Annotated in this window: 49 protein-coding genes, 3 tRNA genes and 1 pseudogene (1 of these 53 running past the window's edge); 23 read left to right on the plus strand and 30 right to left on the minus strand. The window is 66.3% G+C overall.

Translation table 11 applies throughout. From position 1 onward, the window contains the following. Positions 1 to 159: 159 nt before the first annotated feature. Positions 160 to 1,035, minus strand: a complete 876-nt coding sequence (htpX, locus tag SOM47_RS00005; protein ID WP_042612066.1) for a protease HtpX — start codon at positions 1,033 to 1,035, stop codon at positions 160 to 162. Between the two features lie 93 nt (positions 1,036 to 1,128). On the opposite strand from htpX, the pseudogene gluQRS reads away from it, so the two are divergent. The 3 genes and pseudogenes from gluQRS to phaR all read left to right on the plus strand — a co-directional run. Continuing rightward, positions 1,129 to 2,042: pseudogene (gene gluQRS / locus SOM47_RS00010) on the plus strand (tRNA glutamyl-Q(34) synthetase GluQRS); the annotation flags it as partial. A gap of 21 nt (positions 2,043 to 2,063) precedes the next feature. Then, the gene (locus SOM47_RS00015) at positions 2,064 to 2,804 is read left to right on the plus strand and encodes a beta-ketoacyl-ACP reductase (RefSeq protein WP_101100767.1); all 741 of its coding nucleotides are present in this window, start codon (positions 2,064 to 2,066) and stop codon (positions 2,802 to 2,804) included. Positions 2,805 to 3,011: 207 nt separating this feature from the next. Then, on the plus strand, positions 3,012 to 3,602 hold the full coding sequence (gene phaR / locus SOM47_RS00020) for a polyhydroxyalkanoate synthesis repressor PhaR (RefSeq protein WP_042612064.1): 591 nt from the start codon (positions 3,012 to 3,014) through the stop codon (positions 3,600 to 3,602). 84 nt (positions 3,603 to 3,686) lie between these two features. On the opposite strand, the gene SOM47_RS00025 is transcribed toward phaR, so the two are convergent. The 6 genes from SOM47_RS00025 to SOM47_RS00050 all read right to left on the minus strand — a co-directional run bounded on the left by SOM47_RS00025 (position 3,687) and on the right by SOM47_RS00050 (position 11,305). After that, positions 3,687 to 4,628 carry a TraB/GumN family protein gene (locus tag SOM47_RS00025; RefSeq protein ID WP_414715736.1) on the minus strand — a complete coding sequence of 314 codons (942 nt, stop codon included), beginning with the start codon at positions 4,626 to 4,628 and terminating at the stop codon, positions 3,687 to 3,689. Then, positions 4,625 to 5,569 (minus strand): DUF1684 domain-containing protein, encoded by a 945-nt coding sequence (locus tag SOM47_RS00030; protein WP_414715737.1) that lies wholly within the window; start codon positions 5,567 to 5,569, stop codon positions 4,625 to 4,627. The genes SOM47_RS00025 and SOM47_RS00030 overlap by 4 nt, the downstream gene beginning before the upstream one ends. 5 nt (positions 5,570 to 5,574) lie before the next feature. Further along, positions 5,575 to 7,419: a DNA mismatch repair endonuclease MutL gene (gene mutL, locus SOM47_RS00035; protein ID WP_320504431.1), complete on the minus strand. Its 1,845-nt coding sequence runs from the start codon at positions 7,417 to 7,419 to the stop codon at positions 5,575 to 5,577. 228 nt (positions 7,420 to 7,647) lie between these two features. Then, positions 7,648 to 9,261: an N-acetylmuramoyl-L-alanine amidase gene (locus SOM47_RS00040; RefSeq protein WP_320504432.1), complete on the minus strand. Its 1,614-nt coding sequence runs from the start codon at positions 9,259 to 9,261 to the stop codon at positions 7,648 to 7,650. Positions 9,262 to 9,336: 75 nt separating this feature from the next. Continuing rightward, entirely contained in the window at positions 9,337 to 9,825 is a 489-nt protein-coding gene (gene tsaE / locus SOM47_RS00045; protein ID WP_320504433.1) for a tRNA (adenosine(37)-N6)-threonylcarbamoyltransferase complex ATPase subunit type 1 TsaE, read from the minus strand. Next, complete coding sequence (locus SOM47_RS00050; RefSeq protein ID WP_320504434.1) at positions 9,818 to 11,305, minus strand: NAD(P)H-hydrate dehydratase; 1,488 nt, start codon at positions 11,303 to 11,305, stop codon at positions 9,818 to 9,820. The genes tsaE and SOM47_RS00050 overlap by 8 nt, the downstream gene beginning before the upstream one ends. Before the next feature lie 23 nt (positions 11,306 to 11,328). On the opposite strand from SOM47_RS00050, the gene queG reads away from it, so the two are divergent. Together queG and xseA are read left to right on the plus strand one after the other, a co-directional pair. Next, positions 11,329 to 12,411 (plus strand): tRNA epoxyqueuosine(34) reductase QueG, encoded by a 1,083-nt coding sequence (queG, locus tag SOM47_RS00055; protein WP_320504435.1) that lies wholly within the window; start codon positions 11,329 to 11,331, stop codon positions 12,409 to 12,411. A 59-nt stretch (positions 12,412 to 12,470) separates the two neighbouring features. After that, on the plus strand, positions 12,471 to 13,811 hold the full coding sequence (gene xseA, locus SOM47_RS00060; protein ID WP_320504436.1) for an exodeoxyribonuclease VII large subunit: 1,341 nt from the start codon (positions 12,471 to 12,473) through the stop codon (positions 13,809 to 13,811). A gap of 26 nt (positions 13,812 to 13,837) precedes the next feature. On the opposite strand, the gene SOM47_RS00065 is transcribed toward xseA, so the two are convergent. Together SOM47_RS00065 and SOM47_RS00070 are read right to left on the minus strand one after the other, a co-directional pair. Continuing rightward, the gene (locus tag SOM47_RS00065; protein WP_320504437.1) at positions 13,838 to 14,740 is read right to left on the minus strand and encodes a M48 family metallopeptidase; all 903 of its coding nucleotides are present in this window, start codon (positions 14,738 to 14,740) and stop codon (positions 13,838 to 13,840) included. A gap of 72 nt (positions 14,741 to 14,812) precedes the next feature. After that, positions 14,813 to 16,693 carry an SUMF1/EgtB/PvdO family nonheme iron enzyme gene (locus SOM47_RS00070; protein WP_320504438.1) on the minus strand — a complete coding sequence of 627 codons (1,881 nt, stop codon included), beginning with the start codon at positions 16,691 to 16,693 and terminating at the stop codon, positions 14,813 to 14,815. An 83-nt stretch (positions 16,694 to 16,776) separates the two neighbouring features. Here SOM47_RS00070 and rnd point away from each other — a divergent pair, with 83 nt between their 5' ends. Further along, positions 16,777 to 17,850, plus strand: a complete 1,074-nt coding sequence (rnd, locus tag SOM47_RS00075; RefSeq protein ID WP_320504439.1) for a ribonuclease D — start codon at positions 16,777 to 16,779, stop codon at positions 17,848 to 17,850. Between the two features lie 241 nt (positions 17,851 to 18,091). Here the strand turns inward: rnd and SOM47_RS00080 are convergent, their stop codons facing one another. The 3 genes from SOM47_RS00080 to SOM47_RS00090 all read right to left on the minus strand — a co-directional run bounded on the left by SOM47_RS00080 (position 18,092) and on the right by SOM47_RS00090 (position 23,485). Beyond that, positions 18,092 to 20,392: a TonB-dependent receptor gene (locus tag SOM47_RS00080; RefSeq protein WP_320504440.1), complete on the minus strand. Its 2,301-nt coding sequence runs from the start codon at positions 20,390 to 20,392 to the stop codon at positions 18,092 to 18,094. Positions 20,393 to 20,521: 129 nt separating this feature from the next. After that, positions 20,522 to 23,056 (minus strand): Cache 3/Cache 2 fusion domain-containing protein, encoded by a 2,535-nt coding sequence (locus tag SOM47_RS00085; RefSeq protein WP_320504441.1) that lies wholly within the window; start codon positions 23,054 to 23,056, stop codon positions 20,522 to 20,524. Positions 23,057 to 23,221: 165 nt separating this feature from the next. After that, a complete protein-coding gene (locus SOM47_RS00090; RefSeq protein ID WP_042612051.1) occupies positions 23,222 to 23,485 on the minus strand; it encodes a Rho-binding antiterminator in 264 nt (87 codons plus the stop codon). Between the two features lie 106 nt (positions 23,486 to 23,591). Between SOM47_RS00090 and SOM47_RS00095 the strand changes: the two genes are divergently transcribed. Continuing rightward, positions 23,592 to 23,667 (plus strand) — tRNA-Ala (locus SOM47_RS00095). Positions 23,668 to 23,714: 47 nt separating this feature from the next. Here the strand turns inward: SOM47_RS00095 and SOM47_RS00100 are convergent. After that, positions 23,715 to 23,885 (minus strand): hypothetical protein, encoded by a 171-nt coding sequence (locus SOM47_RS00100; protein WP_191771707.1) that lies wholly within the window; start codon positions 23,883 to 23,885, stop codon positions 23,715 to 23,717. 156 nt (positions 23,886 to 24,041) lie between these two features. Between SOM47_RS00100 and SOM47_RS00105 the strand changes: the two genes are divergently transcribed. The 9 genes from SOM47_RS00105 (at position 24,042) to dxs (ending at position 32,741) form a co-directional block, all read left to right on the plus strand. Then, positions 24,042 to 24,497, plus strand: coding sequence for a hypothetical protein (locus tag SOM47_RS00105; protein ID WP_320504442.1), 456 nt, complete (start codon positions 24,042 to 24,044; stop codon positions 24,495 to 24,497). A gap of 447 nt (positions 24,498 to 24,944) precedes the next feature. Next, a tRNA-Phe gene (locus SOM47_RS00110) sits at positions 24,945 to 25,020 on the plus strand. Positions 25,021 to 25,482: 462 nt separating this feature from the next. Continuing rightward, positions 25,483 to 25,695 carry a ParD-like family protein gene (locus SOM47_RS00115; RefSeq protein ID WP_042612050.1) on the plus strand — a complete coding sequence of 71 codons (213 nt, stop codon included), beginning with the start codon at positions 25,483 to 25,485 and terminating at the stop codon, positions 25,693 to 25,695. Continuing rightward, positions 25,692 to 26,459, plus strand: a complete 768-nt coding sequence (gene map, locus SOM47_RS00120) for a type I methionyl aminopeptidase (protein ID WP_320504443.1) — start codon at positions 25,692 to 25,694, stop codon at positions 26,457 to 26,459. The genes SOM47_RS00115 and map overlap by 4 nt, the downstream gene beginning before the upstream one ends. Positions 26,460 to 26,802: 343 nt before the next feature. Continuing rightward, positions 26,803 to 27,354 (plus strand): lipocalin family protein, encoded by a 552-nt coding sequence (locus SOM47_RS00125; RefSeq protein WP_320504444.1) that lies wholly within the window; start codon positions 26,803 to 26,805, stop codon positions 27,352 to 27,354. 170 nt (positions 27,355 to 27,524) lie between these two features. Continuing rightward, positions 27,525 to 28,001, plus strand: a complete 477-nt coding sequence (locus SOM47_RS00130) for an LEA type 2 family protein (protein ID WP_320504445.1) — start codon at positions 27,525 to 27,527, stop codon at positions 27,999 to 28,001. 58 nt (positions 28,002 to 28,059) lie between these two features. Continuing rightward, the gene (locus tag SOM47_RS00135; RefSeq protein WP_320504446.1) at positions 28,060 to 29,850 is read left to right on the plus strand and encodes an acyl-CoA dehydrogenase C-terminal domain-containing protein; all 1,791 of its coding nucleotides are present in this window, start codon (positions 28,060 to 28,062) and stop codon (positions 29,848 to 29,850) included. A gap of 213 nt (positions 29,851 to 30,063) precedes the next feature. Next, positions 30,064 to 30,729 carry an HNH endonuclease gene (locus SOM47_RS00140; RefSeq protein ID WP_320504447.1) on the plus strand — a complete coding sequence of 222 codons (666 nt, stop codon included), beginning with the start codon at positions 30,064 to 30,066 and terminating at the stop codon, positions 30,727 to 30,729. A gap of 104 nt (positions 30,730 to 30,833) precedes the next feature. Continuing rightward, complete coding sequence (gene dxs, locus SOM47_RS00145) at positions 30,834 to 32,741, plus strand: 1-deoxy-D-xylulose-5-phosphate synthase (RefSeq protein ID WP_192084123.1); 1,908 nt, start codon at positions 30,834 to 30,836, stop codon at positions 32,739 to 32,741. A gap of 303 nt (positions 32,742 to 33,044) precedes the next feature. On the opposite strand, the gene SOM47_RS00150 is transcribed toward dxs, so the two are convergent. The 3 genes from SOM47_RS00150 to SOM47_RS00160 form a co-directional block, all read right to left on the minus strand. Then, a complete protein-coding gene (locus SOM47_RS00150; protein ID WP_320504448.1) occupies positions 33,045 to 33,623 on the minus strand; it encodes a DUF3011 domain-containing protein in 579 nt (192 codons plus the stop codon). 150 nt (positions 33,624 to 33,773) lie between these two features. Beyond that, a complete protein-coding gene (locus tag SOM47_RS00155) occupies positions 33,774 to 33,977 on the minus strand; it encodes a hypothetical protein (RefSeq protein WP_042612980.1) in 204 nt (67 codons plus the stop codon). Between the two features lie 163 nt (positions 33,978 to 34,140). Beyond that, entirely contained in the window at positions 34,141 to 34,344 is a 204-nt protein-coding gene (locus SOM47_RS00160; protein WP_192083307.1) for a hypothetical protein, read from the minus strand. A 376-nt stretch (positions 34,345 to 34,720) separates the two neighbouring features. Between SOM47_RS00160 and SOM47_RS00165 the strand changes: the two genes are divergently transcribed. Beyond that, entirely contained in the window at positions 34,721 to 34,954 is a 234-nt protein-coding gene (locus SOM47_RS00165) for a DUF1653 domain-containing protein (protein ID WP_192083306.1), read from the plus strand. Between the two features lie 52 nt (positions 34,955 to 35,006). Continuing rightward, a complete protein-coding gene (locus tag SOM47_RS00170) occupies positions 35,007 to 35,783 on the plus strand; it encodes a transporter (RefSeq protein ID WP_320504449.1) in 777 nt (258 codons plus the stop codon). 310 nt (positions 35,784 to 36,093) lie between these two features. On the opposite strand, the gene SOM47_RS00175 is transcribed toward SOM47_RS00170, so the two are convergent. Next, complete coding sequence (locus tag SOM47_RS00175; protein WP_101100744.1) at positions 36,094 to 37,431, minus strand: MFS transporter; 1,338 nt, start codon at positions 37,429 to 37,431, stop codon at positions 36,094 to 36,096. A gap of 328 nt (positions 37,432 to 37,759) precedes the next feature. Between SOM47_RS00175 and SOM47_RS00180 the strand changes: the two genes are divergently transcribed. Then, positions 37,760 to 39,484, plus strand: coding sequence for a putative bifunctional diguanylate cyclase/phosphodiesterase (locus tag SOM47_RS00180; RefSeq protein ID WP_320504450.1), 1,725 nt, complete (start codon positions 37,760 to 37,762; stop codon positions 39,482 to 39,484). 183 nt (positions 39,485 to 39,667) lie between these two features. Here SOM47_RS00180 and SOM47_RS00185 read toward each other — a convergent pair. From SOM47_RS00185 to thrS, 9 genes are all read right to left on the minus strand, one after another. Next, positions 39,668 to 39,744, minus strand: a tRNA-Pro gene (locus SOM47_RS00185). Positions 39,745 to 39,812: 68 nt separating this feature from the next. Further along, positions 39,813 to 40,169 carry a MerR family transcriptional regulator gene (locus SOM47_RS00190; RefSeq protein ID WP_042612987.1) on the minus strand — a complete coding sequence of 119 codons (357 nt, stop codon included), beginning with the start codon at positions 40,167 to 40,169 and terminating at the stop codon, positions 39,813 to 39,815. Further along, positions 40,150 to 40,449 carry an integration host factor subunit alpha gene (locus SOM47_RS00195; RefSeq protein ID WP_042612988.1) on the minus strand — a complete coding sequence of 100 codons (300 nt, stop codon included), beginning with the start codon at positions 40,447 to 40,449 and terminating at the stop codon, positions 40,150 to 40,152. Before SOM47_RS00195 ends, SOM47_RS00190 begins: the two co-directional genes overlap by 20 nt. Positions 40,450 to 40,477: 28 nt before the next feature. Continuing rightward, the gene (gene pheT, locus SOM47_RS00200) at positions 40,478 to 42,859 is read right to left on the minus strand and encodes a phenylalanine--tRNA ligase subunit beta (protein WP_320504451.1); all 2,382 of its coding nucleotides are present in this window, start codon (positions 42,857 to 42,859) and stop codon (positions 40,478 to 40,480) included. A gap of 48 nt (positions 42,860 to 42,907) precedes the next feature. Beyond that, entirely contained in the window at positions 42,908 to 43,903 is a 996-nt protein-coding gene (locus SOM47_RS00205; protein ID WP_042612989.1) for a phenylalanine--tRNA ligase subunit alpha, read from the minus strand. 189 nt (positions 43,904 to 44,092) lie between these two features. Further along, positions 44,093 to 44,452: a 50S ribosomal protein L20 gene (gene rplT / locus SOM47_RS00210; RefSeq protein ID WP_003484828.1), complete on the minus strand. Its 360-nt coding sequence runs from the start codon at positions 44,450 to 44,452 to the stop codon at positions 44,093 to 44,095. Between the two features lie 11 nt (positions 44,453 to 44,463). Further along, a complete protein-coding gene (rpmI, locus tag SOM47_RS00215; protein ID WP_002811096.1) occupies positions 44,464 to 44,661 on the minus strand; it encodes a 50S ribosomal protein L35 in 198 nt (65 codons plus the stop codon). Positions 44,662 to 44,949: 288 nt separating this feature from the next. Then, a complete protein-coding gene (infC, locus tag SOM47_RS00220; protein ID WP_080335080.1) occupies positions 44,950 to 45,492 on the minus strand; it encodes a translation initiation factor IF-3 in 543 nt (180 codons plus the stop codon). Between the two features lie 48 nt (positions 45,493 to 45,540). Then, positions 45,541 to 47,442, minus strand: a complete 1,902-nt coding sequence (thrS, locus tag SOM47_RS00225) for a threonine--tRNA ligase (protein ID WP_320504452.1) — start codon at positions 47,440 to 47,442, stop codon at positions 45,541 to 45,543. 389 nt (positions 47,443 to 47,831) lie between these two features. Between thrS and SOM47_RS00230 the strand changes: the two genes are divergently transcribed. From SOM47_RS00230 to SOM47_RS00245, 4 genes are all read left to right on the plus strand, one after another. Next, positions 47,832 to 48,146 carry a hypothetical protein gene (locus SOM47_RS00230; protein WP_320504453.1) on the plus strand — a complete coding sequence of 105 codons (315 nt, stop codon included), beginning with the start codon at positions 47,832 to 47,834 and terminating at the stop codon, positions 48,144 to 48,146. After that, positions 48,146 to 48,409 carry a hypothetical protein gene (locus SOM47_RS00235; RefSeq protein ID WP_192083299.1) on the plus strand — a complete coding sequence of 88 codons (264 nt, stop codon included), beginning with the start codon at positions 48,146 to 48,148 and terminating at the stop codon, positions 48,407 to 48,409. Before SOM47_RS00230 ends, SOM47_RS00235 begins: the two co-directional genes overlap by 1 nt. 10 nt (positions 48,410 to 48,419) lie before the next feature. After that, positions 48,420 to 49,985, plus strand: coding sequence for a PepSY-associated TM helix domain-containing protein (locus SOM47_RS00240; protein WP_192083298.1), 1,566 nt, complete (start codon positions 48,420 to 48,422; stop codon positions 49,983 to 49,985). Between the two features lie 198 nt (positions 49,986 to 50,183). Then, entirely contained in the window at positions 50,184 to 51,677 is a 1,494-nt protein-coding gene (locus tag SOM47_RS00245) for an insecticidal delta-endotoxin domain-containing protein (RefSeq protein WP_192083297.1), read from the plus strand. Between the two features lie 72 nt (positions 51,678 to 51,749). Here SOM47_RS00245 and SOM47_RS00250 read toward each other — a convergent pair whose 3' ends face one another. The 4 genes from SOM47_RS00250 to truB form a co-directional block, all read right to left on the minus strand. After that, entirely contained in the window at positions 51,750 to 53,180 is a 1,431-nt protein-coding gene (locus tag SOM47_RS00250; protein ID WP_192083296.1) for an insecticidal delta-endotoxin domain-containing protein, read from the minus strand. A 266-nt stretch (positions 53,181 to 53,446) separates the two neighbouring features. Beyond that, positions 53,447 to 55,555 carry a polyribonucleotide nucleotidyltransferase gene (gene pnp / locus SOM47_RS00255; protein WP_320504454.1) on the minus strand — a complete coding sequence of 703 codons (2,109 nt, stop codon included), beginning with the start codon at positions 55,553 to 55,555 and terminating at the stop codon, positions 53,447 to 53,449. A 151-nt stretch (positions 55,556 to 55,706) separates the two neighbouring features. Further along, a complete protein-coding gene (gene rpsO, locus SOM47_RS00260; protein WP_192083294.1) occupies positions 55,707 to 55,967 on the minus strand; it encodes a 30S ribosomal protein S15 in 261 nt (86 codons plus the stop codon). A 171-nt stretch (positions 55,968 to 56,138) separates the two neighbouring features. After that, positions 56,139 to 56,579, minus strand: the 3' end of a protein-coding gene (gene truB / locus SOM47_RS00265; RefSeq protein WP_192083293.1) for a tRNA pseudouridine(55) synthase TruB. The gene runs 468 nt beyond the window's last position; 441 of the gene's 909 nt are visible here — the last part of the coding sequence; its start codon lies off the right edge, out of view; its stop codon occupies positions 56,139 to 56,141.

The raw sequence follows: 56,579 nt of genomic DNA on the forward strand, positions 1-56,579 counted from the left end.
GGGCTGGGCGGGGGCGTTGAGCGCCATGGATGGCGCGAAACGAGGCCCGCATGGACGCAGTTTTTGCCGTCCCCCGACCAGCCCCACCGCCCGACCCCGCCCCAACTGCAGCTCTGAAAGCCACCCGCGAGGGGGTCCCACCCGTTCGACCAACCCGACTCAGACCACCGTAGAAGAACGCAGCGCGGCAATCCGCTCATCCAGCGGCGGATGACTCATCATCAGCTTGCGCAGGCCCTGCCCCATGCCGCCGGCAATACCGAACGCAGCGACCTGGCTCGGCAGCGTGCTCTGCCCATGGTTGACCTTCAGCCGCTCCAGCGCGGCGATCATCTTCTGCCGCCCGGCAAGCTGCGCACCGCCGGTATCAGCGCGGAACTCACGGTGCCGCGAGAACCACATCGCGATCATGGTGGCGAAGATGCCGAAAACCATTTCCAGCACGAACACGATCACGAAATAACCGATGCCGCGCCCGCCGCCCTCGCGGTTGCCGGACATCGCGCTGTCGATCACCCCACCGACCACCCGGGCCAGCACGATGACGAAGGTATTCAGCACGCCCTGCAGCAGCGCCATGGTGATCATGTCACCGTTGGCGACGTGGGCGATTTCGTGGCCCAGCACCGCTTCGGCCTCGTCTTCGCTCATGTGGTGCAACAGGCCGGTGGACACCGCGACCAGCGCCTTGTTGCGGTTGGCACCGGTGGCGAACGCGTTGATTTCCGGGCCGTCATACACCGCCACTTCCGGCATGCCGATGCCGGCTTCGCGCGCCTGTCGCTCCACGGTCTTCAGCAACCAGCGCTCGGTGTCGTTGCGCGGCTCGGTGATCACCACCGCGCCGGTGGAACGCTTGGCCATCCACTTGGACAGCAGCAGCGAGATGAAAGAACCACCGAAACCGAAGATCGCCGCCATGACCAGCAGGCCGCTCATCTGGCCGGGATTGACCCCCAGCACCGACATCACGATACCGGCGAGGACCAGCACCGCAAGGTTGGTAAGAAGGAACAGGGCTATGCGACTGAACATGGGGAAAGTTGGCTCTGGAGAGGGTAACGGTGCTAAATCTGCGGTGACTTCAGCTTGAATTCAAGCGCCAACCTGACCGACGATTCAGCCAGCATGACGTCCCCCATTCATTGCGGCCGATTCGCGCCCTCGCCCACCGGTCCGCTGCACGCTGGCTCCCTGCTCGCCGCTTTCGCGAGTTGGCTGTCCGCCCATCACCAGGGCGGGCGCTGGCTGCTGCGCGTGGAGGACGTGGATCCGCCGCGCACCGTCCCCGGCGCAGCGCAGTCACAGCTCACCCTGCTGCGCCACCTGGGCCTGCACCCGGATGGCCCGGTGCTGTGGCAGAGCCAGCGCGACGAGGTCTACCAACACGCGCTGGATGCCCTGCTGGCCAGCGGCCAGGCGTTCGCCTGCCACTGCAGCCGAAGTGAGCTGGCCGCCAGCGGCGGCATTCACCACCGCTGCATTGCACGCCACGCGCGCCTGGATCCTGCCATCCGCCTTCGCGTAGCACCCGCCAGCGTGGTGTCGTTTGACGACACGCTGCGCGGCCCACAGCGGCAGGACGTCCATGCCGTAGTCGGTGATTTCGTCCTGCGCCGTGCCGATGGCTGCTGGGCGTATCAAATGGCCGTGGTGGTGGACGATGCGGCGCAGGGCATCACCGAGGTGGTGCGCGGAGCGGACCTGCTCGATTCGACCGCGCGGCAGATCCTGCTGCAGCGCGCGCTCGGGCTGCCCACCCCGACCTATACCCACCTGCCCCTGCTGCTGGGTACCGACGGCCGCAAACTGTCCAAGTCCGAAGCGGCGCAGGCGGTGGACGAAGGCGACCCGATGGCCGTGCTGCGGCAGCTCTGGCAACTGCTGGGACAGCCCGCCGCGGCACTGGCCGGCGCGGCCACCCATTCCGAGCTGCTGCAACGGGCTGCGGTGGCCTTTGATCGCAGCAGAGTGCCCCTGCACGACATTTCATCGGGGCAGGCGCACAGCAGCCCGTGATGTTGCAGAATCCCCCTTCCCCTCCACATTTACGGAAACGCAGCATGACTCCACGCGTCGCACTGGTCACCGGCGGCACCGGCGGCATCGGTACCGCCATCTGCCAACGCCTGGCCGACCAGGGTCACCGGGTTGCCACCAACTACCGTGACCACGCCAAGGCGTTGGCCTGGCAGCAGGCCATGGCAGCTCGCGGCCTGGCGATCGCGATCTTCCCCGGCGATGTGTCCAGCCCGGAAAGTGCCGAGGCGATGGTGCGTGCCGTGGAAGCCGAGCTGGGACCGGTGGAGATCCTGGTCAACAACGCCGGCATCACCCGCGACACCACCTTCCATCGTATGCGCGCCGAACAATGGCATGAGGTGATCAACACCAACCTCAATTCGGTCTTCAACGTGACCCGTCCGGTGATCGAGGGCATGCGCCGCCGCGGCTGGGGGCGAGTGATCCAGATCAGCTCGATCAATGGCCTGAAGGGCCAGTACGGGCAGGCCAACTATGCGGCGGCCAAGGCCGGCATGCACGGCTTCACCATCTCCCTGGCGCGCGAGAACGCCGGCTTCGGGATTACCGTCAACACTATTTCCCCCGGTTACGTGGCCACCGACATGGTCATGGCGGTGCCGGAGGAAGTACGCGCCAAGATCATCGCCGATATCCCGACCGGGCGGCTCGGCAAGCCGGAGGAAATCGCTTACGGCGTGTCGTTCCTGGTCAACGACGAAGCGGCCTGGATCACCGGCAGCAACCTGGACATCAACGGCGGCCATCACATGGGCTGGTGACCGCCGCCCCGACCGCCCGCGCAGTGTGGCGCTCGCCGCACGCGCGGGCCCCGACAGGCTGAACCGATGCGAAAATGCTGCGCAACATGAAAAGCCTTGCTGCGCAACATGATCGGCCCCGCAGGGCCCGCCACAAGGGCTTCTGGGCGTTGCAACGGGTGCTGCGCTGCGCCATGCTGGGCGTCTACTGTGACGAGTGCTTGCTTCATGGCTGCTACCCGCATCATCAAGAAGTATCCCAACCGCCGTCTGTACGACACCGAGATTTCCAGCTACATCACGATAGAGGATGTGCGTCAGTTGATCCTGGACGGCGAAGACTTCGAGGTCCGCGACGCCAAGAGCGGGGATGACCTGACCCGCTCGGTCCTGCTGCAGATCATTGCCGACCAGGAACAGGACGGCGAGCCGATGCTCTCCACCCAGCTGCTCAGCCAGCTGATCCGCTTCTATGGCGATTCCCTGCAGGGCTTCATGGGCAACTACCTGGAGCGCAGCATGCAGGTGTTCCTGGACCAGCAGCAGCAGTTCCGCCAGCAGATGGGCAACCTGCTCGGGCAGACGCCGTGGGCGATGATGAACCAGCTGACCGAACGCAACATGGAGCTCTGGCAGGAGTTCCAGCGCAGCATGGGCAGTGGCTTCGGGCCGCGCCCGGGCGGTACGTCAACCGGTACCGGTCCGCGACCGGGCAGCGCGCCGGGCGGTCCCGCGCCACGTTCGGGCACCGGTCCCGGCGCTGCGCACAAACCGACCGAAACCGCCGGCGGCACCGGCGGCAAGGGCCGCACGCGCTGATCCCAGCGCGGCCGCTGGCCTGATGCAGAACGGCGCGCCCTTGCGGACGCGCCGTTTTTCGTTACGGCGGCAACAGGCAGGCGCTCAGCGCTTGGCGCGCACCCGCTCCACCTTGTAGCCCTTGGCCTTCAGCTTCTCCACCACGCCATCGCTGCCCAGCAGGTGAAGTGCGCCCACCACCACCAGCGTGCCACCCTGCCCGGCCTGCAGGTGCGGCTCCAGCTTCGGCAGCCAGGCATCATTGCGATCGCTGTTGATGCGCTGGTAGAGCTGCGGATATTGGCGCTTCATGTCCACCGCCATGCGGTTCCACATCAGCACGTCGTCGCCGCGCCGCCATGCATCGTGCAGCGCGCGGATTTCCGCATCGCCCTTGTCGGATTGTTCCAGCGCCTCTTCCACCATCTGCCGCTGTTCGGCGATGCTCATGCCAGCCAGCACGCCGATCTGCGTATCGATGGTCTCCAGGCCCAGGATCGGCTTGCCCGCCTTGGCGGCCCGGTCCATGAAGTGCTTGTCCAACCCGAGCGCGGGGTCCAGCCCCATCTTCTGCATCTGCGCGATGCTGATGCTCAGGCCGACGAACCACGGTTTGAGACCCTGCATCTGCGCCAGCGGCAGCGGATTCTTCGTGGCGTAATCCTGCAGCCGGGCCCAGGTGGCATCGCCGAGGTCGCGGCGCAGTTCGCTGCCATCGGTGCGCATCGCCGCCTGCACCATCTTGCCGGCCAGCTCCGGTGATTCCATGTCCTGCGCCGACAGTTCGAACACCACGCGCTGCGCTGCATCGAAGGCCTTTTCAGCCTCCGCGGCCAGCGGGTAATCCTCCGGCCGCAGCAGGTGGAACGAACCCAACAGGTAGACGCGGGCATCACCGGCGCCGGTCACCTTCCACAGCAGCGGCACCGGTGCGGTGCGCGTCGCCGCCGGCTTGGGCGCGGCAGCTGGCGTTGCCGCGACGGTGCTGAAGGCTGCGCCGAGCAGCAGCAGCGGGGCGATCATCCAGCGGGTGACGGAACGCTTCATGGCGCACTTTCCTTGGGTGGGTGGTAGGCGCGTTCACCGGCCTCGATGCGCAGGTCCAGCCGGTTTTCCGGCGGTGAAAGCGGGCAGGTCGCGAACGGAGTGAACGCGCAGGGAGGATTGTAGGCGTGGTTGAAATCCACCAGCACATGGCCGTCCGCGCCGGGCGCGTCGGTGTCCAGGTAGCGTCCGGCCGGGTAGCTGCCGTGGCCGCTGGTGCGGTCGGCGAAGATCAGGAACAACGGCTCACCGGGTTCGGCGATGGCCTCGATCCGGTAGGTCGTGCCGTCCTGCTGGAACTCGACGACACCGGCGTTGGGCATCGGCGTGGTCAGGCCGGTGATGTCCACGATCGGCAGGGTCTTGCCCGCCGGGTGCGGCAGGAAGCGCGCGCGCACTTGCCACTGCGGTCCTCCCGGCCAGTAGTCCAGCCCGGTGAACCCGCTGCGCGAGGTGGCGTCGGCATGCTTGATGCGCAACGCAAAGCGCTGTCCACGTTGCAGCAGGCTGAGCTGCCCCTTGCCGTCATCAAAGGCAATGCGGGTTGGCTGCGGGTCGTGGTCGCTGTGGAACGCAATTGGTCCGGTCACCGCCGCCCCGTCCACGCTCAGCGGCACGCCGCGTTCGGGAGTGAACGACCAGCGCTGCCCCTGCCGGCTGACCATGCCCAGCTTGTCCGGCCCTGCGGCGAGGCGGATGCCACTGCCCGGCCCACGCCCGATGTAATGCGCCTTGTGCTCCAGCCAATGCAGGCCGACCAGCGCGGTCCAGCCGTCCGGCGCGGTCAGCTCCTGATAGCGCTGCATCCGCCACTGCTGCTGTTGCCGTGCGAAGGCCGGATCTTCCTGCACGGCCGGCGCCGCCTCGGGCGCCTTGCCACCACAGCCGCTCATCGCAAGTGCCAACATCAGTACGGCGCTGCTGTACCCCTTCCCCACGATCATCCCCTTCACCGTCCGCGCAGGAACCAGCGGTCGATCTCCGCCAGCGAAAAACGCGCCCAGGTCGGGCGCCCGTGATTGCACTGGCCGGAGCGTTCGGTCATTTCCATGTCGCGCAGCAGCGCGTTCATTTCGGGCACCGTCAATCGCCGGTTGGCGCGCACCGCGCCGTGGCAGGCCATGGTGGACAGCAGTTCATCGCGCGCGGTCGCCACGCGCCGCGACTGGCCGTGTTCGCGCAGGTCGCCGAGCACGTCGCGCAGCAGGCCTTCCGGTTCGGCGTTGGCCAGCAGCGCCGGGATGCTGCGCACATGCAGTGCGCCGGGGCCGGCACGGGTCACGTCGAAGCCCAGTGCGATCAAGGTCTCCGCTTCGCGTTCGGCGGTGTCGGCCTCACGTTCGCCCACCGCCAGGGTGATCGGTACCAGCAGTGGCTGCGCATGCAGGCCGATGCCATCGTGGGCATTCTTCAGCCGCTCGTAGCCGATGCGCTCATGCGCGGCGTGCATGTCCACCACGATCAGGCCTTCGGCATTTTCGGCCAGGATGTAGATGCCATGCAGCTGTGCCACCGCGTAGCCCAACGGTGGCACCCCGGCATCGGCGCTGGTCACCGGCAACCCTCGTTCGGACGGCATCGGCGGCAGCGACTGCTGGCTGCCTGCAGGCCCGGCGTACAGCGCGGCGTAAGCCGCCGGCGCATCGGCCACCTGCAGGCCCAGCGGCGATTGCTGCGCGCCCCAGTTACCGTAGCCGCCACCACCGCCACCGGGCTGGCCGTTTGACCATGGCGTCGTCGCCTGCGGAAGGGCCTGCGCTTGAACACCGGCGCCGATCTCATGTGCGGCCATGCCGGCGCGGGTATCGGCCAGTGCATCCTTCAGGGTGCGGTAGACGAAGTCATGCACCAGGCGCGAGTCGCGGAAGCGCACCTCGTGCTTGGCCGGGTGCACGTTGACATCCACCCGCGTCGGATCCAGTTCCAGGAACAGCACATACGCCGGCTGCCGGCCATGGAACAACACGTCGCCGTACGCCATCTTCACTGCGTGCGCCACGCTGCGATCACGCACCGAGCGGCCGTTGACGTACAGGTACTGCTGATCGGTGCTGGCGCGCGAATAGTGCGGCTGTGCGATCCAGCCGTGCAGGCGCAGTCCGGCACCGCTGTGGTCCACCCGCACGGCCTGGTTGGCGAAATCCTCGCCCAGCGTTTCCCCCAAGCGCGCATCGGAGTAGAGGTCGCCGGGTTTATAGCGGCGCGAGGCTTTGCCGTTGTGCGAAACGCGCAGTTCCACATCCGGGCGCGCCAGCGCCAACGAGCGCAGCCACTCTTCGATGTGTCCCAGTTCGGTACGCTCTGCGCGCAGGAACTTGCGCCGCGCCGGCACGTTGTAGAACAGTTCGCGGACTTCCACGGTGGTGCCCGGCGCGTGCGCGCGCGGCAACACCTCGCCCAGCTTTCCGCCTTCGATCTGCAGCGCTGAGCCATGTTCGTCCTGCGCGCGTCGCGAGGCAAGCGTGAAGCGGCTGACCGATGCGATGGAGGGCAAGGCTTCACCGCGGAAACCGAGCGTGGCCACCGCTTCGAGGTCGTCCAGGCTGGCGATCTTGCTGGTGGCGTGGCGGGACACCGCAAGCGGCAACTGCTCGGCGGCGATGCCACTGCCGTTGTCGCGTATCCGGATCAGGCGCACGCCGCCTTCTTCCAGTTCGATATCGACGCGGGTGGCGCCGGCATCGATCGCGTTCTCAACCAGTTCCTTGACCACCGACGCCGGCCGCTCGACGACTTCGCCGGCGGCGATCTGGTTGATCAGGATCTCCGGCAGCGGACGAATGGTGGCGCTCATGCGCGTACCTGTCTGCAGGCATGGAACGCAGGGCGGATGGGGAGGGAAACGGAGGCTGACTTCATTCGCCGATGATAGCGGATGGGTGGCGCTGCCCGCTCCGGTAGTGACGGCCGCTGGCCGTCAGCCTCTGCCCGAGTGGGTGATCTTCGCCCTGGTGGGTGACGACCGTTGGTCGTCACCGCTTCGCCGCTGCGCTCGCCGAGCATGGCTCGGCGCTACCTCGGCCTACTTGCTGCCGCCGGCTACGGTGCTGGCCGCTTCCATCTCCGCCTGCGCACGCGCGGCGTACAGGGTTCCCGGGGGCGGCTGGCGGGTAAAGAACACATTGACGCCATCCAGCACGGCAGCGGCGATCTTGCGCTGGTACGCCGGGTCCATCAGGCGGCGCTCTTCATCCGGATTGGAGATGAAGGCGGTTTCCACCAGCATCGCCGGCATGTCCGAGGTGCGCAGCACGGCGAAGTTCGCGCGTTCGATGTTCGGCTTGTGGTTGTTTCCGATCCGTTTCAGTCCGCCCAGCACATGGCTGGCAGCATCTTCGGAGGCCTTCATGTAGCCGCTCTGCGCCAGGTCCAACAGCACGTTGGCCAGCGTGCCCTCGGTGCGCTGCAGGCTGACGCCACCGATCAGGTCGGCCGCGTTTTCCTTGTCCGCCAGCCAACGGGCGCGCTGCGATGAAGCGCCCTTGGTGGACAGCACGTAGACCGAGGAGCCTCGCGCAGCACGGTTTTCCGCGGCATCGGCGTGGATCGAAATGAAGATGTCCGCCTTCGCCGCACGCGCTTTCTGTGCGCGCATCGGCAGCGGAATGAACACGTCGCTGTCGCGCGTCATGTACGCCTTCAGGCCCGGCATCGCATTGACCTGGCGGGCAAGCTCGCGTCCAACGGCCAGGGTGATGTCTTTCTCACGCTTGCCGCTGGGGCCCACGGCACCCGGATCCTGGCCGCCATGGCCGGGATCGATGGCCACCACCAGCGGACGCATGCCCGGCTTCATGCTTACACGCGCCACGTCGCTGGGCATGCTCGGACGCGGCGCGATCGGCGCGGTTTCCGGCGGCTGCGAGGTGTTGCCCGAAGGCGCGGCCGCAGCGCCGGTACGGGTCGGCATGGTGCCGGCGATGGTGGTACGCACCGGCGCCTGGGTCGGCTGGCCGGCCAGGATGGCGGCCGGCGAAGGCGTGGCGGCGTCGGTACCGGCGCCGGTTCCGGCGACGGTGGCCGTGGTGGTGCTGGGCAACGTTGCCGGTGCGGCCGGCGCAACGGCGACAGCCGTGGCCTGCTGCTGGACTTGTGCGGTGAGCAGCGCGGTGGCCCGGGCGGCATCGCTGCGGGTCTGCGCGGCGTTCACCGCCGTGGACGGCGGCGGGGTGGCCGCTGCCGTAGCTGTCGCAGGGATCGGCGCGCTCGCAGGCGGTGACACGTGGGCTGCCGTGGCCGGCGCATCGCCGGGCCATTCAATGACCAGCCTGGACTGTCCGCCCTGCTGCTGCATCTGCGGCTTGAACGGGGCCACGTTGTCGGCAAGATCGAACACGACGCGGAAGGTGCCGGGCACCGGCTGACCGGTACGCACCGCCGTGACCACGCCCTGCGCGGCCGGCAGCTTCAGTCCGCGCACCGCGGAGGAGTCCGGGAAATCCACCACCAGCCGGTTCGGACCGGACAGCGCGATGGTCTTGTAGCCACCAGAGCCGGCCAGCGAAATCTCGGCGCGGGTGCCGGTCGCACCGGTATCCAGGCGCACCTGGTTGATCTCACCCGCCCACGCGTCGGCACCCGCCAGGGCGAGTCCGGCAGCAGCACAGAGAGCAAGGGTTCGAAAGGGAAAGCGCATGGCTCAGGATTCAATCACTGCGCTGAACAGATTGCAAACCTTTTCCCTTAATAATCCGTAACTTTCATGAGTTTGTTATGGTCGATATACAGAAAGCGAAGCTAACTCGCTTCCTTCAGACAGTCGCTTCACCCAGGCTTCACCGGATTCGCTCAACGGAATGAGATTGGCGCGTCGGCCTCTGCCTGCCATCTCCAGCTCGAGCCGCAGATCCGTCGGCGGTAATGCGCCTGCCCCGTGCTCCGGCCATTCCACCAGCCACAGCGAGGCGGTGCCTTCGTCCAGGCCCAGGAAGTCCAGTTCGGCCGCGCCCCCGATCCTGTACAGGTCCATGTGCCAGGCCTCGCTGCCATCGGCCAGCGGATAGCGTTCCACCAGCGTGTAAGTGGGGCTGCGGATGGCACCGGTCACGCCCAGCGCCCGCAACAGCGCGCGTGCGGTGGTCGATTTGCCCGCGCCCAGGTCACCCTGCAGCTCAAGCAAAGCCTGCGACGGGCGGGTCGCCGCCAGTGCCTGGCCCAGCAGGTCGGTGTGCTCGGGAGTGGGGAGATGCAGTTCAAGCATGGACAGGATCCGGATTGCAGAGCCGGCGCAACGGCGCCAGCAGGTCGGTGGGAAGCAGGCCGCGCTGGCCGTCGGCAGCGGCGACATCGCCGGCCAGCCCATGCAGCAGGGCGCCGCCGGCCGCGGCCTCGAACGGCGCCAGGCCCTGCGCACGCAGGGCGGCAATGATGCCCGTGAGCAGGTCGCCCATGCCGCCGACCGCCATGCCGGGATTGCCCGCGCCGATCACGGCGGTACGCCGGCCCGGCGCCGCCACCAGGCTGCCGGCACCCTTCAACACCACTACCGCATGGAAGCGCTCGGCCAGTGCAGTGGCCGCGGCGAAGCGGTCGGCCTGCACCGCAGCGGTGGTGGTCTCCAGCAGCCGCGCGGCCTCGCCGGGATGGGGGGTGAGGATCGCCTGCGGGAGGGCCTGCGGATCGCGCGCCAGCAGGTTCAGCGCATCGGCGTCCACCACCAGCGGCTTGCCGCTGTCGCGGGCGTCACGCCATAGTGCCTGCGCCCAGTCGTCCTGCCCCAGCCCCGGCCCGATGGCGACGACGCTGGCCCGCTGCAGCAGCGCCTGCAGGTCCGCGTTGCAGTCCACCGCGTGGCTCATCGCTTCGGGCAGCCGTGCCAGCGCCGCGCCGATATGTCCGGCGCGCGTGGCCAGGCTGGCCAGGCCGGCACCGGCCCGCAGCGCCGCGTGCGCGGTCATCAGCAGGGCACCGCCGCTGCCATGGTTGCCGCCCACGCACAGCACGTGTCCGGAGGTCCCTTTGTGGGCGTTGCGACGACGCGGCGGCAGCAATCCAGGCAGGCGGTCGCGCTGCCAGTAGTCGGCGGACGCGTGCACACCGCCGGATGCATCTGCAGGCACCGGCAAGGTCGCCAGCTCGCACTGGCCGGTATGTTCCAGTCCCTCGCCGGTATGCAGTCCGCGATGGGCCACGATGAACTGCAGCGTCAGCGTGGCGCGCACCGCCACACCCGGCGCACTGCCGCGGTCGGCGTCGACGCCACTGGGCACATCCAGCGCGAACACGGGCGCAGCCTGCGCGTTGATCGCTTCGATGACGGCCTGCGCCGAAGCGCGCGGCGCCTGCCGCAGGCCGAGCCCGAACAGCGCATCGACCATCACATCGGCGCGGGGCAGGCGCCCATCGAATGGGGTGCTGCATCCGCCGGCGCGCTCCAGTTCGGCGGCGGCACGGGCACTGAGCGCGGTGGACGGCGAGGTGCCCGGCAGGGTCAGCACGCTGACCTGGCGGCCGGCCTGCAGCGCATGCAGGGCCAGCACGCAGCCATCGCCGCCATTGTTGCCCGCCCCCACCACCACCGCGATGTGCCGGGCATCGGGCCAGTGCTGCAGCAGGCACTGCCACGCGGCCTTGCCGGCGGCAGCCATCAACGACCAGCCGCCATCACCGGCCAGCGCGGAAGCGCGCGCATCCAATGAACGGGCGGCAGCGGAATCGAACAGAGCGGAAGGGTCCAGCATGCAGGGATTCTATACTTGCGGGCATGCATCCCGATTCCCCCCCCCTGCCCGCCGGCCTGGATCCGGCGCTCGCCGTCCAGCGCATCCGTGCCCTGGCCCGTGCGCATGGCTTCCAGCGCTGCGGCATCGCCGGGGTGGACCTGGCCGAAGACGAGGCGCACCTGGCCGACTGGCTGGGCCAGGGCCTGTACGGCACGATGGACTGGATGGCGCGGCACGGCACGCTGCGCGCGCGGCCGGCCGAACTGCTGCCGGGGACCGTGCGGGTTATCTCGCTGGGCATGGACTACAGCCACAAGGACGACACCGAGGCCTGGGCCACGCTGGCCGATCCGGGCCGTGCCTACGTCGCGCGCTACGCACTGGGCCGCGATTACCACAAGCTGATGCGCAACCGGCTGCAGAAGCTGGCCGCGCAGATCAGCGATGAAGTGGCGCCATTGGGTTTCCGCGTGTTCGTCGACTCCGCGCCGGTGCTGGAACGCGCGCTCGGCCGCGATGCCGGCCTGGGCTGGATCGGCAAGCACACCTGCCTGATCGATCGCCACGGCGGCTCCTGGTTTTTCCTTGGCGAGATCTACATAGACCTGCCATTGCCGATCGACCAGCCTGCCAGCGCGCACTGCGGCACCTGCACCCGCTGCATCGAGGTGTGCCCCACCCAGGCCATCATCGCCCCACAGCGGCTGGATGCGCGGCGCTGCATTTCCTACCTGACCATCGAACACGACGGTGCCATCCCCGAGCCGATGCGTGCGCTGATCGGCAACCGCATCTACGGCTGCGATGACTGCCAGCTGGTGTGCCCCTGGAACAAGTTTGCAAAGCGCACCGACGAAGCCGATTTCCGCGCACGCAACAACCTGGACCGCGCGCGCCTGGACGAGTTGTTCAGCTGGGACGAAGCGGAGTTCCTGCAGCGCACCGAAGGCAGCCCGATCCGCCGCAGTGGCCATGAGCGCTGGCTGCGCAACATCGCCGTGGCGCTGGGCAACGCACCGACCTCACCGCAGGTGGTAGAAGCGCTGTTTACCCGCAGCACGCACGATTCGGCGCTGGTGCGCGAACACGTGCAATGGGCGCTGGGGCAGCACGGCGCGGCGTGATCGCTCGCGTCCGACGTGCGACCATGGTGGCCTGATCCAGAAAGACCCGTTGAGTGCCCATGCAGCAGCGCAGCATCGATGTCCTCACCCCCAGCCAGCTCAACACGCTGGCGCGTGACCTGCTGGAAGGCAGTTTCCCGGCCATCTGGGTGGAGGCCGAACTGGGCAGCGTGGCGCGTCCCTCGTCGGGCCATATGTACTTCACCCTGAAGGACGCACGCGCACAGCTGCGCGCGGCGATGTTCCGGATGAAGGCGTCCACGCTGCGCTTCGTGCCCCGCGAAGGGATGCGCGTGCTGGTGCGCGGCCGGGTCACGCTGTACGACGCACGTGGCGAATACCAGATGGTGATCGACCATATGGAAGAAGCCGGCGAAGGGGCACTGCGCCGCGCCTTCGAGGAGCTGAAGGCACGGCTGGAAGCCGAAGGCCTGTTCGACCCGGCACGCAAGCGCCCGCTGCCCGCCCACTTCCAGCGCCTGGCGGTGATCACCTCGCCTACCGGTGCGGCGGTGCGAGACGTATTGAGCGTGCTCGCCCGGCGCTTCCCGCTGCTGGAAGTCGACCTGCTGCCGTCGCTGGTACAGGGCGATTCGGCGGCGCCGCAGATCACCCGCCTGCTGCAGGCCGCTGACGCCAGCGGCCGCTACGACGTGATCCTGCTGACCCGCGGTGGCGGCTCGCTGGAAGACCTGTGGGCGTTCAACGATGAAGCACTCACCCGTGCGGTGGCCGGCAGCCGCACGCCGGTGGTGTCTGCGGTGGGTCACGAAACCGACTTCAGCCTCACTGATTTCGCAGCAGACCTGCGCGCGCCGACCCCGTCGGTAGCCGCCGAACTGCTGGTGCCCGACCAACAGGACCTGGCACGCCGCCTGCGCCGTGACGCAGCGCGCCTGCAGCAGCTGCACCGGCATGCGCTGGGCCAGGCGATGCAGCGCGCGGACCGCCTGCTGCTGCGGCTCAATGCCTGCAGCCCACAGGCCCGGCTGCAGCTGCTGCAACGGCGCCATGCCGACCTCGGCCGGCGCCTGCAGGCGGTACGCCAGCAGCAGGGGCAGCAACGTACGGCGCGCCTGCGGCATGCGGCGGCGGTGCTGCGCGGGTTCCATCCGCAGCGCCAGCTGGAAGGCCTGCGGCGCCGCCTGCTGGCCCTGCGCGGCCGCCCGCAGGCCGCAATGCAGCGCCAACTGCAGAACGACGCGCTGCGGCTGCGTGGACTGGCCCGTTCCATGGAAGCGGTCAGCCCGCTGGCGACGGTGGCCCGTGGCTACAGCATCCTGACCCGCACCGACGATGGCCAGCTGGTCCGCAGCGTGAGCCAGGTCCAGCCCGGCGATGCCGTGCAGGCCAAGGTCGGCGATGGGGTCATCGACCTGCAGGTCACCCGCACCCGGTAGTGACGGCCGCTGGCCGCCTTGCCGCCCTACTGCCGCGCCTGTTCGCAGAACCGCTGGCGGTATTCCAGCGCCTTGGGCATCAGCGCCTGCAGGTTCTGGATGCGCGTGCCTGGATTGGGGTGGGTTGAAGAGAACTCCGGCTGCGACTGCCCGCCGCTGGCCTGGCCCATGCGCTCCCACAGCGGCACCGCCTCGCGCGGATCAAAACACGCCGCCGCGGCCAGCATCAGGCCCACTTCATCGGCCTGCGTTTCATGGCCGCGCGCATACGGCAGCAGGTAGCCATAGCCCATCGCCGCCATCACCATCTGCTGCTGTTGCGGGTCCATGCCACTGGCCGCACCGGCCATCTGGCCGATCTGGGTCAGCTTCTGCTGGGCCATGCGCTGCGCACCATGGCGCAACAACGCATGGGCAATTTCATGCCCCATCACCACGGCCATCGCATCGCGCGTCTGCGCCACCGGCACCAGGCCGGTGTACACCGCCATCTTGCCACCCGGCAGGCAGAACGCATTGGCCTGGTCGGACTGGATCACGTTGACTTCCCAATCGAACCCGCGCGAGAAGTGTCCAGGCTTCAGCCCATGTTCTTCAGCCAGCGCGGTTTCCACCACGTCGACCTTGGCAATCAGCCGCTGGGCGATCTCACGCACGTCGCGCGATACCTGCGCATTCGGGCCCAGCGGCCGCTCCTGCGCCAGGATCTCCTGGTAGGCCTGCAGGCCCAGCGCCTTTTCCTGGTCCACGTCCAGGGTGCTGTCGATCAGCACCGACTCGCCGGTGTACGGATCCACCGACCGGTTGGAAAACCAGTAGAACGCGGCGTAGCCGGCGAAGGCCAGCAGCACCAGCCAGCGGACATTGCCGAACAGGCCGCCGCGGCGCGGGCCCTGCTGCGAAGAACGGGAGAACGGATCGTTGCGCATCGATGTGCGTCCTGGCCAGCCCCGCCGGGGCCCGGCGGGTAACGGCCCATCCTAGCCCAGATGGCGTGCAGCTCAGATGCCGCGCACCAGCCGGAAGCCGATCCGCCCGCTGGTGGTGTCCGAATCCTGCGATTGCCGCCACGCCGCGCGGGTCTGTTCGGGGGCATTGGCCCAGTTGCCGCCGCGGATCACCCGCGCGCGGCAGCCCGGATTGAACCAGGCCGCGCCATCGGATGGCGCACGCCGATAGCTCGCGTGCCAGCAGTCGGCGACCCATTCACTGAGATTGCCGCCCATGTCATGCAGGCCCCAGGCATTGGGCTTGAACATACCCACCGGCGCGGCGCCCCAGTAGCCGTCGCCATAGCCGATGAAGGCGTTGGCCCAGCGCCGCCCGGTGGGCGAAACGTCCAGGCTGCCGGTGAAGTTGCCCGAGTCCGGCGGCGGCACCCCGGCATCGCCCCACGGATAACGGCCCGACGCCCCCGCGCGCGCCGCGTATTCGAACTCGGCCTCGCTCGGCAGGCGGTAGGAGCGCCCGGTCTGTTCGGACAACCAGTTCGCATAGGCTTCGGCGTCACGCACGCTGACATGCATCACCGGCTGGTTGGCCAGCGCACGGCCGCCGTCATAGTCCGATTGCCAGTCGACCCCGCTGCGGCGGATGAAGTTGCCGCTGCGCTCGTCATAGACGATGGAATGGCCTCGCCGGGTAGCCCGCGGGCGGGCATTGGCGGCCTTCACGAAACGGGCGAAATCGGCCACGGTCACCTCGGTCATGGCCATCGCGAAGCCGCGCTCGAAGCGCACGTAGTGGGACGGTCGCTCGGCGTCGCTGGCACCGGGTTCGTGCAGCCCGGCGCCCATCTGGAAGCCACCGTGCGGCACCACTTTCATCCGGGGTCCGCGTCCACCATCGCGCAGCGGATCACTGAACACCTGGCCGGGGCGGAAGCTGCCGTAGTGCGTGGCCAGCTCGATGCGCTCGCGCAACAGCGCCACGTCGGCATTGCCCGGCAGGGCGATGCGCATGGCCCGCTCCAGCTTCTCGCCGGCCGCTTTCAGGCCCTGCGGGGTGGCCAGATCCCGCAGTCCCTGCGCACGCAAGCTGGCCAGGGTGGCTGCACGGATCGCCTCGATCCGCTCGAAGGCATCGGCGATGGTCGTCGCGGCATCGCGCACCTTGCTGGCCTCGGCCAGCCAAGTGCCGGCGGCGGCGAAATCCCCGGCCCGTGCGGCAATCTCGGCCCGCCCGATCAGCCCACTTTCGGCTGCTGCCAGGCCCTGTCGCGCACGCACGTTGTCGGGATCCAGTGCGAGCGCTTCGCGGAAGTTGACCAGCGCGCCGTCGCCATCCTCGCCGATCCGCCCGGCGCGCAGGTCGTCTTCGCCGGCACGGTTGAACGCTACCGTGCGCTGGGCCACTTCCACCTGCCGCTGCAATACACGCGCCTGCTCGTTGTCCGGGGCAATGGTCAGCAACACCAGTGCGATCTGGGCCGCTTCGGCCAGTGCCATGCGCTGCTGCTGCGGTTGCGCCAGCAACGCCTTGGCCTGCACCAGCAGCTGGCGCTGCGCCCGCTGCAGGCCATCACGGGCACGGCGATCCTGCGGATCCTGCTCCAGCAGGGCCAGCCACAGCGGAATGGCCGACTCGCTGGTTTCGAACAACTGGCCGTCACGCTGGGCCTGCTCGGCGCGGCGGCGCGCCTCGGCCCGCTTGTCGGGGTCGATGGCCACCGGCGGCGGCGTCCAGCGCTGCACTGTTTCGGCTTCGTCCTGGCCGCCGATGGTCACCGTGGCTTCGCCGCCGGCCTGGGCATCGCGCGCGCGCGACGTCGATTCGGCCGATGTGGCAGCGGGCGCGCGTGGCGCCGGCGACGGCTCACCGCAGCCGGTCACCCCCAGCAGGCACAGGGCGGGCAACAGCAGGTACGGGCGCAGCAGACGCAAAACCAACTCCTTCAGGCCGGGGGTGCGGGCCGACGTTAGGCTATTCTCCCCTTCCTGAGCAAACGCGAGAAGTCGAACGCCCCGTGGCAATCTGGATCAACACCCCCGCAGAACTGCAGGCGCGGCAACAGCTGCGTCCCTCCCGCATCGGCCTGGACACCGAGTTCATCCGCGAGCGCACCTTCTGGCCGCAACTGGCCTTGGTGCAGATGGCCGTCGGCGATGAAGTCCTGCTCATCGATCCGCTGATCCCGGGCATGCCCGAGGCACTGGCGCCGTGGCTGACCGATTCCTCCATCATCAAGGTGATGCACAGCGCCAGCGAAGACCTGGTGGCGTTCAAACACACCTGCGGCGTGCTGCCGCGGCCACTGTTCGATACCCAGATCGGTGCTTCGCTGGCGGGAATCGGCGGGGGTATGGGCTACCAGAAGCTGGTGCAGGAAATCACCGGGGTGGCACTGGCGAAGGGCGAAACGCGCTCGGACTGGATGCGCAGGCCGCTATCGGATGCGCAGCTGCAGTATGCCGCCGACGACGTCGAGCACCTGTTCGCGCTGCACGATGCCATCGTGGCGAAGCTGGAAGCGCAGGGTCGCCAGCAGTGGCTGGCTGACGATGCCGAGCGTCTGCTGGCCAGCGTGGAGCATGACGAAGAGCGTTGGCCCCACCTGGGCATGCGCTCGGCGCAGTTCCTGGATGCACCGGCACAGCGCCGGCTGCTGCGCCTGCTGCGCTGGCGCGACCAGCAGGCACGTGCCAGCGACCGCCCGCGCAGCTGGATCCTGGACAACGAACTGGCCGCCACCCTCGCCCGCGTCCCGCCGGTGGACGAAGCGGTGCTGGGCAAAGTGTTCGACCAGTTCCCGAAGGCGCCGCGCAAGCTGGCAGGTGCGGTGTGGCAGGCGTTGACCACGCCGTTGGACGATGAGGCCGATGCGCCGCAGCTGCTGCAGGCCACCGATGCCAACAAGCAGGCGTTGAAGAAACTGCAGGAAGCGGTAGCGCAGGTGAGCCAGTCGCTGGGCCTGCCCGATGGCGTGCTGGCTTCGCGCAAGCACCTGGAAAGCTATCTGGGAAGCCGCACCTGGCCGGCCCCGCTGGCCGGCTGGCGGCAGCAGGTGCTGGAGCCGAAGCTGCAGCCGCTGCTGCCCTGACCGCTCCACTGGATGACGGCCAGCGGCCGTCACTTCCGGGCCACGACGCAGGGGTAGTGACGGCCGCTGGCCGTCAACGAACCGGGTGGGTGACGACGAACCCGGTGGGTGACGACCGTTGGTCGTCACGCTTTCCGCGCCAGATCCAAATCGGTGACGACCAACGGTCGTCACCCACCGAGCGAGCGCCACCCGCCGCAGGAGGCGATGACGGCCAGCGGCCGTCACTACCGATTCCGCGTTACCAGTTCATGTTCAACGAAACACCCACGGTGCGCGGTTCGTTGTACACCGCCGCCATGTAGTTCTCGATCACGCCCTTGAGGTTCTTCTCATTGGTGATGTTGCGGGCGAACAGTGCCACTTCGTAGGCGCCGTAGCCGCCGGAGTAACCCAGCTTGAGGCCGCCTTCGAAATCACCCTTGGAGTTGAATTCGGCCGTGTCGTACAGCACGAAGCTGGTGTAGCCCTGCTTGTTCCAGTCCGTGGATACGAACACGGTGCCGGCATCGCTCACCGGGAAATCGTAGCGGGCGGCCAGGTTGATGCCGTACTTCGGCGCGTTCGGCAGCGGGTTGCCGTCGATCTGCGCGAAGGTATTGGCACCGACCTTGATGGTCGGGTCGTTCACGCTGCACACCACCACGCCGTTCAGCGCACACACCTGCGCGTACACCCGGTCATCCTGGACTTCGCTGTGCAGCAGGCTGACGCCCGCACTCAGGGTCAGGTTCGGAATCGGACGCAGTTCCATATCCGCTTCCAGGCCGTAGGCGCGCGCCTTGTCCGCGTTGAACAGCACGCCATTGCCATCCGAATCGTTGCCGTTGAGCTGGATGTCGTTGACCTGATAGGTGAAGGCAGTCGCGTTCAGGCGCAGGCGGTTGTCCCACAGCGTGCTTTTGACGCCGGCTTCCCAGGAAAGGATGGTCTCCGAATCGGCGGTGGTGAAGTCCGAATTGAACACCGCCGAACGCCCCTGGATGGTCGGCCCACGGAAACCGCGCGCGACCTTGGCATACACGCCCACCTGGTCGTTGATCTGGTACATCGCGCTGAGGTCCCAGCTCGGCGTGGTGTCGCTCATTTCCACATCCGTGCGGCCGCGGTAGGTCACCGCACCGGCCGCGGTGTCGGCGGTCTTCAGCAGGCGGGTGCGCTTCTCATCGCGGGTCTGGCGCAAGCCCGCTGTCAGCGTCAGCTGGTCGGTGGCCTTGTAGCTCAGCTGGCCGAAGCCGGCAACGGAGGTATTGGTATTGCGCAGGCGCACCCAGTTGTTGGGATTGCGCGCGGCGCCCTGCAGGAACCAACCGCGCTGGTAGAAGTCGGTGATATCGCGGCCATCGAAGTAGAACAGGCCTGCCTGCCAGCTCAAACGATCATCGCCCATGCTGGCCAGGCGGACTTCCTGGGTCCACTGGTCGAGATCGCGCACCTGGCCCATCGACTGGCCGAACCCATTGGGCACGCCATTGACCGGGAAGCTGGCGGCCGCGCCGCCATCGGTGTCGCCACGGCTGTAGCCGGAGGTGGTTTCGTAGGCGGTGATCGAGGTCAGTTCGACCGCGCCGAAATCGTAGGTCGCCTTGAGCGAGCCACCATAGGTCTTGTAGGCCTGCGGGTTGTTGGCGGCCTCGTCGTAGGCCACGCGGTCGCGCGCGGCGATCGGCTGGTTGGAGCCCTTGACCATGCCACCGCGCAGGAACAGCGTGGAGGTACCTTCGTAATCACGCGCATGTGCCGAAGCCAGCACCGAGAAGTTGTCGGTGGGGGTCAGCAGCAGCTGGGCGCGCACATTGCGGTCGTCGAAGCCGCCCATTGCATCCTTGCGCGGCGCCATCGTGCCATCGGCGCTGGGACCGGCATAGGTATTGTCCACGTAATCATCGCGGTGCTGGTACAGCGCCGAAACGCGGAACGCCGCCACCTCGTTGATCGGGCCGCCCAGGCCAGCATCCACCGCGACGCTGTTGTTCGTTCCGTAGCTGGCATTGACCCGGCCGCTGGCGTCCTGGCTCGGCTTGATGCTGTCGAACTTGACGATGCCGGCGGTGGTGTTGCGACCGAACAGCGTGCCCTGCGGGCCACGCAGCACTTCGATCTGGTCCACGTCGTAGACCGGGTTGGACTTGAGCACCACATGTTCCAGCACCACGTCATCCTGGATGATGGACACCGGCTGCGAGGCACCCAGGTAGAAATCGATGTTGCCCAGGCCACGGATGTAGAAGCGCGGGAAGACGCGCCCGGTGGTGGTCTCGGCGTAGAAACCCGGCACCCGGCCGGACAGCGCCAGCAGGGTGTCATCGCCGCCGGCGGTGTAGTCGCGCAGCTGCTCGCCCTGCACTACGCCGACCGACACCGGCACGTCCTGCAGGTTCTGCTCGCGGCGTTCGGCGGTCACGGTGATGGCATCCAGCGCAGTGGCGCTGGTCGGGGCGGCAGCCTGCTGCGCGAAGGCCGGGGCGACCAGGCCCACGGACAATGCGGCGCATGCCAGCGCCAACGGATGACGACGGAAGATTCGGTGGTTCAGATGCATGTACGGGACTCGAGGGAGCGTCCGTGCGGCCTGCGCGAGCCGGGCGGATGAGGAAATCAAAGCGCGCAGGCGCACAGTATGGCGGCCACGTTTCAATCCCGTGGCAGCCCCCGCTCCTTACCGCCGCGATTACCCCGTCACCACCGTCCCACGCGCCAGCACGAAGCGCGCTGCCGCTTCGCGCAGCGACGCGGCCTGGGCGGTCATCGACTGCGCCGAGGCGGAAGTTTCCTCCACCAGCGCCGCGTTCTGCTGGGTGACCCCGTCCATCTGCACGATGCTCTGGTTGACCAGTTCGATGCCGGCGGCCTGCTCGCGCGATGCCGACGCAATGCCGCCGATCGCCGCACCCAGTTCGCCCACCGCGGTCACCACCTGCTGGATGGTCTCGGCGGCCTGCGCTGCCAGCGCACTGCCGGTGCCGACCTGCTCCACCGATTCGTCGATCAGCCCCTTGATCTCGCGCGCCGCCTGCGCCGAGCGCTGCGCCAGCGTGCGCACCTCGCTGGCCACCACGGCAAAACCGCGCCCTTCTTCACCGGCACGGGCCGCTTCCACCGCTGCGTTCAGCGCAAGGATGCTGGTCTGGAAAGCGATGCCGTCGATCACCGTGGTGATGTCGGCGATGCGCCGCGAGGATGCTTCGATCAGGCGCATGGTGCGCTCCACCTCAGCCACCGCGTCACCGCCCTGCGATGCCACGCCGGTGGCCTGCACCGCCAGCTTGTCTGCGCGCACCGCGTGGTCCGCGCTCTGGCGCACCGCCGCGGTCATTTCTTCCATCGATGCGGCCGACTCTTCCAGGTTCGCTGCCTGCTGTTCGGTCCGGCGTGACAGGTCTTCGCTGGCCGAGGCGATTTCCGCCGCCGCCGCCGACACGCCATCGGCCGAGCGCTGGATGCCAGCGATGATCGTGCCCAGGCTGGTCACGGTCTGGTTGGCGTCGTCGCGCATTTCGGCGAACACGCCCTGGAAATCACCTTCGATACGGCTGCGCAGGTCGCCCCGCGCCAGGTTGCGCAGCAGGTCGGACAGCGCCGCCAGGTTGTGGTCGGCCGTGGTCATCAGGGTGTTCAGCCCTTCCACCATGACCCGGAAATCATTGTCGAACGCTTCAGCGTCACCGCGCGCGCTGAAGTCACCAGCCGCAGCGGCCGCGACCAGCCGCTTGATCTCACCGTTGATGGCCTGCAGGCGGGCGCGCACGCCGTTGACCGACGCACTGATCCGGGCCTTCTCGCCCGGCAGTTCCTGCATCGAAGCGGACAGGTCACCGGCGGCGTACTCCTGCACCAGCTCGACCATCTCCAGCGTGGTGCGCACGTGGGCATCCACCAGCGCGTTGGTGCCTTCCACCATGCCGCGGAATGCACCCTGGAACGCGTCGGCATCGATGCGGTGGCTGATGGTGCCTTCGGCGTGGTGCTGGGCCATGCGGTCCTGTGCGGCGGTGACGCTGCGCAGGGTCGACTGCATCTGCCGCATGGACGAAAGCAGGCGCCCCACTTCATCCGGGCGGCGCTGCGGGATCTCGCGGTCCAGCCGGCCCGCCGCCACGTCCAGGGCCACCTGCTCGGCCTGCTGCAAGGGACGAGCCAGCAACCGGCGCATGGCCAGCACGGTCGCACCGATCACCGCCAGCAGGGCCAGCGCGGAGATGCCGGCGATCTGCAGCAGCAGCGAGTGCAACACATCCTGCAGTACCGACACCGGCTCCATGCCCAGCACCATCCAGCGCCACGGCGCATGCGCCTGTGCGGAAACGAAATAGCCGCGGGTGTCCTTGCCATCGGCACTGCGCACCTGCAGCGTGGCCGATGCCTGGCGCCCTTCCAGCAGCGCCTGCAGCAGCGGCAGGTCTTCGGCCACCACACGCTCGCTGATCCTGCCGCCCTCACCGGCGGGCGCAGCGATCACCTTGCCGAAGCCCTCGCCCGGGCGTGTGTCGATGGCCATGAAGTAGCCGTCCTTGCCCAGCGTGGAATCGCGCAGGCTGGCCTTCAGCGCGGCCAGGCCGGCCGACTGATCCTGGCCGACGAAGGCGATGCCGACCACCGCGCCGGCCGCATCCTTCAGCGGCATGTAGTGCGTCATGTAGTCCGTGCCGAACAGGTGCGCCGGACCACTGAAGGCTTCGCCGGCGATGATCTTTGAATACGCCGGGTGCGCATGATCCAGCCTGGTACCCAGCACGCGCTCACCGGCGGCATTGCGCAGCGAGGTCGCCACCCGCACGAAGTCATCGCCATCGCGCACGAACACCGTCGCCACGCCGTCGGTGGAGGCGGCGAAACGATCCACCGCCGGGTCATCCAGCGCCAGCGGGCTGCCACCGAACATCAGCTGGGGCGCGACCTGGCCGGCCACCTCCACGCTGCGCGCGGCATCCACGGCGGCATCGCCGGCCGGCAGCGAGGCGCGGAACAGTTCAGCCATGTGCGCGGTGCTCTGGCTGAGGCTGCGGTCATACAGCGCCACCGAATCCCGCATCAGGCTGGCCGAGGTGTCCAGCCCGGCCTGCACGCGCGTCTGGTAGCTGGCGGCGGTCTGCCGGTAGATCAGCAGGGCCAGCAGCACGAAGGCAGCGGCGGTGATGGCTGCAAGCAGGATCGCCAGACGGGAAGCAATGGACAGCGTGGAACCGGTGGCGGCAGAAGTCGTCATCGAGAGGCACTTGATCGGAAGGGGAACGCGCTGGGCGTCACACTTTTATCGGCACCATTCTGGTCCTCTTTAGCTCTCGAACGACCAAATTTCCGCCACCGTTCAGCATCCAAGCAATTGATTTGCCGCGGGAAGGGCGCTGGAATCGGTTACATGGGGTCGAGCTCACTCCGAGAGTACGACCCGCCCAAAACCGCTCTCGTCGTCCAGCGCGCTGACCGTGTGCAGCTGATCCAACCGGAAGTCACGCACCCCATCGGTGCAATCCAAACGTAGGAATTCTTCCTTGGCCGCTGTACTCACGGTGGTCAGCGCGCGCCCCTCCACCTGCGTGCCATCGGCCAGCTCCACCCGGAGGCGAAGGCGGCGCAGGCAGGCGATCTCCAGATGGTCGTGCAGGTCACACGAAATCGGGCGGTAAGGTTCCATCGGTTTCTTCCAACGGTGGCTGCACAGGCGCGTCGATGTCCCACTTTCTGTCCGCACGTGCGGGCTTGGCAAGCATCCGGCAGTTGGATAGACTCAGTTCCACTGTGGGGCCATAGCTCAGCTGGGAGAGCGCGTCGTTCGCATCGACGAGGTCAGGAGTTCGATCCTCCTTGGCTCCACCACGAATTGAAACGGAAAGCCCCGGGATCGCTCCCGGGGCTTTTCTCGTTCAGGCCGGCTCACCGCTGCCATCCTTCCGATCGGGCTTCTTGGTGTGGTCATCACGGACCTTCTGGTCCTGCTGTCCCTGGCGCTGCTTCGCCACGTCGTCCTGGCGCTGGTCCTGCTGGCTTTCCTGTACGCCGGCCCGGTCTTCCTGCTCGTTCTTTTCGGTACCCATTCTGCGTGCCTGCTCGTTGTGGTGTGTCGGGGCACTCCACGCTATCGGCGCCGCCGTGATGTGCAGATCACGAGGCGGCGACCGACCGTTCACCACGGTTGGCGCGGTCACCTGGGCGCGGCACAATGGCGGCCCACACTGGAACAAGGATGTCCCATGCGCCTGGCCCTGCTGCTCCCTGCCCTGCTGCTCAGCGTGGGCTGTGCCCACCGCAGCGTCGTCGCCCCGCCGATGACGGCCGCCGGCCTGATCACCCCGGCCGAAGCGGTGCATGCCGCCAATGATGACCCGCGCTACGGCATCAGTGGCACCTTCCTGGTCACCGTGCGCAATGTGGACCTCACCGAGCACGGGCTGTACCTCAACAGCGAAGCCGACTACCGCCACCAGACCAACCTCACCGTGTGGCTGGCACCCGGCCAGGCCGATACGCTGCGCGCGCAGCTGGACAACCTGCCGCTGGAACGCCTGGTCAACCGCCGCCTGCTGGTACAGGGCACTGCGCGGCGCCAGAAGATCGTCTTCAGCACAGATGGCATCCCCAGCGACAAGTATTACTACCAGACCCAGCTGCGCCTGAACGACCCGCGCCAGGTCCGCTTCGCGCCCTGAAAGCGCTCACTCCAGCTTGACCTTCCGCTTGCAGAAGTTGTATCCCTGCGGCAAGCAGAAGAACGGCGGCAGTCCATCCACGGTGTCTTCGCGGCACGGGATGCGCCCGTCGCCCAGCACTGGAACTGCGCGAAAGCAAACTGCACGCGGTGGCCCACGCCGAGATCTGAGGGTAGTGACGGCCGCTGGCCGTCATTTCCGGTAACGGCCAGCGTCGGTAGTGGAAGTGGCCTTCGACGGTACGCGCAACCAGACGGGATGAGATGCCTGAAAAATCAGCATCCCAGTGCCGTGCACGCTACGGCGACGAAGGATCAAGCACTTGCGCGCGCATGAGCGATGCGGAGACACCATTGTGAAGTTTTTTATTCAAAAAGCTTGCCGAAACCGCGTGACCTCCGTAATATGCGCCTCCTCGGCAGCGACATCGCTGTCAACGAAACAAGTGGCCGAGTAGCTCAGTTGGTAGAGCAGGGGATTGAAAATCCCCGTGTCGGCGGTTCGATTCCGTCCTCGGCCACCATTGTTTTTGAAGGGTCTGCAGAAATGCAGGCCTTTTTTTTCGCCTATTGTGCGGGTCTGCGCGGATGGGCCGTGCGACCTGCCCTACCCAGCCAGATCGCCAGGCAGAGCCGCGTTGAATCGGCTCCAACTGCGGCCGGATGTCCAGCACGCGCGTCACGTCCAGCACGTTGTCGTAGTGCAACGGGCGCGAGCCAATCAACTGCCGTCGCATGGCATCGTCGCTCAGTCCGTATTCGTCACCGCAGCGGATCATCTGCAGGCGATCTTCCACGTAAGCGACAGATGCATCACCCGGTGTCGGTTGGTGGGCGGGCTTTCGCATCAACTCATCCGTCGTTCGAGTTGTGAAAAAGCGTCGTGATGCGAGCACCGCACACCGCCCTTCAAGCCTGCAGGCGTCGCCCTTGCAAGCCATATACGCAACATATACGATTCGTATATTCCAGATAGAGTCCCACCCATGGGCATCGTCAACATCGACGACGAACTGCACGACCAGCTTCGCCGCGCCTGCACCGTCAGCCATCGCTCGATCAACGCCCAGGCCAACTTCTGGATCAAGATCGGCATGCTCTGCGAACTGCATCCGGAACTGAGCTACCAGCAGATCGTCGCCGAGCAGCTGCGCAGCGCCGGCGTGCAGACACCGCGGTTGGCCGAGCGCCACACATGATCAAGAGCGCCCGGGAAATCGAACTGATGGCGCAATCCGGCGCGCTGCTGGCCCAGGTGTTCGACCACCTGGACACGCTGGACCTGCGCGGCCGCAGCACGATGGACATCAACAATCTGGTCGAGCGGATGATCGTTGAAGAGCTGCACGCGCGTCCGGCCAGCAAGGGCCAGTACGACTTCCCGTTCGTGCTCAATACCTCGATCGATGACGTGGTCTGCCACGGCATGCCCTCCGCCGACGACGTGCTGCGCGAAGGGCAGATCGTCAACCTGGACATCACACTGGAGAAGAACGGGTTCATCACCGATTCCAGCACCACCTATCTGGTTGGCGAGGTGCCCTACCCGGCCCGGCGACTGGTGCAGGCCACGTATCAGGCCATGTGGAAAGGTATCGCTGCGGTACGTCCCGGCGCGCATACCGGTGACATCGGCCATGCCATCGCCCGCTTCGCGCGCGGACAGGGCTATACCGTGGTCAAGGAATACTGCGGCCATGGCATTGGCCGTGAAATGCACGAAGAACCGCAGATCCTGCATTACGGCCATCGCGGCACCGGCGTGGAGCTGCAGGAAGGCATGGTGTTCACCATCGAACCGATGCTCAACCAGGGCAAGGCGGCGGTCCGCCACCAGCCCGACGCGTGGCCGGTGCATACCCGCGACGGCAAACTCTCCGCCCAGTTCGAACACACGGTGGCGGTTACTTCCACCGGCGTGCGCGTGCTGACGTTGCGAAAGGGCGAGCGCGCGCCGAAGTAACTCCTGTACAAGACAGCGCCGCCCCGCGCCGGTTTCCCGCGTGTCCCCGCCCGAGGCGACGACACGCAGCAGCCTTTGGATCAGGCCGGACCGAACCCGCGGGTGGTCTTCTTTTCGCTCTTTTCCGCCTTCTTTTCCTTGGCGGTCTTGGCAGGTTTCTTCTTCTGCTCTTTCTTCTTGTCCAGACCCTTGCTCATTGCGGTAATCCTTTTGTCGGTAGCGACGGCGCGAGCATGCCACATCTGCCAGCCGCCAAGGCGTCGGACGCCTTTCGCGACGTGCTTCACGTCACCCTCGACGCGGCAACCGCTAAGCTCGGGCGGTCGCCACACGAGCCATGCCGATGCCAACCCTGCCTTCCCTGCGCCGTGCCTGTGCGCTTGCCCTGCTGCTGCCCCTGGCCAGCCTCGCACACGCCGCCGAACCGGTGCGCGCGGTGGATACGCTGGATATCGACCGCTATGCCGGGCAGTGGCACGAAATCGCCCATCTGCCGGTGTCCTTCCAGAAGAAATGCGTCGGGGACATCACGGCCACCTACGGGCTGCGCAGCAATGGCCGCATCTCGGTACTCAACGGCTGCCGGGTCGAGGACGGCACCCGTATACAGGCCGAAGGTGTCGCACGCCCGGTCAAGGGCGAACCGGGTCAACTGGAGGTCCGTTTTGCCCCCGACTGGTTGTCCTGGGTGCCACTGGTCTGGGCCGATTACTGGGTGATCGCGCTGGATCCGGACTACCAATGGGCGGTGGTCGGCGAGCCGGACCGCAAGTACCTGTGGATCCTGTCACGCTCGCCGAGCATGGAACGCGGGCAGTTCGAAGCGCTCAAGGCCCGGGCCGAAGCGATGGGCTACGACCTGGCCCCATTGAAGGTCCTCGCGCCACTGCGCTGATCCGCCGGCCGCGCCGCGTGCTGCCCAACCCCGCCTGACGCCCCCGTGCCCGCCCGCTGCCACTGGCAGCGGTGCGCGTTAATCTCTTGCGTTCAGGTGGGTGCCTGTGCACGCCACCATACGCCGTAGTATCTTTCTCTGCACGCACCCCTTCCGCGAGGACCTGCGCCATGCTCCACCGCTTCCGTTTCATCCTGATCGTCCTGTCCGTCCTCGCCCTTGCCGCCTGTGGCGAAAAGGTGGTCAAACGCGTTTCCGAACCGGCCAGCAGCCTGCAGCAACTGACCGTCAACGCCGATGGCAGCTGGAAGGTGGCCCTGCGCCTGCAGAACTTCAGCTCCATGCCCATGCGCTTCGATGACGTTGCCCTGAAGCTTTCGGTCGGCGATGCCGAGGCCGGCACCCTGAGTGCCAAGCCCGGCGTATCGATCGGCGGCGCATCGGCCGATGTGATCGAACTGCAGCTGCAGCCGGCCGCCCAGGCCCGCCTGATCGTGGCCGACGCGCTGGCCAGCAACCACACGCTGGCCTACACGCTGGAAGGGTCGGTGTCGGCCACGCCGGAAGAAAAGAAACAACGCACGTTCCAGATCAACAACCGCAGCACCCTCAACCACGCCCCGGGCCTGCCCGGCGTGCTGCGCTGAGGCGACGCACTTTCATCGCCGCGCCACGCCCCCGCCCCCTGATCGAGATGCTTCAACGATGAGCAGCTATACCGCCCCGCTTTCCGACCTGCGTTTCGCCCTGCATGACGTGCTCAAGGTAGAGCCGCTGTTCGCCCGCCTGGGCTTCACCGACGCCACCGCCGACGTAGTGGATGCCGTGCTGGAAGAAGCCGGCCGCTTCAGCGCCTCGGTGCTGGCACCGCTGAACAGCGTGGGCGATGAAGTGGGCTGCGTGCTCGACCAGGCCAGCGGCGAGGTCACCACCCCGCCCGGCTTCAAGGCGGCCTATGACCAGTTCGTGGAAGGCGGCTGGACCGGCCTGACCGCCTCGCCGGAAGTCGGTGGACAGGGCCTGCCGCACACCCTGGGCGTGCCGCTCAACGAGATGATCAACGGCGCCAACCTGGCGTGGGGCAACTTCCCGCTGCTCTCGCATGGTGCGATCGAGGCACTGAAGCAGCATGGCGAAGCGTGGCAGCACGACGCCTTCCTGAAGCCGCTGATCGAAGGCCGCTGGACCGGCACCATGTGCCTGACCGAACCGCATTGCGGCACCGACCTGGGCCTGCTGAAGACCAAGGCCGAGCCGAACCCGGACGGCAGCTACCGCATCACCGGCACCAAGATCTTCATCACCGCCGGCGAGCACGACCTGACCGACAACATCGTGCACCTGGTGCTGGCCAAACTGCCCGATGCGCCCCCGGGGGCGAAGGGCATTTCGCTGTTCGTCACCCCGAAGTTCAAGGTCGACCGCGACGGGAACGTCGGCGAGCGCAACGCACTGCGCTGCGGTTCCATCGAGCACAAGATGGGCATCAAGGGATCGGTCACCTGCGTGATGAACTTCGACGGCGCCGAAGGCTACCTGGTCGGGCAGCCGCACAAGGGCCTGCAGGCAATGTTCACCATGATGAACACCGCACGCCTGGGGGTGGGGCTGCAGGGCATTGGCCTGTCCGAGCGTGCCTACCAGAACGCGCTGAAGTATTCGCGCGAACGCCTGCAGTCGCGTTCGCTGAGCGGGGCCAAGTTCCCGGACAAGCCGGCGGACCCGATCCTGGTGCACCCGGACGTGCGCCGCATGTTGCTGACGATCAAATCGTTGGTGGAAGGCAGCCGCCTGCTGGCACTGCACGCGGCGACCCTGATCGATGTGGCGCACAGCGCGCAGGACCCGGCCGAGCGCGAACGCGCAGATACCCTGGTGAGCTTCCTGACCCCGATTTCCAAGGCATGCCAGACCGAATGGGGCATCGAGAACACCTACAACGCGCTGCAGTGCTTTGGTGGCCATGGGTACATCCGCGAACACGGCATGGAGCAACTGGCCCGCGATGCACGCATCACCACGTTGTATGAAGGCACCACCGGCATCCAGGCGCTGGACCTGATCGGCCGCAAGACCGCCTCCAGCCAGGGCGCGGGCCTGAAGCTGTTCCTGGCTGAGATCGAGACGTTCGCCAAGTCGCATGAAGGTGATGAGGCGCTGGCGGAGTTCATCGCACCGCTGCGGGCGAAGGCCGCCGAATGGGGTGGGCTGACGATGGACGTGCTGAAGCGCGCGGCTGCCAACCCGGATGAGCTGGGTGCCGCCAGCCACGATTACCTGTTCTATTCCGGGTATGTGGTGCTGGCTTACTGGTGGGCCCGCAGCGTGGCCGCGGCCGATGCCAGCGGCCAGACGGCGGCGTTCAAACTGGCCAAGCGGGAGACCGCGCGGTTCTACTTCGCGCGCGTGCTGCCGCGCACGCTGGGCCATGCTGCCGCCATCCAGGCCGGTGCGGATTCGCTGATGGCGATGGACGACGCGCGCTTCGGCGCCTGAGACAGGGCAACGGCCGAAGCATGACGGCCAGCGGCCGTCACTACCGGGCCGCGGCCTGCATTCCTCTGGAGAAAAGCCCCCTTCTGTTGAAGGGGGCGCGCCGACAGGCGGGGGGGTAGAGGAAGAATGCGCGGGCATTTTGTGTACTCCCCCGCGCTGCAAGCTCGGGGGAATACACAAAATGCAAACATTCGGGTATAAGCTGTTATCCCGATGGAGACAGACACTACACGCTTGGGTCTGATCACTACCGGAGCTGCCTTTCCCGCTCCGGACGCCGGGTCATCGCCCGAGCCCAGCCCCCTGCACCGCCCCGGCACTGTCCGCCTGCTCTCCCTTGATGCCCACGGCCGGGTCCTTGACTGGATCAACTGGCAGGATGCCTCCTGCCTGTATGCACGTGGCGCGGTAGCGTGGACCCTCGGCGACCCCTGCCTGCACATCCACGGCGGGACCAACCGGCTGAGCGGGCTGCGCAGCGGCCTGGACCTGCATCCGATCATCGCCACCCGTGGCCATGCGCGTTCCCGCGCCCCCGACCCCACTCCCAACCTCACCAATGCCGCGCTGTTCGCGCGCGATGCGCATCTGTGCCTGTACTGCGGCCAACAGCATTCGCGTCCCGTTCTCACCCGCGACCATGTGATGCCCCTGTCCAAGGGCGGCCTGGACGTCTGGGAAAACGTGGTCACCGCCTGCTTCCACTGCAACTCGCGCAAGAGCAACCGGACCCCGCAGCAGGCGGGCATGCCCTTGCTGGCCGTGCCTTTCCGGCCGAGCTGGATCGAACACCTGATCCTCTCCAACCGCAACATCCTGGCCGATCAGATGACGTTCCTGAAGGCACAGCTGCCGAAAAAGTCCAAGCTTTCCGCGTGAAGCCACGCGCGGCCAAACTCACTGCGCGCTCACGCGTGTCGGGGTCTGCTTGCTCCACCCCGGTTTGAGCGCGAAAATAGCCGGTCAGCACAAGTACGAACATGATGATCGACTCTGCCCGCTATCCCCGCCTCTCGCGCATCCAGACACCGGAAGAACTGCGCACGTTCGACGAATCCGAACTGAGGGCCATCGCCGACGAATTGCGCGCCTACCTGATCGAATCGGTTGGCCGCAGCGGGGGGCACTTTGCTGCCGGCCTGGGCGTCATCGAACTCACCGTGGCGCTGCACTACCTGTACCAGACGCCGCATGACCAGCTGGTCTGGGATGTAGGCCACCAGACCTACCCGCACAAGATCCTCACCGGCCGTCGCGACCAGATCCACACGGTCAAGCAGAAGGACGGCGTGGCGCCGTTCCCGAAGCGCGAGGAAAGCGAGTTCGACACCTTTGGCGTCGGCCATTCGTCGACCTCCATTTCCGCCGCGCTGGGCATGGCGATCGCACGCCAGCGCGAAGGCGATGACCGTCGCGTGGTGGCGGTCATCGGCGATGGCGCGATGACCGCCGGCATGGCGTTCGAAGCGCTGATGCACGCCGGCGGCATGGAACCTGAGCCGAACCTGCTGGTGATTCTCAACGACAACAACATGTCGATCTCCGAGGCCGTCGGCGGGCTGACCAAGGTGCTCGGCCGCGCCACCGGCAGCCGCACGCTCAATGCGCTGCGCGAAGGCGGCAAGAAGATCCTCGGTGACAAGCGCAACAACCCGGCGCGCTTCGTCAAGCGCTGGGAAGAACACTGGAAGGGCATGTTCGTGCCCTCCACCATGTTCGAAGAGATGGGCTTCCACTACACCGGCCCGATCGACGGCCATGACATGCCTGCGCTGCTGTCCACGCTGAAGACGCTGCGGACGCTGAAAGGCCCGAAGCTGCTGCACGTGCTGACCACCAAGGGCAAGGGCTACGAGCCGGCCGAAGGCGACCAGATCGGCTACCACGCGGTGGGTCCGTTCGATCCGGTCAAGGGCCTGGTGGCCAAGGGCGGGGCGAAGAAGCCGACCTATACCGATGTGTTCAGTGACTGGCTGTGCGACGCCGCTGCGGCCGACCCGCGCATGCACGCCATCACCCCGGCAATGCGCGAGGGCTCCGGACTGGTGCGCTTCAGCCGCGAGTATCCAGAACGCTACTTCGACGTGGCCATTGCCGAACAACACGCCGTGACCCTGGCCGCCGGCATGGCGACCCAGGGTGCCAAGCCGGTGGTGGCGATCTACTCCACCTTCCTGCAGCGCGCCTACGACCAACTGGTGCACGACGTGGCGATCCAGAAGCTGGACGTGCTGTTCGCCATCGACCGCGCCGGCGTGGTCGGCCCGGACGGCGCCACCCATGCTGGCAACCTGGACCTGAGCTTCCTGCGCTGCGTGCCGAACATGGTGGTGATGGCCCCATCCAACGAGGCCGAATGCCGGCAGATGCTGAGCACCGGCCTGCAGTACGCCGGCCCGGCCGCGGTGCGCTATCCGCGCGGCAGCGGCACCGGCGTGGACGCTGGCAGCGATCTGTCCACCCTGCCGATCGGCAAGGGCGAGATCCGTGTGGAAGGCAGTCGCGTGGTCCTGCTGGCCTTCGGCAGCACCGTGCCGGCGGCCGAGGAAGTGGGCCGTGCACTCGGCTTGACCGTGGTCAACATGCGCTTCATCAAGCCGCTGGATCGCGAGCTGGTGCTGCAGCTGGCCGCACGCCACGACGGCTTCGTCACCATCGAAGACAACGTGGTGGCCGGCGGTGCCGGCTCGGCCGTGGCCGAACTGCTGAGCGCCGAGGACGTGCTGAAGTCGATCCTGCACCTGGGCCTGCCCGACAGCTTCCAGCATCATGCCAGCCGCGAAGACCTGCTGGGCGAAGCAGGCATCGATGCGGCGGGTATCCGTGCAGCCGTGCTGAAGCGCTGGCCGACCTTGCAGGCCGGCAGCGCGCCGCTGAGCGCGGCAGGTTGACCCCGGTACTGACGGCCGCTGGCCGTCAGGTTATTGCGGGGTGGGTGACGGCCGCTGGCCGTCACGCGCTTGCCGCTGCGCTCGCCGAGCATGGCTCGGCGCTACCGCGGTAGTGACGGCCGCTGGCCGTCAGCTGTTGCCGGGGTGGGGACGACCGTTGGTCGTCACGCTCCGGCCGCTGCGCTCGCCGAGCATGGCTATGCCGGTCGTCCTGACCGGCACCCTCCGGGCCGTCGCAAGCGACGTTGGCAGCGGCTCCTGCCGCTGCCTGCGGCGCTACCCACGGCCGGATGACACGCGCGGTCAACGCACCATGAACTGCCCACGGCAGCCGTTGCTGACCCATACGCCGTTGCGATCCCAGCCCCAGCTCTGGCCCTCGATGCAGGCCGTGCCGGACTTCTGCTTCACCAGGCGGGCATCCTGGCGGATGGTGACGTTGCAGCGGCGCTGGCGACGGTCATTGGAATCGCAGTCGATCACCTGGCCGGACGAACCCCAGCCATTGCCGTTGCCATTGCCGCCGCCCCAGTTGCCCCCACCGTGGCCGGGTCGCGACGGACGCCCACGTTCACCGACAAACTCCGCGCGGCAGCCGTTGCTGACCCACACGCCGCCGCGTGACTGGCCCCAGCTGCGGCCTTCAACGCAGGCGGCACCTGACAGCTGGCGGACCAGCCGTGCGCGGCCGTCCAGACGGCATTCCTGATTGCGGTTCTTGATCGACTCACAGCGGATCGTGTTGGCCCCGCTGTAGCCATAGCGATCGTTGTCGCGATACTGCGCCTGCGCGGAGCCGGCAATGCCCGCGCCCACCAGCAAGGGGAGACAGACGGCCCACAGCATCGAAGGGCGGCGCGAAACAGACAGTTCCTGGGTCATCGTGGTGCGTCCTGGTGTGGCGGAATGAGCCGAGCATGGCGCAACCGGAAGGCCGCGCAAAGATAGCCCGCACACCCTCGGTCGCTGCCCATTCAAGTAGGCGAGCGGAAGCTGAACGAGTTCATCCGATTTCGGACCCGGCGCGCGGTGTCAGCCGTAACTGACGGTATCGACGAAGGCGTCGCTGACCTCCACGCGCACCGAGCAGGCCTGCCCGGTACGGGTGTGCAGCTCACGGGCCAGCGCATCGGCGAAATCGAACGCCGCACTGCCCTCGTGGAAGGAAATGGCTTCCGGCTTCTGCGGATGCAGCACGCGCCAATGGCGCTGCTCGTTCTGGACGCGGATCAACATAAGGTCTCTCTCCATGATCGGACGGGGTGCAAACCAGGTCGACGATCGCGGGTAGCGGCCTTGCCACCCCTGTTCTTCGACTGATCCATGACACCAATGGCCCCCGCCAGTTACGGAGGCTAGGGCAGATTCCAGTCGCACGGCATCAGGGTTTTCTGAAATTTCAACCGAAGCGGAGTGCCTCCACGACCGTGCCAAAGGCAGCCACCTGCACCGTCACCGCTGTGCCGGTGTGGCCGTGATGAGCCAGGGCCAGCGCCGCGGCGGCATCGAAAGCCTCTTTTCCGCAGATGAAATTCCGCGAACGCTCCCAGCTGGGATGCACGACACGCCAGTGGCGGCTGATGTTCTGGACGACGATGACCATGGACGGGCTCTCCGGATTGCAGCGGGGGCGCCATAAGCGACAGCGCCATGCATGCAGCCTAGGTCGCCGCCCCTGGGAGACCCATCGTTCCGGTCTGAATTGCCCTGCCCTCACATGACTGACGCTGTTCACGAGCCCGATTCCGTGATGCTTGTCACGGCGCTTTAACCATTTCACACTACGTACACCTTAGGGGGCCCCTTCCACATGCGCACCTTTCTGTACCAGCGTCCTTCCCTGCTCAAGTTCTACTTCGGCGCCAGCTATGTGATCCTCGTCGAGGAGCTGATCCGCGCATCGCTGTTCTGACACGCCGGTGGACGCCGCGCCCGGCGCATTGAACAATCACTGGCTCCAATGCCTGCGTGAGTGTTCCATGTCCGACCTGCCTGCCCTGCCCGTCCTGCAACCCGGCCGCTACCGCCATTTCAAAGGCGGCCTGTACGAAGTCCTGGACGTGGTCCGCAGCAGCGAGACCCTGCAGCCGATGGTGCTTTACCGCGCACTGTATGGCGAAGGCGGCCTGTGGGTGCGCCCCTATGCGATGTTCGTGGAACAGGTGGACCGCGCGGACGGTAGCCAGCCGCGTTTCGCCCGCCTCGACGATTGACCGTCAGGCCGACACCGCCGCATGATCGGTGCATCTCCCGGCGGATGTCCCGATGCGTAACGCGTGCCTGGCCCTGATGGTTTGTTCCACGCTCTTCGTCAGTGGCGCCGTGCAGGCACAACAGGCCGACGAACCGCCGTCGTTTGATCGCCCCGGCATCGGCCTGGGCACCGGCATCGTGCCGCGCGGCGCGCTGGCACTGGAGCTGGGACTTCCCTCCCATGAACGCGATCGCGATGCCGATGGTCTTCGCACCGAACAGCTCTCCGGCGAGGTGACGCTGCGCACCGGCCTGTTTGAACGCTGGGAACTGCAGTTTTCCGGATCGCCCTGGCAGCGCAAGCGCAGCCGTTTACCCGGCATGGCCAGCACGCGCGCCCAAGGCGGCGGCGATGCACAACTCGCCCTGAAGTGGGCACCGCCGACCGGTAGCGAGACCGACCGCTGGGCACTGCTGGGGTCGGCCATCGTGGCACGCGGCGACGCAGCATTCAGCGAGGGGCGCCAGTACGCGCTGGCAGGCAGTTATGAGCACGACTTCAGCGACCAGTGGACCGGTGCACTGTATGCCAGCCACAGCCGCGGTGACGGCGAGCGCAGCACGGTGTGGTCGCCCAGCGTCTCGCTGGCCCTCACGCCCCGGCTGTCTGCATTCGTGGAGGCTGGGGTGACCAAGGCGCACGGCGAGCCACGGGAAACGGTGGCCGGTGGCGGGGTGACCTGGATGTGGACCGATCGGGTCCAGTTGGATGCGTCGCTTGATACCGGTCTGGACGCCCACAGCCCGGACCTGCAGGCCGGGCTCGGGATTTCCGCGTACTTCGATTAAGCGTACCGACGAGGGTCAGCACGTCAGGCAGGCTTTACCACGGTGCGAACATGGTGACCCCTACGATCACCAGCACCACGGCCAACGCGATCATCAGGTAATGGCTCTGGCGCCAGGAGGGTTTCGGTTTTCCAGGGGTATTCATGGGTAGTGCTCCAATGCGTTGGCTTACCCCCACAGAGTGCGTTACAGCCGGCATCGGCGAAGTGCACGCCGCGTGCAGGCCGCGTCAGCATCATGCGTCCCGTGCCTGCACGAAAAAGGCCCGCGCTTCACGGCGCGGGCCTCTCGTTGCTTCTTCAGTGCGACATTACCTGCGGGTGCCGTCCAGCCAGTTCGGTCCCTTGTTCTTCAGGAAGAAGATGTAGACCACCAACGACACCGCAATCACCGCGGTGATGTAAATGACGAACTCATTGACGCGACCAGCCTTCAGCGCGCCCTGGTACAGCAGCGGCGCGGTGCCGCCGAACAGCGAGTTGGCCAGTGCGTAGCCCAGGCCGACGCCCAGTGCGCGGATGTGCGCCGGGAACAGCTCTGCCTTGACCACCGCGTTGATCGACGTATACCCGGTCAGGATCACGAAACCGGTCGCCAGGATCAGGAACGCCGACAGCGCCGAGGTCTGCTGCGGCAAAGCGGTGACCAGGTACCAGGTGTACAGCACGCCACCCACACCGAAGAACACCAGCAGGCTCTTGCGGCCGATGCGATCGGACAGCAGGCCGCCCAGCGGCTGCAGCAGCATCAGGAAGGTCAGCACGCCCAGGTTGATCAGCGTGCCGGTGATCACGTCGTCGCCGGCGAAGGCGGTCTGGATCATCTTCGGGCCGTTGATGGTGTAGGTGTAGAACGCCACCGTACCGCCGGCAGTGATCAGGAAGCACAGCAGCAGCGGGCGCCACTGGTTGACGAACAGTTCGCGCATCGACCCGCTGGCCTTGGCCTTGCCATCCTTCGCCGCTTCGATCGATTCCGCGCTCAGCGATTCATCCATCGTCCGACGCAGCCAGAACACCACCAGCGCCCCGATGCCGCCGATGCCGAAGGCCACGCGCCAGCCCCATTCGGACACGTGCGAGGTGTCCCAGGACAGCAGCATCACCAGCAGCACGGCCTGCGCCAGGACGTGCCCACCCACCAGGGTGACGTAATGGAACGAGGACAGGAAACCGCGCCAGCCGGGCACGGCCGCTTCGGACATGTAGGTGGCACTGGCGCCGTACTCACCGCCGGTGGCAAAACCCTGCAGCAGGCGTGCGAACAGCAGGATCACCGCCGCCCATATGCCGATGGACGCCGCGGTGGGCGCGATGGCGATCAGGAAGGAGCAGGCGGCCATCACGCTGACCGACACGGTGAGCGCCAGGCGACGGCCGTAACGGTCGGCAAAGCGGCCGAAGTACCATGCGCCGATCGGGCGCATCAGGAAGGTGGCAGCGAAGATTCCCCAGATGTACATCGTGGAGTTCTTGTCGTCGGCCGAGAAGAACTGCGATTCGAAGTACTTGGCGAACACCGAGTAAACGTAGACGTCGTACCACTCGACCAGGTTGCCGGCCGAGCCTTTCAGCGTGTTGGACACCGAACGTTTCAGCGCAGCGCGCTCCGAAACGGGCGATGCCGCGGTGGATTGGGAAATACTCATGGGGGAAAACGGCCCTCAGGTTGAGCCCACGGCAGGGGCATTGGATCCGGCAGCCGCCGACGACGCGCCATGGCGTAGTAGGCAGGAATGCCGAGGCAAGTACCTTACCTGAGGACGACGTGAAACACCGTTACACCTTCGGGCTATGGCGTTTACGGGTCGCCTGCTCCCCCGACCTGCGACTTTTCGCTGAATGCGCGACGGTGCAGGTCGTGGACACCACGTTGATGCGGTCGGGCGCATCCTGTCATTCGTTACCAGCGCGTGAGTGCGCCGAGCACCTCTTCCCATGCCGCAGCTGTCAGAGGAATTGAAAGTCCAGGAAAGGATGACCGCCGTAGGCGCCCTCCAGGTGCTGGATGCGGCAGCGGGAGCGTCATTGGACCGCATCACGCAGCTGGCGGCCTTCGCATTCAACGCACCGGTCGCCTTCGTCTCCATCGTCGGCGTGGATAATCAGCGCTTCATCTCACGGGTCGGGCTGGAGATCAGCGGAACCGACATCCGTTCCTCTGTCTGCTCCTATACCATCACCTCACCTGACGTGATGGTGGTCAGCGACCTGCGCGCCGATCCGCGATTCGTGGAGAACGGCCTGGTCTGCGGTCCACCGCATCTTCGCTTCTATGCAGGCGCGCCGTTGATCGCCAAGAACGGCGTGGCAATCGGCGCCATCTGCGTCATGGGCGCCGAACCGCGCGAGCTCGGCGAAGACGAACGCCAGCACCTGAAAACGCTGGCCGCCATGGCGATGAGCCAGCTGGAGCTGCGGCGCCTGTCCGGCCGCCAGGATCCGGTCAGCGGCCTGTCCAACCGCCATCAGTTCCATATCGACTATGACGGGCTGGTAGCGCGCGCCACCGCCGGAATGATGTACGCCGTCATGCTGGACGTGCTGGACGTGCCGCGCCTGGACGAAGCCGGCCAAGCGCTCGGGATGCCCCCACTGGAAGCGATGCTGCATCGCTCCGGCGTACGCCTGCGCGTGGCGCTCGAAGACATCACCGATGTCTATCACGTCGGCGTGAGCCGTTTTGCGTTCCTGATCGACCTGCCCACGCCCGACGACGTGGAGGCGCTGCTGCTGGAATTGAAGCAGCGCGTGATCCGCCCGGTGATGGCCGCCGCGGTGCCGATGTCGCCGCAGTTCCATGCCGGCATCTGCGCCTTCGATCCCACCACCGACAGCAGTAATGACGTGCTGCGCAAGCTGCTGGTGGGCGTGCAGGCGGCGATCAGCAGCCGCCGCGATTTCTGCTGGTACTCCGAGCGCCGCGACGAACTGCTTCGGCGTGGTTACCGGCTGGCCGCCGATGCCGAACGCGGCCTGCGCCGCGAAGAGTTCTACCTGCTGTTCCAGCCGCGCGTGGACACGCTGACCGGCGCGGTGGTGTCGGCCGAAGCGCTGATCCGCTGGAACCATCCACGGCTGGGTCCCGTCGGGCCGGGCGAGTTCATTCCGGTGTTCGAACGCACTGCGCTGATGCCGGCGGTCAGCGACTGGGTGGTGGACGCGGCGCTGGATCAGCTGGCGGCGTGGCAGCGCGACGGCCTTTCGTTGGGCATGTCGATCAACCTGGCCGCGTCCGATCTGTCCACCGACGGCATGGCCGAGCGCCTGCTGCAGAAGCTGGCCGCGCGTGACCTGCCCCCGACCCTGCTGGAAATCGAGATCACCGAGGGCGAATGGCTGCGTGCCAATACCGTCGCCGGTGACCAGCTGGCGCGCCTGGCCGGAGTGGGCGTACGCGTGGCGATCGATGACTTCGGCAGCGGTTACAGCAACTTCGGCTATCTCTCGCGGCTGCCGATTTCCACCATCAAGATGGACAAATCACTGGTGGACCATCTGGGCGATGACCCGGGCGCACGGCTGAAGGCGAAGGCCATCATCGAGCTGGCCAAGGGCCTGGGCTACACCACCGTGGCCGAAGGCGTGGAAAGCCTGGAGCAGCGGCAGGTGCTGACCGAACTGGGCTGTGACCAGCTGCAGGGGTACCTGTTCGCCGAACCCCTGGCGGCGCACGAACTGGCGTCGATGATGGCCCGGTAGTGACGGCCGCTGGCCGCCATCCCTCCCGGCTTCGGCAGTGACGCCCGCCTTCGGTGGGTGACGACCGTTGGTCGTCACGCTCCTGCCCTGCCCTGCCGCTGCGCTCGCCGAGCATGGCTCGGCGCTACCAACAAAACGAAAAAGGCCCGCGCATTGCTGCACGAGCCTCTTCTTTCATCACAGTGGTCGGGACGGCCGGATTCGAACCGACGACCCTCTGCCCCCCAGGCAGATGCGCTACCAGGCTGCGCTACGCCCCGAATATCTGCGATGTTGCCCCGCCGTTGAAGCGGGCCGTGAAGTATAGCGGATCAACGCGAAAAAAGAATCAGCGGCGAAGCAGTTGCAGCACTTCTTCCAGTTCCACGCGGACCTGCTTGATGATCTGCTGGCTGAGCGCGGCTTCGCCACGCGCATCGGCGCCATCCAGCCGCAACCGCGCCCCGCCGATCGTATAGCCCTGTTCGTACAGCAGGCTGCGGATCTGCCGGATCATCAGCACGTCATGGCGCTGGTAATAGCGACGGTTGCCGCGACGTTTGGCCGGCTCCAGGCTGGGAAACTCGGTCTCCCAGTAGCGCAGCACGTGCGGCTTGACGTCGCACAACTCACTGACCTCACCGATGGTGAAGTAGCGCTTGGCCGGTATCGGCGGAAGCTCTCTGTTACTGCCCGGATCCAGCATACGCTTCCACCCTTTCCTTGAGCTTCTGGCCCGGACGGAAGGTGACCACCGTGCGGGCGGAAATCGGAATTTCCTCACCGGTCTTCGGGTTGCGACCCGGGCGCTGGTTCTTGCGCCGCAGGTCGAAGTTGCCAAAGCCGGACAGCTTTACCTGACGTCCATGTTGCAATGCCTCACGCAGCACATCGAAGAACGCATCGACGAATTCCTTGGCCTCACGCTTGTTCAAGCCGACTTCGTCGAACAGTTTTTCGGCCATTTCAGCCTTGGTCAGTGCCATCGCCTGCTTACCCCTGGGTGCTGCCCGCTCAACCGCGGATCCGGGCGTGGTGTTCACGCTCGATGGCGGCAAACACCTCGGTCACCACCGCGTCCACGTCGCGGTCCGTCAGAGTGCGCGACTTGTCCTGCAAAATCAAGCCCATAGCGAGACTCTTGAAGCCCGGCTCGACCCCCTGCCCGACATATCGGTCGAACAGGTTCAGCTCGCGCAGCAGGGGCCCGGCGGCCAGTCGGACCGTAGCCGCCAGATCGGTCCAGGCGACCGCATCGGGGGCCAGCACGGCCAGGTCGCGGCGTACCGCCGGGAAACGCGAAAGCTCGCTGGCACGCGGCAGTTCGCGGGCGGCCAGCGGCGCCAGGTCCAGCTCCAGGGCGTAGACGTCCACATCGATGTCCATCGCCTTGGCCAGGCGCGGGTGGATCTGACCGATCCAGCCCAGGCGGACATCGCCGCGGTAGACATCGGCCGAACGCGCCGGATGCCCGTAAGGCTGGACCGAGGGCTTGAAGGTCAGCTCGGCGCCACTGGCGGCGGCCAATGCTTCCAGGTCGCCCTTCAGGTCGTGGAAGTCGACCTTGCGTGCGGCCAGGCCCCACTGCTCGGCGTCGGCATCACCACATACCACGGCGGCCACGCGCTGGGTTTCCAGCGGCGCCGGCGCGCCTTCCCCAGCCTGCGCGGCAAACGCGCGGCCGATCTCGAACAGGCGCACCCGGCCGGCCTGGCGGGCCACGTTGCGGCCCAGCGTGGCGACCAGGCCCGGCAGCAGCGCCGGACGCATCACCGCCAGTTCGGCCGACAGCGGGTTGGCCAGCGGCACCAGGTTGTCGACCAGCTGCCACTGCTGCAGCAGCTGGGCATCGACGAAGGCGAAGTTGATGGTTTCCTGCAGCTCGCGCGCCAGCAGCTGGCGCCGCACGCTGAGCTCTTCCAGGCGGGTTTCGCTGGGCATCGCCACGCGCGCGGCGCCGCCCGGCAGCGTGGTCGGGATCTGCTCGTAGCCGTGGATACGGGCCAGTTCTTCGATCAGGTCTTCTTCGATGGCGATGTCGAAACGACGGCTGGGCGCGGTGACCTGCCAGCCCTCGCCCGCTGCCGCCACGTCCATGCCCAGCGCGCGCAGGATGCGCTCCACTTCGGCGTCTTCGATGGTGATGCCCAACACGCGGGTGATGCGTGCGCGGCGCAGCATGATCGGCGCCGGCGACGGCAGGTCGTCTGCGCGCAACGCTTCGGTCACCGGAGAAGCGGTGCCGCCAGCCAGTTCCAGCACCAGCGCGGTGGCGTGCTCGATGGCCGCACGCGGCAGCGCCGGGTCCACGCCCCGTTCGAAGCGATGGCCGGCATCAGTATGCAGGCCCAGCTTGCGGCCGCGGCCCATGATCGCCGCCGGCGCGAAGTGCGCCGCTTCCAGGAAGACATCGGTGGTGGCGTCCGTCACGCGGGTGTCGAAGCCGCCCATCAGGCCGGCCAGGCCGACCGGACGGTCCGCATCGGTGACCACCAGGAAGCTGTCGTCCAGCGCGGCGTCGCGGCCATCCAGCAGCTTCAGGGCTTCGCCCGCGCGCGACCGGCGCACGCCGATCGGGCCGCTCAGCGTGCCGAGGTCATAGGCATGCATCGGCTGGCCAAGGTCGAGCATCACGTATTGGGTGATGTCCACCAGCAGCGATACCGGGCGCACGCCGCTGCGGCGCAGGCGCTCGGCCATCCACAGCGGGGTCCTGGCAGCGGCGTTGACCCCTTCGATGACCCGGCCCAGGTAACGCGGCGCTTCGGCGCCGGCATTGAGTTCGATCGCCAGCTCACGCGAGCCGGTGGCCGGCACCGCATCGGCGGCGAACGGCACCACCTCGCTGCGGGTGGCAGCGGCCACGTCGAAGGCGATGCCGCGCACGCTGAAGCAGTCGGCGCGATTGGGGGTCAGCTTGATCTCGATGCTGCTGTCGGGCAGGCCGAGATACTCGACCAGCCCCTGCCCCACCGGTGCGTCATCGGGCAGTTCGAACAGGCCGGACGCATCGGAATCCAGGCCCAGCTCCTTGGCCGAACACAGCATGCCGTTGGAATCCACGCCGCGCAGCCTGGCCGCGCTGATCTTCAACGCGCCGATCTGTGCACCGACCATCGCCAACGGCGCGACCAGGCCCGGGCGCGCGTTCGGCGCGCCGCAGACGATCTGCAGCAGTTCGCCGCGGCCGGCATCGACCTGGCAGATCTGCAGGCGGTCGGCTTCCGGGTGGCGCACGGCCTCCACGATGCGCGCGACGACCACGTGATCCAGGCCACCGCCGAGCGCGTCGACCTCTTCCACTTCCAGGCCGATGGCGGTCAGCACGGCGCTGAGCTCATCGCGCGAGGCGGTGGTGGGGACGTGGCTGCGCAGCCAGTTTTCAGAGATTTTCATGTTGTTGCGTCCTCGTTGACGACCAGCGGTCGTCACTACCGATAGTGTTTACGCGAACTGCTTCAGGAAGCGCACGTCGTTCTCGAAGAACGCGCGCAGGTCGTTGACGCCGTAGCGCAGCATCGCGAACCGCTCCACGCCCAGGCCGAAGGCGAAGCCGGTGTAACGCTCCGGATCGATGCCAACGCTGCGCAGCACGTTCGGGTGCACCATGCCGCAGCCCAGCACTTCCAGCCAGCGGGTGCTGCCATCGGGCTGCTGCCAGGCGATGTCCACTTCCGCACCCGGTTCAACGAAGGGGAAGTAGCTGGGACGGAAACGCATCTCGAAATCGCGCTCGAAGAACGCGCGCACGAACTCGGACAGCGTGCCCTTGAGATCGGCGAAGTTGGAATGCTCGTCCACCAGCAGGCCCTCGACCTGGTGGAACATCGGCGAATGGGTCTGGTCGCTGTCGCTGCGGTAGACCTTGCCGGCGGCGATCATGCGCAGCGGCGGCGCGTGCTCCCCCATGTAGCGCACCTGCACCCCGGAGGTGTGCGTGCGCAGCAGGCGGCCATCGCCGAAGTAGAAGGTGTCGTGCATCGCGCGCGCCGGATGGTGCGGCGGGAAGTTCAGCGCTTCGAAGTTGTGCCAGTCATCTTCGATTTCCGGGCCTTCGGACAACTCGTAGCCCAGGCGGCCGAAGATCTCGGTGATGCGCTCCAGCGTGCGGGTCACCGGGTGCAACCCACCACGGCCACCGCGACGGCCCGGCAGGGTGATGTCGATGGCTTCAGCGGACAGGCGCGCATCCAGGGCGGCGTCTTCGAGTACCGCCTTGCGCTCGGCCAGCGCCGTGGTCAGCGTGTCGCGTGCGCGGTTGATCGCTTCGCCGGCGGCCTTGCGCTCGTCGGCCGGCAAGGCGCCAAGCTGCTTCAGCTGCGAGGTGATGCTGCCACTCTTGCCCAGCAGGGCCACGCGCAGCTGTTCCAGCGCATCGGGGCTCTGGGCGGCAGCCACATCGGCCAGTGCCTGGGCGGTCAGGGATTGGATGTCACTCATGGGGTGCCGGAACCTCGGGTCGGATATGCCCTCGCGATGTGCGAAGGGCCGACCCCCGTCGCAACCGCTGTCCGGCCGCCGCGCGTTGCGCTGGCCACCGCACAAAAAAGAATGGGGAAGGACTTGCGCCCTTCCCCATGCATTGCCTTACCTGCGGGCGCTGCGTCAACCGCAACGACCGAGGAGGACTTATGCCGCCAGAGCGCCCTTGGCCTTTTCAGCCAGCGCGGCAAAACCGGCCGCGTCGTGCACGGCGATGTCTGCCAGCACCTTGCGGTCCAGGGTGATGCCAGCCTTCAGCAGGCCGTTCATGAAACGGCTGTAGCTCAGGCCATTGATGCGGGCTGCGGCATTGATACGGGTGATCCACAGCGAGCGGAAATTACGCTTCTTCTGCTTACGACCGATGTACGCGTACTGCTGGGCCTTGATGACGGCCTGCTTGGCAACGCGGAAGACCTTGCGACGGGCATTGTAGTAGCCCTTCGCGAGAGTCAGGATTTTCTTGTGGCGGCGACGCGCCTGTACGCCACGCTTTACTCGTGCCATGTGTTAATTCCTCAGAGGTAAGGGAGCATGCGGTCCAGACGGCCGGCGTCTTCTGCACGGACGTGGTTCGTCTGACGCAGGTTACGCTTACGCTTGGTCGCTTTCTTCGTGAGGATGTGGCTACGGTTGGCGTGGCCGCACTTGTACTTGCCCGAGGCGGTCTTGCGGAAACGCTTGGCCGCCGCCCGGTTGGTCTTGATCTTGGGCATTGCTATGTCCTTGATGGGATTTGACCCTGGTTTCTGACTGATCTGGCGGTGGCCTGGGCCACTCTTTCCGTCCTGCCATGATCCGCGTACGACCCCTCCTGATGGGTCGAGCCGGCAATCATACAGGGGAAACGGGCCTCGGGCAACGCCCCCCTGACCCTGCAACGGTAGCGCCGAGCCATGCTCGGCGAGCGCGGACCGCGCCCGGAAAAGCAGAAAGGCGCCAGCGGCGCCCTCCTCCCGTTGCATTCAGCCGCCAGGCGCCCGCGAAGGGCAGCCCGTCACGCCTTATGTCTTCTTCTTCGGAGCAATCATCATCACCATCTGGCGGCCTTCCAGGCGCGGACGGGATTCGATCACGATGTCCTCGCCCAGATCGGTCTCGATCCGGTTGGCCATCTCGCGACCCAGTTCCTGGTGGCTCATTTCGCGCCCACGGAAGCGGATGTTGACCTTGATCTTGTCGCCCTCTTCGAGGAAACCGCGCATCTTGCGCAGCTTGATCTGGTAGTCGCCCTCGTCCGTGACCGGACGGAACTTCACTTCCTTGATCTCGACCTGCTTGCTCTTCTTCTTGGCTTCGCTGGCTTTCTTCTGGGCTTCGAACTTGAACTTGCCGAAGTCCATCACCTTGCACACCGGCGGATCGGCCTGCGGCTGGATTTCAACCAGGTCCAGGCCTTCTTCCTCGGCCATGGCCAAGGCTTCGTCGCGCGTCAGCACGCCGATCATTTCGCCATCGCTGCCGATCACGCGTACGCGCGGCACGCGGATTTCCTGATTCTTTCGATTCTGTTTATTGTCAGGGGTACTGATATTGCAATCTCCCAGGGGTATCGAACCGGTCCGCGCGCCATTGCACACGGACCGGACCTTTGATTACGCGCCCTCGGCCTGCAGCCGTTCAATGAAGGCCTGGAGACTCATGCTGCCCAGGTCCTCGCCGGAACGCGTACGCACCGCCACGGCGCCGTTTTCCTTTTCGCGGTCACCAATGACCAGCAGGTACGGCACGCGCTGAAGCGTGTGCTCGCGAATCTTATAACCGATCTTCTCATTACGCAAATCGGCGACTACCCGGAAGCCTTGATCCGCAAGGGATTTGCGAACCTCGCTCACGTATTCAGCCTGGGCATCGGTAATGTTGGCCACCACCACCTGGGTCGGCGCCAGCCAGGCCGGGAACTGGCCGGCATGGTGCTCGATCAGGATGCCGATGAAGCGCTCCATCGAACCGACGATCGCCCGGTGCAGCATGACCGGGTGCTTCTTCTGGCTGTTCTCATCCACGTACTCGGCGCCAAGGCGGCCGGGCATCATGAAATCGACCTGCATGGTGCCCAGCTGCCAGGTACGGCCGATGGCGTCCTTCAGGTGGTACTCGATCTTCGGGCCGTAGAAGGCACCCTCGCCCGGCAGTTCCTGCCATTCCACCCCGCAGCTGGACAGCGCCGAGCGCAGCGCGCCCTCGGCCTTGTCCCACGTTGCGTCGTCGCCCAGGCGCGATTCCGGACGCAGCGCGATCTTGATCTGGATGTCCTCGAAGCCGAAGTGCTGGTACACCGCCAGCGCCTGCTGGTGGAACGCGGTCACTTCGCCTTCGATCTGCGATTCGGTGCAGAACACATGGCCGTCGTCCTGGGTGAAGCCACGCACGCGCAGGATGCCGTGCAGCGCGCCGGACGGCTCGTTGCGATGGCATGAACCGAATTCACCGTAGCGGATCGGGAGGTCGCGGTAGCTGTGCAGGCCCTGGTTGAACACCTGGATGTGGCCCGGGCAGTTCATCGGCTTGACCGCATAGGTGCGCTTCTCCGATTCGGTGAAGAACATGTTCTCCTTGTAGTTGTCCCAGTGGCCGGACTGCTTCCACAGCGACACGTCGAGGATCTGCGGGCAGCGCACTTCGCCGTAGCCGCTGTTGCGGTAGACGCGGCGCATGTACTGCTCGACCACCTGCCACAGTGCCCAGCCCTTGGGGTGCCAGAACACCAGGCCCGGTGCCTCTTCCTGCAGGTGGAACAGGTCCTGCTGCTTGCCGATGCGACGGTGGTCGCGCATTTCCGCTTCTTCGATGCGCTTGATGTACGCATCGAGCTGCTTCTTGTCGGCCCAGGCGGTGCCGTAGATGCGCTGCAGCTGCTCGTTCTGCGCATCACCGCGCCAGTACGCACCGGAAATGCGGGTCAGCTTGAAGGCCTTCAGGAAGCGCGTGTTGGGCACGTGCGGGCCGCGGCACATGTCCACGTATTCCTGGTGGTAATACATGCCCATGGCCTGGATGTCCGGCGACATGTCCTCGATCAGGCGCAGCTTGTAGTCCTCGCCGCGCGCCTTGAAAATTTCCACGACTTCAGCGCGCGGGGTCACCTTCTTGACCACGTCGTAGTCCTGGGCGATCAACTCGCCCATGCGCTTTTCGATCGCGGCCAGGTCATCCGGGGTGAACGGACGCTCGGACTGGATGTCGTAATAGAACCCTTCGGCGATGACCGGACCGATCACCATCTTGGCATCCGGATACAGCTGCTTGACTGCATGACCGACCAGGTGCGCGCTGGAATGGCGGATGATCTCCACGCCCTCCTCGTCCTTGGCGGTGATGATGCGCAGTGTCGCGTCCTTGGCGATCACGTCGCTGGCATCGACCAGCACGCCATCGACCGAACCGGCGATGGTGGCCTTGGCCAGACCGGCACCAATCGACTGGGCCACCTCCATGACGCTGACGGGATGTTCGAATTCGCGGCGGCTGCCGTCGGGAAGGGTGATCGTGATCATCGAGATGGCTTCTTGCTGTGCCCGCACGGCGGGCTGGGATGCGGATCCGGGCCAGGCCCGGGCAATAAAAAAGCGCCACGAGGGCGCCTGGATGGGAGCCTTCGGGTGCGGGTCAGCAGTGGGCGATGGTAGTGCTCATGTCACACGCTCGGCCGGCGCTTGGCGCGGGCCACCTGGATCCAGTGGGTTGGCTGTGGTTGATCTTAAACCAGCGCGGCACAAAGCCCAAGCACGACGGCCGCGGCGGCCTGAATAGCGGATACTGGATCGCGCAAAAGTCAATGATTACCATACGCGTGCGTCGCTACACCCTCCTGCACTCCGGCCCCCCCGATGACACCGCTTGCTGACACTCGTCCCTCGTTGTACCTGGCGGGAATCCCACGCTGATGCAGGTACCCACCATTGGCCTGTCCTCGCTGGGTTTCTGCTCGCTGGCGATGCTGGCCACCGCGCTGTCCGCGCTGGCGTTCTATGCCGCTTCGCCTCACTGCCGCTGGCCACGGCTCCATCGCGCCGGCCGGCTGGGCCGGGAGATCGGCACCGTGGCCGCCGTTGCCGGCCTGTGGCTGTGGATGGCCGACCTGGGTGTCGGCGCCGGCCTGGTGATCGCCCTGTGCGCGTGGATGGCAATCGCCATGCTGCTGCCCACGCTGGCGGCCTGGCATCGTCCGGCCGCGCTGCCGGCCAGGAAACCGCGCTGATGTGGCCGCGCGCCTTTGCCGGCCTCATCGCAGGCCTGTTCGTGGCCGCCGCGATCACAGGGCTGGTGGCGTGGCTGCCGCCTGGCCCTTGGGCCTCCGCGCTGGTGCCCAGCCTGATCACCTTCATCCCGCTGTGGATGCTGGCGGCGATGTGGGCCTTCAGCTTCCGCAGCGGAGCGCGCGCATGGAGCGTGATGGGCGCCTGTGCCACCGCTGGCTTCCTCCTGTTGTGGCTGTTGCGCCTGTCCGGCGCAGTGCAATGAGAATGATCCAATGAAGTTCAGCTCGCAGACCCTGCGCACCTTCACCACGCTGCATACCTGGGTCGGCCTGGTGGCCGGCTTCGCGTTGTTCGTGGCCTTCTACGCCGGCGCGCTGACCGTGTTCCACCACGACATCCCGATGTGGCAGACCCCGGCATCGGTGGACCAGCCCGCCGCCACCCTGGCCGACGCGCAACGCCTGCTGGATGGCGTGCTGGAACGCCATCCGGCCGCACGTGCGCACATGGGCATGACCTTCCCCGGCGGCGACCATCCGCAGCCGATCGCCTACTGGCAGGACGCCAAGGGAATCTGGCAGTACGCCTGGCTGGACCACTACGACGGCAGTGTCACCCCACCACAGACCGGTCTGGCCGAGCTGGTCAACGAACTGCATTACACGCTGGGCTTGCCAGTGGCCGGCATCTACCTGATGGGCATCGTCAGCCTGCTGTACGGCGTGGCGCTGCTCAGCGGGCTGGTGATCCACCTGCCCAAGCTGGCCGGCGACCTGTTCGCGCTGCGCCCGGGCCGCAACCTGAAACAGTTCTGGCAGGACGCGCACAACATCATCGGCGTGCTCAGCCTGCCCTTCCACCTGATGTTCGCCGTCACCGGGGCACTGCTGTGCCTGGTCTTCCTGCAGATGGCCCTGCTCAATCCACTGATCTACAACGGCAGGCTGATGCAGGCGGTACCGTCGGCGATGGATACCGCGCCGGTCCGGGCAGCCAGCGGCACCGCCGGCGAGGCGGTCAACCTGGCCGACCTGCATGCGCGTTCGCTGCAGGTGGCCCGCGATCAGGGCGTGCAGGGCTTCGAACCGGCCTACCTGAAGCTGGCCAACGCCGGCGACGCCGCGGCCACCATCGAGATCACCGGCGAATCCGAAGGCACGCTCGGCCCGGCCGGCGCGGTCGCCTTCGACGTCGCCAGCGGGCGCCTGCTGGCCAGCCAGTTGCCGGGCCGCCGCGATGCCAACCATGCCACCCTGAGCGCGGCCTATGCCCTGCACTTCGGCGAATTCGGCAATGGCGTGGTGGCTTGGCTGTATTTCCTGCTGGGCCTGGGCGGCGCCTTCCTGTTCTACTCCGGCAACCTGTTGTGGATCGAATCACGGCGCAAGCGGCGGCAGGTCGAGCAAGGCCGCGCGCAGGTCAACATGGCGCGCGCCACGGTCGGCGTCTGCATTGGACTGGTGGTGGCGATCTCGGCCGCCTTCGTCGCGGCGCAGATACTGGAGCGCGTGGCGCCGCATGCGGTGGATGCCGGTATCCGCTGGGTATGTTTCCTGGCCTGGGGTGCGTGCGCGCTGTGGGCCGCGCTGCGACGCCCGGCGCAGGCCGCGCGCGAACTGCTGTGGGCGGCTGCCGTGGCAACCGCGCTGGTACCGCTGGCGCATGGCGCACTCAGTGGATGGTGGTGGTGGACCAGCGCGGGCCATGGCCACTGGGCGCTGTTCTGGGTGGATGCGGTGGCGCTGGCCATGGCGGCCGGTTTCGCGGTGCTGGCGCGTGCCACCGCACGCCGCGCGCGGGATGGTGATCCGAACAGTGTCTGGGCCGATCCACAGTGAGCATCGCCCCGGATCAGCAAGGCGACAACGCGCCGCCGATGATGCGTTTGCCCGCTTGATCGAACGGGCGGGAATCTGACGCCAGCATACGCAAAGGACCCTATGCGGCGGCGGTCTTGTCCGCTGTCGCGGGCCAGTAGCGCAAGGAAGACTGGAATGGCGCAAGCGCACCCCTTCTTCCGCCACAGGATGTCGTCCATGAAACGCCGCATGTTTACTCCCGTATGCCACCAGGGCCCGTTGCCAGCTGATGACATCAAGCGCCGGAGATTCCTCCAGGCATCCTCCGCAGCGGGCCTGGGTTGCCTGCTTGCCTCGCCGGCAAACGCCTTTCCCGGCCTTGTGGACCTGATGGGGCAGCCACTATCGCGTTCAGTGGCCAACCCTGCGGCCGGTGCACCTACCATCGACACGATCAGAGCGCTTCTGCTTGCCAGCCTTGCCAAGACCTCGCCGGTGGTGGGCGGATTCTTCGCCGCCCTTGGGGACTTCTTCATTCCTACCGCCGGGGAGAAGCCCGAAACCCTATGGCAGCGCTACACAGATGCAAAAATCGAAGAAGCGGTAATCAACCTGGTGAAGGCGGACATGGCTGGGCTCAGCGACGTCGCCCGGCTCTACCGTGATGCGGTACGCGACGGAGACAAGGACACCATCAAGACGCAGAGCATCGCGGCACGCACCGTGTTCGCCCAGCGCTTGCCGCAGTTCCAGATGAGCGGGCACGAGATTGCCTTGCTTCCCTACTTTACACTCGCCGCCACCCTTGAGATGACGCTCCTGAGGGACATGGCGCTCACTGGCAAAGAGATAGGCCTGTCCGATGACAATGTGGAGTCGGTGAAAGAAGACCTCACCCAGCGCATCAAGCGCTATGGCGATTACCTTGTTGAACCCATGAAGAAGGCTGTCGCCAAGGCGATTGACGATAATCCGCATTCGAATGATCCCGCTGGCAGGAACCAACCCTTGACTGCGGTGCTTTCCCTCCACAAGCAGATGAGCTTGGATGTCATCGACGTCTTCAGCACATGGAAGGCATTCGATGCCCGCAAGTATCCCAACGGCGCACGCATCGTTCTGGACCGCCAGGTATTCAGTCCGATCATCGGCTGGTGGGAAAGGGACTCGAAACCGCCGCAGGGCATTCCGAAATCGTGGAGGTTTGCTCCCCCGGACATCCGGTCCGTCGAGTTCTGGGTCAGGACACAATGGCGGACGGAGTGGATGTACGGCTTCAAGGTCACCTACGCGGACTCCACCGAGCTCACTACGGGAGAGATGTCAGGCACCCGAACCCTTCTGGATATGTCCGATCGTTATGCGACAAACGTCGCTGGGCACTCCGGGTCAGCCATCGGCGGAATGAAGCTGCGTACACACCCGGACAACCGACTGCATCAGGTGGGCCCTGATCCCTATGAGTCCCAGCGTGTCATCACCGCCTTCGCCCCCCGGGGTCATCGCCTGTCCTCGCTGCGCAGCATCGGAAAAGGCGTAAACAGTGGCGAGGGCGCCGTCAGCGGCTTCGTTGCGGGATTCCAGTTGCTGGACAAGGAGGCCGCGCCGGATTCTACAGACCTTCTCATGCAGCTCTCACCGGATCTACCGCCGCAGGTCATGCAATGGCTGGCGATGCAAGCATCATCTTCGCAGCGGATCGCGGGCACCGAGCTGCCTTCAAACTTCTGAAGCGGCGAAGCGGGGGCTTCCACGGCCGAGTGCATGCGCTGAAGGCAGCGCGGGCCGTGGAGCCCCACCTCCTCACTCCCCCACGACCCAGTCCAACAGCCGTGGAGCGATGTTCGGCGCAATCCGGTCGAACAGTTCCAGAGGCATTGGCTGGGCAACCTGGTCCACAAGCTGGAAGCCGATGATGTAGCCGCAATCGTCCCTGCCATCCGTCCAGCGGGCGCCACCTGCGCTTCGCATCGAGGAAAGCCGATGGTCGGCCGGCGCGACGATCGCCGGAGCGGTCTGGGTACGACGTGTCCCCACGGTACGCCATTGGCGATTGCGCCCCAACCCGAGCTCGACACGCTCGACAGCGGACCCGTAATGGATGCTGACGCGATTGATGTAGCCACTCGTTGGAAGATCGATGGTGGTGCGCTTTCCCGCTATCTCACCCGTGCGAAGCCGAGTCCCGTCCGCGTAATCAAGCGAGACACCAGCGAGATAGAGAAGCCTCGCGAACTCATGCTCCCAGAATTCAATGCTGCGGATGGTGCTGCTGGGGAGCGGGTATTGCGGAATATTCTCCGGCGCTTTGGAGTGGCTGTCCCACCATCCGGCCAGGTACATGATCTCCCTGTCCAACCGTACGCGTACCCGGGCCGGGTACTTCACAGCATCGAACGCATACCAGGTATCCCGGATGTCGATCACCGCTACCTGCAGCGCGGCCTTCGCACCCAGCATGGCGGCAAAAGGTTGGTTGCGCGTCTGCGGCGTGCCCCGATTGGGGTTGTCCGCTTTTGCTTTTGCCAATGCGGCGGCAACCTGCGTGTCGACGTATCGTGTGTACTCCTTTATGCATCTGGATAGCTGCGTTTCGATGCTCCTGCGGAATGCCGGGTCGAAGCCCAGGTTATCAGCCTTCAAGGCCATGTCACGCAACAGTGCGAGGTGCATCGTCGCGGCAACGGTATACAGCGGCAACAGGGCGATTTCTTCGCGTGGCAGCCGGAAGCTCGGCATGGCGGTCACGAAACTCGTGTTGGCAGCGATGCTCTGCACACCCATCGCGTTGAGGTCACCGGAATCGACAGTCTGCCGGTAGAGTTCAGCAACGGCCGAGAGACCTTCAAGGTCGCTCTGTACGAGCCTGAACAACGCGTCCGAGATAGCCCGGTCTACATATTCCCGCCACAACTGTTCAGCGGATTTGCCCACGCCCGGTATGAACAGCGCGCCGATGAACGACAGGAAGCCTCCCGTGACGGGAATCAGATTGAGGGCGGCAAGCAGTACGTTGCGCAATCCACTGGCGAGCCCCTCCGATACCAACGGCAGGACAGGCATGAAATGCGCCGGCACAGGTTCGGCGTGGAAGCTTCCGGCAGATACCGGGAAGGGGGGCAGCAGGCCGCTCAAGGTACCGGCAATGGCAAGCTGCAGCATGCGCCGCCTGCCAAGGTCATCAATCAATGGCAATGCCAGCGTGGCGGCGTCTTTCACAGGGCTGCGTTTCATGATGCTACGTTTCCGGAGGGTGGTCGGTAGGCGCAGTTTTTCAGGCGATCACAGCATTCGTCGCCTCGACCAAGAAACTGCTGTCCGGCGCGTCCCATCCCGCCGCAGTCCCCTCCTTCGTCGCGGCCCTGACGCAGCGCGCTGTGTCGATACAGGCATCACCAGCGAGTGATTGGCCGGACGACGGGCAAAGAAAAAGCGGGCCGAAGCCCGCTTTCTCGTTCAAGCGAAGAGCGTGACGACCAACGGTCGTCACCCACCACCGATTACTCGGCAGACACACCCTCGCCTTCTTCGACGGCCTTCATCGACAGGCGGATACGGCCCTGCTTGTCGACTTCCAGCACCTTGACCTTGACCACATCGCCTTCCTTCAGCACGTCGCCGACCTTCTCGACGCGGTCGCTGGAGATCTGCGACACGTGCACCAGGCCATCCTTGCCCGGCAGGATGGTGACGAAGGCACCGAAGTCCATGATCTTGGCGACCTTGCCTTCGTAGATGCGACCCGGCTCGACGTCCGAGGTGATCTGCTCGATGCGGGCCTTTGCAGCCTGCGCAGCGATGGCATTGACCGAAGCGATGATGATGGTGCCGTCATCCTGGATGTCGATCTGGGTGCCGGTTTCCTTGGTGATGGCCTGGATGGTGGAACCGCCCTTGCCGATCACTTCGCGGATCTTGTCCGGGTGGATCTTGATGGTCAGCAGGCGCGGCGCGTAGTCCGACAGCTCCTGGCGCGGCGCGGTCAGGCCGTGGGCCATCTCGCCCAGGATGTGCAGACGGCCGGCCTTGGCCTGCTGCAGTGCCTGCTTCATGATCTCTTCGGTGATGCCTTCGATCTTGATGTCCATCTGCAGGGCGGAGATGCCCTCAGCGGTACCGGCCACCTTGAAGTCCATGTCGCCCAGGTGATCTTCGTCACCCAGGATGTCGGACAGGACGACGAAGCGCTCGCCTTCCTTGACCAGACCCATGGCGATACCGGCCACCGGCGACTTGACCGGCACGCCGGCGTCCATCAGGGCCAGCGAGGAGCCGCACACCGAGGCCATCGACGAGGAGCCGTTGGATTCGGTGATTTCCGAGACCACGCGGATGGTGTACGGGAAGGCTTCCAGCGACGGCATCACGGCGAGGACGCCGCGCTTGGCGAGGCGGCCGTGGCCGATTTCGCGACGCTTCGGGCCCATCATGCGGCCGGTCTCACCCACCGAGTACGGGGGGAAGTTGTAATGGAACAGGAAGTTGTCCTTGTACTCACCAGACACCGCGTCGATCACCTGACCGTCGCGGGCGGTGCCCAGCGTAATGGTCACGATGGCCTGCGTTTCACCGCGGGTGAACAGCGAGGAGCCATGGGTACGCGGCAGGATGCCGGTCTTCACGGCGATCGGGCGGACGGTGTCCAGCGCACGGCCGTCGATGCGGACCTTGGTGTCCAGCACCGAGTTGCGCATGGTGCTGTATTCCAGCTCGCCGAATTCCTTCGACAGCTCAGCCGGGTTCCAGCCTTCAGCGGCCACGCGGCCAGCCAGCGACTCGACCACGTCCTTCTTGATCGCCGAAATGGCGTCACGGCGCTGCAGCTTGTCGCGCACCTGGAAGGCTTCGCCCAGGCGCGGGCCGATGGCTTCCTGCAGGGCGCTGATCAGCACGTCGTTCTTGGCCGGGGCGACCCAGGTCGACGGCTTGGTGCCGGCTTCCACGGTCAGCTCGTTGATCGCGTTGATGACCTTCTGCATCTCGCGGTGACCGAAGGTCACGGCGCCCAGCATCACCTCTTCGGACAGCAGGGCGGCTTCGGATTCGACCATCAGCACGGCATTGGCGGTACCGGCGACAACCAGTTCCAGCTCCGAATCCTTCAGTTCGGTCACGGTCGGGTTGAGGATGTACTCACCGTTCTTGTAACCGACCTTGGCAGCGGCGATCGGCCCCTTGAACGGGGTGCCGGCCAGCGACAGCGCGGCCGAGGCACCGATCAGCGCGGCGATGTCGCCGTCGATGTCCGGGTTCAGCGACATCACCGTGGCGATGATCTGCACTTCGTTCTTGTAGTCTTCGGGGAACAGCGGACGGATCGGACGATCGATCAGGCGCGAAATCAGCGTCTCTTTCTCGGTCGCACGGCCTTCACGCTTGAAGAAGCCACCCGGGATACGGCCACCGGCGTAGAACTTCTCCTGATAGTCACAGGTCAGGGGGAAGAAGTCCTGGCCCTCACGCGCGCTCTTTGCGGCAACGGCGGAGACCAGCAGCACGGTATCGTCGAACTTGACGATGACGGCACCGCCGGCCTGGCGGGCGATTTCGCCGGTCTCAAGCGTGACGGTGTGTTTGCCGTACTGGAAGGTTTTGGTGATTTTTGCCACGGAGGGTGTCCTTGGGATGCTGTCTGCGAATGGACCGTCGGCGACCCGTGCCGCCTGCGGGTGACCGGTCGTTCCGGTCTGAATGCGATGGGTATTACGGTGCTACAAAACAAAACCGCGGCGCATCGCTGCGCCGCGGAGGATTCGTTGCTTAGCGACGCAGGCCAAGCTTTTCGATCAGACCCTTGTAACGGGTCACGTCTTTCTTCTTCAGGTAGTCGAGCAGGCTGCGGCGGCGGTTGACCATCTGCAGCAGGCCACGACGGCTGTGGTGATCCTTCTTGTGGGTCTTGAAGTGGCCGGTCAGCAGTTCGATGCGGGCGGTCAGCAGGGCGACCTGGACTTCCGGGGAACCGGTGTCGGAGGCGCTGCGCTTGTTGTCTTCAATAACCTTCTGGGTGTCGATCGACATTTTCTTTTCTCTTCTGATGCGGGGCCAGCAGGAACGTGTTCACGCACCGCTTGGCTCGCCGTAGGCTGATGATGATCCTGCAGGACGCAGGGTGCCCGTGAAAGGGCCGCAAAATTGTAACGGGAGCGCCCTCCCGGAACAAGGTCCGGGGCTGAATGGCCCCGGGGGATGTCACGGATTGAAGCGCCGCTGGGACGCCAGCAGGCCGGTTTCATCGACCTGCCCCAAGCCACAGGCGCCGCCGTCGGCGCCGTAAACCACCACCAGCCCTTGCGGCCAGCGGGTATCGCGCTGGCGCTGCCCCAGGCAGAAGCGGACCGCCTGCTGTGCATCCAGGTCAACCCGGGGGTAATCCACCAGCCCGGCCGAAAGCGGCAACAACAGGGCGTCCATGCCGGTTTCATCACCGGAATCGGCCATGCTGCGCAGCTGCTCGAGGGTGACCATCGCCGGTTCGGCGAACGGCTCCACCCACAAGCGGCGCAGTGCACTGATGTGCGCCCCGCACCCCAGCGCCTCACCGAGGTCGCGGGCGATGCTGCGGATATAGGTGCCCGAGCCGCAGGTGACGCGCAGCCGCAGGCGGTCCGGCTGCTGCTCCAGCACCTCGAT

It is taken from the genome of Stenotrophomonas sp. CFBP8980, assembly GCF_034046095.1.
Classification (GTDB): Bacteria; Pseudomonadota; Gammaproteobacteria; order Xanthomonadales; family Xanthomonadaceae; genus Stenotrophomonas; species Stenotrophomonas lacuserhaii.

What these genes read in the sequence shown, in the direction of transcription:
- dxs (WP_192084123.1), top strand. Translation starts at nt 30,834, where the DNA reads ATGATCGACTCTGCCCGCTATCCCCGCCTCTCGCGCATCCAGACACCG.
- SOM47_RS00150 (WP_320504448.1), bottom strand. Translation starts at nt 33,623, where the DNA reads ATGACCCAGGAACTGTCTGTTTCGCGCCGCCCTTCGATGCTGTGGGCC.
- SOM47_RS00180 (WP_320504450.1), top strand. Translation starts at nt 37,760, where the DNA reads ATGACCGCCGTAGGCGCCCTCCAGGTGCTGGATGCGGCAGCGGGAGCG.
- SOM47_RS00165 (WP_192083306.1), top strand. Translation starts at nt 34,721, where the DNA reads ATGTCCGACCTGCCTGCCCTGCCCGTCCTGCAACCCGGCCGCTACCGC.
- SOM47_RS00130 (WP_320504445.1), top strand. Translation starts at nt 27,525, where the DNA reads ATGCTCCACCGCTTCCGTTTCATCCTGATCGTCCTGTCCGTCCTCGCC.
- SOM47_RS00080 (WP_320504440.1), bottom strand. Translation starts at nt 20,392, where the DNA reads ATGCATCTGAACCACCGAATCTTCCGTCGTCATCCGTTGGCGCTGGCA.
- SOM47_RS00175 (WP_101100744.1), bottom strand. Translation starts at nt 37,431, where the DNA reads ATGAGTATTTCCCAATCCACCGCGGCATCGCCCGTTTCGGAGCGCGCT.
- SOM47_RS00170 (WP_320504449.1), top strand. Translation starts at nt 35,007, where the DNA reads ATGCGTAACGCGTGCCTGGCCCTGATGGTTTGTTCCACGCTCTTCGTC.
- SOM47_RS00205 (WP_042612989.1), bottom strand. Translation starts at nt 43,903, where the DNA reads ATGAGTGACATCCAATCCCTGACCGCCCAGGCACTGGCCGATGTGGCT.
- SOM47_RS00040 (WP_320504432.1), bottom strand. Translation starts at nt 9,261, where the DNA reads ATGCGCTTTCCCTTTCGAACCCTTGCTCTCTGTGCTGCTGCCGGACTC.
- xseA (WP_320504436.1), top strand. Translation starts at nt 12,471, where the DNA reads ATGCAGCAGCGCAGCATCGATGTCCTCACCCCCAGCCAGCTCAACACG.
- pheT (WP_320504451.1), bottom strand. Translation starts at nt 42,859, where the DNA reads ATGAAAATCTCTGAAAACTGGCTGCGCAGCCACGTCCCCACCACCGCC.
- SOM47_RS00230 (WP_320504453.1), top strand. Translation starts at nt 47,832, where the DNA reads ATGCAGGTACCCACCATTGGCCTGTCCTCGCTGGGTTTCTGCTCGCTG.
- SOM47_RS00195 (WP_042612988.1), bottom strand. Translation starts at nt 40,449, where the DNA reads ATGGCACTGACCAAGGCTGAAATGGCCGAAAAACTGTTCGACGAAGTC.
- SOM47_RS00135 (WP_320504446.1), top strand. Translation starts at nt 28,060, where the DNA reads ATGAGCAGCTATACCGCCCCGCTTTCCGACCTGCGTTTCGCCCTGCAT.
- SOM47_RS00250 (WP_192083296.1), bottom strand. Translation starts at nt 53,180, where the DNA reads ATGAAACGCAGCCCTGTGAAAGACGCCGCCACGCTGGCATTGCCATTG.
- SOM47_RS00245 (WP_192083297.1), top strand. Translation starts at nt 50,184, where the DNA reads ATGAAACGCCGCATGTTTACTCCCGTATGCCACCAGGGCCCGTTGCCA.
- SOM47_RS00015 (WP_101100767.1), top strand. Translation starts at nt 2,064, where the DNA reads ATGACTCCACGCGTCGCACTGGTCACCGGCGGCACCGGCGGCATCGGT.
- SOM47_RS00125 (WP_320504444.1), top strand. Translation starts at nt 26,803, where the DNA reads ATGCCAACCCTGCCTTCCCTGCGCCGTGCCTGTGCGCTTGCCCTGCTG.
- rplT (WP_003484828.1), bottom strand. Translation starts at nt 44,452, where the DNA reads ATGGCACGAGTAAAGCGTGGCGTACAGGCGCGTCGCCGCCACAAGAAA.
- map (WP_320504443.1), top strand. Translation starts at nt 25,692, where the DNA reads ATGATCAAGAGCGCCCGGGAAATCGAACTGATGGCGCAATCCGGCGCG.
- SOM47_RS00235 (WP_192083299.1), top strand. Translation starts at nt 48,146, where the DNA reads ATGTGGCCGCGCGCCTTTGCCGGCCTCATCGCAGGCCTGTTCGTGGCC.
- SOM47_RS00050 (WP_320504434.1), bottom strand. Translation starts at nt 11,305, where the DNA reads ATGCTGGACCCTTCCGCTCTGTTCGATTCCGCTGCCGCCCGTTCATTG.
- SOM47_RS00065 (WP_320504437.1), bottom strand. Translation starts at nt 14,740, where the DNA reads ATGCGCAACGATCCGTTCTCCCGTTCTTCGCAGCAGGGCCCGCGCCGC.
- mutL (WP_320504431.1), bottom strand. Translation starts at nt 7,419, where the DNA reads ATGAGCGCCACCATTCGTCCGCTGCCGGAGATCCTGATCAACCAGATC.
- SOM47_RS00140 (WP_320504447.1), top strand. Translation starts at nt 30,064, where the DNA reads ATGGAGACAGACACTACACGCTTGGGTCTGATCACTACCGGAGCTGCC.
- SOM47_RS00100 (WP_191771707.1), bottom strand. Translation starts at nt 23,885, where the DNA reads ATGGGTACCGAAAAGAACGAGCAGGAAGACCGGGCCGGCGTACAGGAA.
- SOM47_RS00190 (WP_042612987.1), bottom strand. Translation starts at nt 40,169, where the DNA reads ATGCTGGATCCGGGCAGTAACAGAGAGCTTCCGCCGATACCGGCCAAG.
- SOM47_RS00155 (WP_042612980.1), bottom strand. Translation starts at nt 33,977, where the DNA reads ATGTTGATCCGCGTCCAGAACGAGCAGCGCCATTGGCGCGTGCTGCAT.
- SOM47_RS00115 (WP_042612050.1), top strand. Translation starts at nt 25,483, where the DNA reads ATGGGCATCGTCAACATCGACGACGAACTGCACGACCAGCTTCGCCGC.
- SOM47_RS00105 (WP_320504442.1), top strand. Translation starts at nt 24,042, where the DNA reads ATGCGCCTGGCCCTGCTGCTCCCTGCCCTGCTGCTCAGCGTGGGCTGT.
- phaR (WP_042612064.1), top strand. Translation starts at nt 3,012, where the DNA reads ATGGCTGCTACCCGCATCATCAAGAAGTATCCCAACCGCCGTCTGTAC.
- thrS (WP_320504452.1), bottom strand. Translation starts at nt 47,442, where the DNA reads ATGATCACGATCACCCTTCCCGACGGCAGCCGCCGCGAATTCGAACAT.
- SOM47_RS00085 (WP_320504441.1), bottom strand. Translation starts at nt 23,056, where the DNA reads ATGACGACTTCTGCCGCCACCGGTTCCACGCTGTCCATTGCTTCCCGT.
- rpmI (WP_002811096.1), bottom strand. Translation starts at nt 44,661, where the DNA reads ATGCCCAAGATCAAGACCAACCGGGCGGCGGCCAAGCGTTTCCGCAAG.
- SOM47_RS00090 (WP_042612051.1), bottom strand. Translation starts at nt 23,485, where the DNA reads ATGGAACCTTACCGCCCGATTTCGTGTGACCTGCACGACCATCTGGAG.
- SOM47_RS00240 (WP_192083298.1), top strand. Translation starts at nt 48,420, where the DNA reads ATGAAGTTCAGCTCGCAGACCCTGCGCACCTTCACCACGCTGCATACC.
- SOM47_RS00030 (WP_414715737.1), bottom strand. Translation starts at nt 5,569, where the DNA reads ATGATCGTGGGGAAGGGGTACAGCAGCGCCGTACTGATGTTGGCACTT.
- rpsO (WP_192083294.1), bottom strand. Translation starts at nt 55,967, where the DNA reads ATGTCGATCGACACCCAGAAGGTTATTGAAGACAACAAGCGCAGCGCC.
- tsaE (WP_320504433.1), bottom strand. Translation starts at nt 9,825, where the DNA reads ATGCTTGAACTGCATCTCCCCACTCCCGAGCACACCGACCTGCTGGGC.
- queG (WP_320504435.1), top strand. Translation starts at nt 11,329, where the DNA reads ATGCATCCCGATTCCCCCCCCCTGCCCGCCGGCCTGGATCCGGCGCTC.
- SOM47_RS00025 (WP_414715736.1), bottom strand. Translation starts at nt 4,628, where the DNA reads ATGAAGCGTTCCGTCACCCGCTGGATGATCGCCCCGCTGCTGCTGCTC.
- SOM47_RS00160 (WP_192083307.1), bottom strand. Translation starts at nt 34,344, where the DNA reads ATGGTCATCGTCGTCCAGAACATCAGCCGCCACTGGCGTGTCGTGCAT.
- htpX (WP_042612066.1), bottom strand. Translation starts at nt 1,035, where the DNA reads ATGTTCAGTCGCATAGCCCTGTTCCTTCTTACCAACCTTGCGGTGCTG.